This window comes from Olsenella profusa DSM 13989 (assembly GCF_030811115.1).
GTDB lineage: Bacteria > Actinomycetota > Coriobacteriia > Coriobacteriales > Atopobiaceae > Olsenella_F > Olsenella_F profusa.
On sequence record NZ_JAUSQK010000001.1, the window covers coordinates 2464070 to 2520989 of the forward strand.

The 56920-nt window shown below is 65.3% G+C and carries 53 protein-coding genes, 1 tRNA gene and 2 riboswitches (1 of these 56 only partly in view); of the genes, 12 read left to right on the top strand and 42 right to left on the bottom strand.

The features are described 5' to 3' along the window. The 6 genes from J2S71_RS11445 to rho all read right to left on the bottom strand — a co-directional run. A protein-coding gene (locus J2S71_RS11445; RefSeq protein WP_021726161.1) for a branched-chain amino acid ABC transporter permease crosses the window boundary here: on the bottom strand, nucleotides 1–195 show its beginning. It extends 681 nt beyond the left edge of the window; the window shows 195 of its 876 coding nt (coding positions 1–195); the start codon lies at nucleotides 193–195; its stop codon lies beyond the left edge, outside the window. Nucleotides 196–370: 175 nt separating this feature from the next. After that, the gene (locus tag J2S71_RS11450) at nucleotides 371–1555 is read right to left on the bottom strand and encodes an ABC transporter substrate-binding protein (protein ID WP_307392023.1); all 1185 of its coding nucleotides are present in this window, start codon (nucleotides 1553–1555) and stop codon (nucleotides 371–373) included. A gap of 166 nt (nucleotides 1556–1721) precedes the next feature. Further along, on the bottom strand, nucleotides 1722–2909 hold the full coding sequence (locus J2S71_RS11455; protein WP_156901018.1) for a hypothetical protein: 1188 nt from the start codon (nucleotides 2907–2909) through the stop codon (nucleotides 1722–1724). A 235-nt stretch (nucleotides 2910–3144) separates the two neighbouring features. Beyond that, nucleotides 3145–3804 (bottom strand): ABC transporter ATP-binding protein, encoded by a 660-nt coding sequence (locus J2S71_RS11460; protein ID WP_307392027.1) that lies wholly within the window; start codon nucleotides 3802–3804, stop codon nucleotides 3145–3147. After that, the gene (locus tag J2S71_RS11465) at nucleotides 3804–5975 is read right to left on the bottom strand and encodes a bacteriocin-associated integral membrane family protein (protein WP_307392029.1); all 2172 of its coding nucleotides are present in this window, start codon (nucleotides 5973–5975) and stop codon (nucleotides 3804–3806) included. Before J2S71_RS11465 ends, J2S71_RS11460 begins: the two co-directional genes overlap by 1 nt. 631 nt (nucleotides 5976–6606) lie before the next feature. Next, entirely contained in the window at nucleotides 6607–8493 is a 1887-nt protein-coding gene (rho, locus tag J2S71_RS11470) for a transcription termination factor Rho (protein ID WP_021726017.1), read from the bottom strand. A gap of 530 nt (nucleotides 8494–9023) precedes the next feature. Here rho and J2S71_RS11475 point away from each other — a divergent pair. After that, a complete protein-coding gene (locus J2S71_RS11475; protein ID WP_021726148.1) occupies nucleotides 9024–10211 on the top strand; it encodes an MraY family glycosyltransferase in 1188 nt (395 codons plus the stop codon). Between the two features lie 473 nt (nucleotides 10212–10684). Here the strand turns inward: J2S71_RS11475 and J2S71_RS11480 are convergent, their stop codons facing one another. The 12 genes from J2S71_RS11480 to J2S71_RS11535 all read right to left on the bottom strand — a co-directional run bounded on the left by J2S71_RS11480 (nucleotide 10685) and on the right by J2S71_RS11535 (nucleotide 23095). After that, nucleotides 10685–10819 (bottom strand): hypothetical protein, encoded by a 135-nt coding sequence (locus J2S71_RS11480; protein ID WP_307392034.1) that lies wholly within the window; start codon nucleotides 10817–10819, stop codon nucleotides 10685–10687. 151 nt (nucleotides 10820–10970) lie between these two features. Beyond that, the gene (gene rplT / locus J2S71_RS11485; RefSeq protein WP_307392035.1) at nucleotides 10971–11333 is read right to left on the bottom strand and encodes a 50S ribosomal protein L20; all 363 of its coding nucleotides are present in this window, start codon (nucleotides 11331–11333) and stop codon (nucleotides 10971–10973) included. A 45-nt stretch (nucleotides 11334–11378) separates the two neighbouring features. Beyond that, entirely contained in the window at nucleotides 11379–11579 is a 201-nt protein-coding gene (gene rpmI, locus J2S71_RS11490) for a 50S ribosomal protein L35 (protein ID WP_021726044.1), read from the bottom strand. Nucleotide 11580: 1 nt separating this feature from the next. Further along, complete coding sequence (infC, locus tag J2S71_RS11495) at nucleotides 11581–12150, bottom strand: translation initiation factor IF-3 (protein ID WP_084620874.1); 570 nt, start codon at nucleotides 12148–12150, stop codon at nucleotides 11581–11583. A 326-nt stretch (nucleotides 12151–12476) separates the two neighbouring features. Then, nucleotides 12477–12565, bottom strand: a tRNA-Leu gene (locus J2S71_RS11500). A gap of 30 nt (nucleotides 12566–12595) precedes the next feature. After that, nucleotides 12596–13324: an MBL fold metallo-hydrolase gene (locus tag J2S71_RS11505; RefSeq protein WP_307392037.1), complete on the bottom strand. Its 729-nt coding sequence runs from the start codon at nucleotides 13322–13324 to the stop codon at nucleotides 12596–12598. 1 nt (nucleotide 13325) lies between these two features. Continuing rightward, on the bottom strand, nucleotides 13326–15665 hold the full coding sequence (locus J2S71_RS11510; protein WP_307392039.1) for a RelA/SpoT family protein: 2340 nt from the start codon (nucleotides 15663–15665) through the stop codon (nucleotides 13326–13328). A gap of 67 nt (nucleotides 15666–15732) precedes the next feature. Then, nucleotides 15733–19008, bottom strand: a complete 3276-nt coding sequence (gene recJ / locus J2S71_RS11515; protein WP_307392040.1) for a single-stranded-DNA-specific exonuclease RecJ — start codon at nucleotides 19006–19008, stop codon at nucleotides 15733–15735. 1 nt (nucleotide 19009) lies between these two features. Then, nucleotides 19010–19972: a protein translocase subunit SecF gene (gene secF, locus J2S71_RS11520; protein WP_021726105.1), complete on the bottom strand. Its 963-nt coding sequence runs from the start codon at nucleotides 19970–19972 to the stop codon at nucleotides 19010–19012. Then, nucleotides 19965–21467, bottom strand: a complete 1503-nt coding sequence (gene secD / locus J2S71_RS11525) for a protein translocase subunit SecD (RefSeq protein WP_307392044.1) — start codon at nucleotides 21465–21467, stop codon at nucleotides 19965–19967. The genes secF and secD overlap by 8 nt, the downstream gene beginning before the upstream one ends. A gap of 126 nt (nucleotides 21468–21593) precedes the next feature. Next, nucleotides 21594–22736 (bottom strand): tRNA guanosine(34) transglycosylase Tgt, encoded by a 1143-nt coding sequence (gene tgt / locus J2S71_RS11530; protein WP_021726066.1) that lies wholly within the window; start codon nucleotides 22734–22736, stop codon nucleotides 21594–21596. Between the two features lie 77 nt (nucleotides 22737–22813). Next, nucleotides 22814–23095 (bottom strand): HPr family phosphocarrier protein, encoded by a 282-nt coding sequence (locus J2S71_RS11535; protein ID WP_021726094.1) that lies wholly within the window; start codon nucleotides 23093–23095, stop codon nucleotides 22814–22816. 280 nt (nucleotides 23096–23375) lie between these two features. Between J2S71_RS11535 and J2S71_RS11540 the strand changes: the two genes are divergently transcribed. After that, complete coding sequence (locus tag J2S71_RS11540) at nucleotides 23376–24572, top strand: coiled-coil domain-containing protein (RefSeq protein ID WP_307392051.1); 1197 nt, start codon at nucleotides 23376–23378, stop codon at nucleotides 24570–24572. Nucleotides 24573–24581: 9 nt separating this feature from the next. On the opposite strand, the gene queA is transcribed toward J2S71_RS11540, so the two are convergent. Both queA and J2S71_RS11550 read right to left on the bottom strand, forming a co-directional pair. After that, on the bottom strand, nucleotides 24582–25745 hold the full coding sequence (gene queA, locus J2S71_RS11545; protein ID WP_040651624.1) for a tRNA preQ1(34) S-adenosylmethionine ribosyltransferase-isomerase QueA: 1164 nt from the start codon (nucleotides 25743–25745) through the stop codon (nucleotides 24582–24584). A gap of 57 nt (nucleotides 25746–25802) precedes the next feature. Further along, nucleotides 25803–26429, bottom strand: coding sequence for an epoxyqueuosine reductase QueH (locus J2S71_RS11550; protein ID WP_307392056.1), 627 nt, complete (start codon nucleotides 26427–26429; stop codon nucleotides 25803–25805). A gap of 100 nt (nucleotides 26430–26529) precedes the next feature. On the opposite strand from J2S71_RS11550, the gene J2S71_RS11555 reads away from it, so the two are divergent. Then, on the top strand, nucleotides 26530–27054 hold the full coding sequence (locus J2S71_RS11555; protein ID WP_021726041.1) for a YbhB/YbcL family Raf kinase inhibitor-like protein: 525 nt from the start codon (nucleotides 26530–26532) through the stop codon (nucleotides 27052–27054). Nucleotides 27055–27349: 295 nt separating this feature from the next. Continuing rightward, on the top strand, nucleotides 27350–28171 hold the full coding sequence (locus tag J2S71_RS11560; RefSeq protein WP_021726104.1) for a Crp/Fnr family transcriptional regulator: 822 nt from the start codon (nucleotides 27350–27352) through the stop codon (nucleotides 28169–28171). 74 nt (nucleotides 28172–28245) lie between these two features. On the opposite strand, the gene fba is transcribed toward J2S71_RS11560, so the two are convergent. Further along, nucleotides 28246–29118, bottom strand: coding sequence for a class II fructose-1,6-bisphosphate aldolase (gene fba / locus J2S71_RS11565; protein WP_021726185.1), 873 nt, complete (start codon nucleotides 29116–29118; stop codon nucleotides 28246–28248). 160 nt (nucleotides 29119–29278) lie between these two features. On the opposite strand from fba, the gene J2S71_RS11570 reads away from it, so the two are divergent. Next, nucleotides 29279–30352, top strand: coding sequence for a hypothetical protein (locus J2S71_RS11570; RefSeq protein WP_021726202.1), 1074 nt, complete (start codon nucleotides 29279–29281; stop codon nucleotides 30350–30352). A 124-nt stretch (nucleotides 30353–30476) separates the two neighbouring features. Here the strand turns inward: J2S71_RS11570 and dapD are convergent, their stop codons facing one another. Genes dapD through J2S71_RS11590 form a run of 4 tightly spaced genes read right to left on the bottom strand, consistent with a single transcriptional unit; the run spans nucleotide 30477 to nucleotide 34211 of the window. Then, complete coding sequence (gene dapD / locus J2S71_RS11575; protein ID WP_021726033.1) at nucleotides 30477–31187, bottom strand: 2,3,4,5-tetrahydropyridine-2,6-dicarboxylate N-acetyltransferase; 711 nt, start codon at nucleotides 31185–31187, stop codon at nucleotides 30477–30479. An 18-nt stretch (nucleotides 31188–31205) separates the two neighbouring features. Continuing rightward, entirely contained in the window at nucleotides 31206–31937 is a 732-nt protein-coding gene (dapB, locus tag J2S71_RS11580) for a 4-hydroxy-tetrahydrodipicolinate reductase (RefSeq protein WP_021726160.1), read from the bottom strand. Nucleotides 31938–31949: 12 nt separating this feature from the next. After that, nucleotides 31950–32846, bottom strand: a complete 897-nt coding sequence (gene dapA, locus J2S71_RS11585) for a 4-hydroxy-tetrahydrodipicolinate synthase (protein ID WP_040651620.1) — start codon at nucleotides 32844–32846, stop codon at nucleotides 31950–31952. Between the two features lie 60 nt (nucleotides 32847–32906). Further along, on the bottom strand, nucleotides 32907–34211 hold the full coding sequence (locus tag J2S71_RS11590; protein ID WP_021726028.1) for a diaminopimelate decarboxylase family protein: 1305 nt from the start codon (nucleotides 34209–34211) through the stop codon (nucleotides 32907–32909). A gap of 43 nt (nucleotides 34212–34254) precedes the next feature. Beyond that, a riboswitch (Lysine riboswitch) is annotated at nucleotides 34255–34424 on the bottom strand. 115 nt (nucleotides 34425–34539) lie between these two features. On the opposite strand from J2S71_RS11590, the gene J2S71_RS11595 reads away from it, so the two are divergent. Next, complete coding sequence (locus J2S71_RS11595; RefSeq protein WP_307392068.1) at nucleotides 34540–35688, top strand: M20 metallopeptidase family protein; 1149 nt, start codon at nucleotides 34540–34542, stop codon at nucleotides 35686–35688. Between the two features lie 45 nt (nucleotides 35689–35733). On the opposite strand, the gene J2S71_RS11600 is transcribed toward J2S71_RS11595, so the two are convergent. Next, entirely contained in the window at nucleotides 35734–36153 is a 420-nt protein-coding gene (locus J2S71_RS11600; RefSeq protein ID WP_307392069.1) for a hypothetical protein, read from the bottom strand. A gap of 69 nt (nucleotides 36154–36222) precedes the next feature. Further along, nucleotides 36223–36477 carry a hypothetical protein gene (locus tag J2S71_RS11605; RefSeq protein WP_307392073.1) on the bottom strand — a complete coding sequence of 85 codons (255 nt, stop codon included), beginning with the start codon at nucleotides 36475–36477 and terminating at the stop codon, nucleotides 36223–36225. Between J2S71_RS11605 and J2S71_RS11610 the strand changes: the two genes are divergently transcribed. Next, on the top strand, nucleotides 36476–36631 hold the full coding sequence (locus tag J2S71_RS11610) for a hypothetical protein (RefSeq protein WP_307392076.1): 156 nt from the start codon (nucleotides 36476–36478) through the stop codon (nucleotides 36629–36631). The genes J2S71_RS11605 and J2S71_RS11610 overlap by 2 nt on opposite strands. A 93-nt stretch (nucleotides 36632–36724) precedes the next feature. On the opposite strand, the gene J2S71_RS11615 is transcribed toward J2S71_RS11610, so the two are convergent. Further along, nucleotides 36725–37012: an aminotransferase class I/II-fold pyridoxal phosphate-dependent enzyme gene (locus J2S71_RS11615; RefSeq protein WP_307392079.1), complete on the bottom strand. Its 288-nt coding sequence runs from the start codon at nucleotides 37010–37012 to the stop codon at nucleotides 36725–36727. A 159-nt stretch (nucleotides 37013–37171) separates the two neighbouring features. Between J2S71_RS11615 and J2S71_RS11620 the strand changes: the two genes are divergently transcribed. Then, nucleotides 37172–38905, top strand: coding sequence for an IS1634 family transposase (locus J2S71_RS11620; protein ID WP_307387966.1), 1734 nt, complete (start codon nucleotides 37172–37174; stop codon nucleotides 38903–38905). Nucleotides 38906–39058: 153 nt separating this feature from the next. Here the strand turns inward: J2S71_RS11620 and J2S71_RS11625 are convergent, their stop codons facing one another. The 5 genes from J2S71_RS11625 to J2S71_RS11645 all read right to left on the bottom strand — a co-directional run bounded on the left by J2S71_RS11625 (nucleotide 39059) and on the right by J2S71_RS11645 (nucleotide 43322). After that, complete coding sequence (locus J2S71_RS11625; protein ID WP_307392083.1) at nucleotides 39059–40198, bottom strand: pyridoxal phosphate-dependent aminotransferase; 1140 nt, start codon at nucleotides 40196–40198, stop codon at nucleotides 39059–39061. 162 nt (nucleotides 40199–40360) lie between these two features. Further along, nucleotides 40361–41164 (bottom strand): ABC transporter ATP-binding protein, encoded by an 804-nt coding sequence (locus tag J2S71_RS11630; protein ID WP_307392086.1) that lies wholly within the window; start codon nucleotides 41162–41164, stop codon nucleotides 40361–40363. 1 nt (nucleotide 41165) lies between these two features. Continuing rightward, on the bottom strand, nucleotides 41166–42191 hold the full coding sequence (locus J2S71_RS11635; RefSeq protein WP_307392089.1) for an ABC transporter substrate-binding protein: 1026 nt from the start codon (nucleotides 42189–42191) through the stop codon (nucleotides 41166–41168). After that, nucleotides 42188–42991: an ABC transporter permease gene (locus J2S71_RS11640; protein ID WP_307392092.1), complete on the bottom strand. Its 804-nt coding sequence runs from the start codon at nucleotides 42989–42991 to the stop codon at nucleotides 42188–42190. The genes J2S71_RS11635 and J2S71_RS11640 overlap by 4 nt, the downstream gene beginning before the upstream one ends. 1 nt (nucleotide 42992) lies before the next feature. Beyond that, nucleotides 42993–43322, bottom strand: a complete 330-nt coding sequence (locus J2S71_RS11645; RefSeq protein ID WP_021726154.1) for a thiamine-binding protein — start codon at nucleotides 43320–43322, stop codon at nucleotides 42993–42995. 257 nt (nucleotides 43323–43579) lie between these two features. On the opposite strand from J2S71_RS11645, the gene J2S71_RS11650 reads away from it, so the two are divergent. Continuing rightward, nucleotides 43580–44572 carry a YitT family protein gene (locus J2S71_RS11650; protein ID WP_021725539.1) on the top strand — a complete coding sequence of 331 codons (993 nt, stop codon included), beginning with the start codon at nucleotides 43580–43582 and terminating at the stop codon, nucleotides 44570–44572. A 64-nt stretch (nucleotides 44573–44636) separates the two neighbouring features. On the opposite strand, the gene thiC is transcribed toward J2S71_RS11650, so the two are convergent. Genes thiC through thiM form a run of 5 tightly spaced genes read right to left on the bottom strand, consistent with a single transcriptional unit; the run spans nucleotide 44637 to nucleotide 48920 of the window. After that, nucleotides 44637–45950, bottom strand: coding sequence for a phosphomethylpyrimidine synthase ThiC (gene thiC, locus J2S71_RS11655; RefSeq protein ID WP_307392097.1), 1314 nt, complete (start codon nucleotides 45948–45950; stop codon nucleotides 44637–44639). Between the two features lie 10 nt (nucleotides 45951–45960). After that, nucleotides 45961–46779: a bifunctional hydroxymethylpyrimidine kinase/phosphomethylpyrimidine kinase gene (gene thiD / locus J2S71_RS11660; RefSeq protein ID WP_307392100.1), complete on the bottom strand. Its 819-nt coding sequence runs from the start codon at nucleotides 46777–46779 to the stop codon at nucleotides 45961–45963. 8 nt (nucleotides 46780–46787) lie between these two features. After that, nucleotides 46788–47453, bottom strand: coding sequence for an HAD family hydrolase (locus tag J2S71_RS11665; protein ID WP_021725538.1), 666 nt, complete (start codon nucleotides 47451–47453; stop codon nucleotides 46788–46790). After that, nucleotides 47450–48112, bottom strand: a complete 663-nt coding sequence (gene thiE, locus J2S71_RS11670) for a thiamine phosphate synthase (RefSeq protein ID WP_307392105.1) — start codon at nucleotides 48110–48112, stop codon at nucleotides 47450–47452. The genes J2S71_RS11665 and thiE overlap by 4 nt, the downstream gene beginning before the upstream one ends. Continuing rightward, nucleotides 48099–48920 carry a hydroxyethylthiazole kinase gene (gene thiM / locus J2S71_RS11675; protein ID WP_021725542.1) on the bottom strand — a complete coding sequence of 274 codons (822 nt, stop codon included), beginning with the start codon at nucleotides 48918–48920 and terminating at the stop codon, nucleotides 48099–48101. The genes thiE and thiM overlap by 14 nt, the downstream gene beginning before the upstream one ends. Nucleotides 48921–48995: 75 nt before the next feature. Next, nucleotides 48996–49106: riboswitch (TPP riboswitch) on the bottom strand. A gap of 259 nt (nucleotides 49107–49365) precedes the next feature. On the opposite strand from thiM, the gene J2S71_RS11680 reads away from it, so the two are divergent. Both J2S71_RS11680 and J2S71_RS11685 read left to right on the top strand, forming a co-directional pair. Then, nucleotides 49366–49581, top strand: a complete 216-nt coding sequence (locus J2S71_RS11680) for a hypothetical protein (protein WP_307392108.1) — start codon at nucleotides 49366–49368, stop codon at nucleotides 49579–49581. A 50-nt stretch (nucleotides 49582–49631) separates the two neighbouring features. After that, nucleotides 49632–50561, top strand: coding sequence for an ATP-binding protein (locus J2S71_RS11685; protein ID WP_307392110.1), 930 nt, complete (start codon nucleotides 49632–49634; stop codon nucleotides 50559–50561). 93 nt (nucleotides 50562–50654) lie between these two features. Here J2S71_RS11685 and J2S71_RS11690 read toward each other — a convergent pair whose 3' ends face one another. Continuing rightward, nucleotides 50655–51449: a glycosyltransferase family A protein gene (locus J2S71_RS11690; protein WP_307392114.1), complete on the bottom strand. Its 795-nt coding sequence runs from the start codon at nucleotides 51447–51449 to the stop codon at nucleotides 50655–50657. 129 nt (nucleotides 51450–51578) lie between these two features. Between J2S71_RS11690 and J2S71_RS11695 the strand changes: the two genes are divergently transcribed. Then, nucleotides 51579–52571 carry a glycosyltransferase family 8 protein gene (locus tag J2S71_RS11695; protein WP_307392117.1) on the top strand — a complete coding sequence of 331 codons (993 nt, stop codon included), beginning with the start codon at nucleotides 51579–51581 and terminating at the stop codon, nucleotides 52569–52571. Here J2S71_RS11695 and J2S71_RS11700 read toward each other — a convergent pair. From J2S71_RS11700 to J2S71_RS11710, 3 genes are all read right to left on the bottom strand, one after another. After that, nucleotides 52568–53422, bottom strand: a complete 855-nt coding sequence (locus J2S71_RS11700; protein WP_021725452.1) for a LicD family protein — start codon at nucleotides 53420–53422, stop codon at nucleotides 52568–52570. The genes J2S71_RS11695 and J2S71_RS11700 overlap by 4 nt on opposite strands. Before the next feature lie 47 nt (nucleotides 53423–53469). Then, nucleotides 53470–54735, bottom strand: a complete 1266-nt coding sequence (locus J2S71_RS11705; RefSeq protein WP_307392120.1) for a lipopolysaccharide biosynthesis protein — start codon at nucleotides 54733–54735, stop codon at nucleotides 53470–53472. A gap of 132 nt (nucleotides 54736–54867) precedes the next feature. Next, nucleotides 54868–56595 (bottom strand): carboxylesterase family protein, encoded by a 1728-nt coding sequence (locus tag J2S71_RS11710; RefSeq protein WP_307392123.1) that lies wholly within the window; start codon nucleotides 56593–56595, stop codon nucleotides 54868–54870. Between the last annotated feature and the right edge of the window lie 325 nt (nucleotides 56596–56920).

Genomic DNA, 56920 nt, shown 5'->3' on the forward strand with positions numbered 1-56920 from the left:
CACCGCGGCGAGGACGGGGTGAAGACCCAGCTGCGCGAGCGCGATCCACGAGATGTACGCACCAACCATGATGATGTCGCCATGGGCGAAGTTGAGCAGCAGGATGATGCCATACACCATCGTGTAGCCCAAGGCGACGAGAGCATAGACGCTACCCAGCTGCAGCCCATTGAGCAGCTGCGTCAGAACCGTCATGGCAAACGCTCCTCTCTAGAGAGCCAATCGAACAAGGCAGCGGCACCAGGGGCCGCATGCGTCGGCCTGCGCGCGCCTGCCGGCATGACGCACCCAAAAGGTGCCTGGACGTACCCGGGCACCTCGCGACGGCCAGTTACCGCGATGCGGGCCCACCGGCCTCGGGATGCGTTGGCTAGTCGGCCGAAATCGTGGAGTACACGTTCGTGGAGCCGTCGGTGGCGAACGAGACGATCAGCGTGGACTTGTCTGGATCGCCCGTGCCCTTGTAGGAGATCGTGCCCGTCACACCCTCGACCTCGTTCGAGGCGATGGCGCTCACGACCTTGTCGGGGAAGTCCTTGTCGGAGGGCTTGGCCCCCGCATCGAGCGCGGACGCGATGCCACAGGCGAGCACCATGGCGGCGTCGTACCCCAAGGCACAGAAGTTGGTGGGCCCGTCGCCGAACTTTGCCTTGTAGTCCGAGACGAACTGCTGGACCTTGGCATCGCTGTTGGTGGCGACGAAGGAGCAGCAGTAGTAGCAGCCCTGCAGGTCATCTGCGGAGGCGTAGTTGCCGGACGCGATGCCGTCCCAGCCGTCCACGCCAAAGATGGGGCCGGCGTAGCCCTGCTGACGGGCCTGGGTGATGATCTTGCCATCGTCACTGTAGTAGTTAGGGCAGAAGATGGCATCCACCTTGGCCGAGATGATGGTCGTGAGCTGGCCGTTGAAGTCGACGTCACCCGCAGAATAGCCCTGCTGGGTGGCGACGGTGATGCCCCGGGCGGAGGCCTCGTCACAGAACGCCTGGTTGACACCCGTGGAGTAATCGTCACCCGAGTTGAAGATGGTGCCCACCGTCCCCCATCCCTGCTGGGAGGCGAAGTCCGCCATGACCTTGCCCTGGAACGGATCGGTGACGCAGGCGCGGAACGTGTTGCTGCCGTACGCGATGACGTCCGCCGCGGTCGCGGAGGGCGTTACGCAGGGCAGGTTGTCATTCGCGGAGGCCTGGGCGACGGCGATGGTGGGCGTGGACGTAACGTCGCCGATGATGCCCGCAACGCCGTCCTCGGTCATCTTGTTGTAGACGTTGACCGCCTCGGTGGCGTCGCCCTTCTCGTCCTGCTCGTCGAGATCGACGGTGTAGTCACCAATCTTGGGGTTCTGCTCGAAGTAGAGCTCGACGCCGTTGCGGCACGCCGTGCCATACTGGGCGACATCGCCCGTGAACGGACCGAGCATGCCCAGCTTGATGGTGGTGGACCCTGCGTTAGGGGAGTTGCCGCATCCAGCGAGGAGCGACACCGCGCCCATGCCAGCCGCAGCCACACCACCGAGCCTCACGAAGTTGCGTCTGCTCATTGCGTCAGCCATTTCACCCTCCCTGGGTACGCGCGTGGGTACATGGTGCCAGCCCATCCAGAGGACCAGCGGATACCTCGCTACCTTATGCATGGGTGGCCCCCATCGCATCGACGGCGATGATACTTATTCCTTTCGTAACACTGAAGATGCCACCGACAACATGTCAGGGGGGACGCTACGCCATGCGCGCATCATTCAGCGGGGCGAGGTGCCTGGGACGATACTCCACCCTGCGCATACGTTGACGACGGGGGAGCGCGTCCGTGGACCTGAGCGCCTGTGAGCCACCCTCGATCAGGCGGAGGTAGTTGCGCGAGCTCGCGCGCGCGGCATCCGACTGGTTGCGCGAGAACTCGTCACTGATGAGGTAGTCGATATACGTCTCGGTGTCCACGACCTCAGGATGCCCCGCCGGCGCCTTGAAGGGCAGCGGCTCGGTGGCCTCCTCCTCGAACTCGTCGATGGCGGCGGACGTGGATCTCGGGGGTGCGACGGGCACGACGTAGCTGCCGATGCTCTCGTCCATGCCGGCAAGCGCCATGTCCCAGACGTCATCGTGGTCAAGCTCGGCGACGTTGCGCTTGACGGGGAACACCCCCTCGTCCACCTCGGCGATGCGGCGGGCGACGAGCGCCGCACGGGCGCGGGCGCGACCGGTGGCACCGGATGCCGACGTACCCCGCACATCCCGTGCGCCACTGCCGGCGCCATTCACCCACGAGGGAACGGAGAGCTCGTCGCTCGGCGGGACGGCCTCGGCGTCCACGGACGGGACGCTCGCGCTCGACGTGGGGCCCACGGACACGACGGAGTCGCCCAGCCTTGCGTTCCACCAGGCGGTGCCCACGTCGCCCACCGTGCCATCCGCGCGCTCGATGATCGGCAGCCCCTCGAACTCGTCCGTGCCCAGGCGCTCTGTGAGCACGTCGCGCACGCCGCGCGCACGTGACCTCATGCGCTCGGAGATGGACTGGCCGCGCACGTAGCTCGCGGCGACGTCCTCGAGCTGGGTGGCCATGTGCCGTGGCACATAGGTCTCAAGCCCCGTTGGCTCCTCGTCGCCCTCCTTCGCCAGCCCCCCCACGCGATGGCGGATGTGCAGGGACCGGCGGGCAGAGGCGCTCAGCGTCGAGGTGCTGCCAAGCTCACGCTCCCTGCGCGCCCGCGCATGGCGCATCATGAGCGCCACGATGAGGGATGCCGTCGCCCCAATGAGGACACCGAGGGCAAAGGTCTCGGCAAGATTGGGCGAGGGCGGGCCTGCGATGACGTCCGTGGCACCAGAGGCACCGGTTATTGAGAACGCACATGGAGTCACCACGAGACCCGCTCGTATTGCAGCTGTGCCGTTTGCCCCAATCATGACCACACTCCCCGCTCGCCTTGGCCCATGCAGGGAATCGATGTGCCGCAGATGGCAAGGACCCTTGGGTCCTCGCAGCATGAAGCACGGCTGGGTTCGATGTAGCTGCGTGTGCCGTTTGCCTTCCTTGCTGCATCATACGGCATGTCACGCCTGAAGCGAAGCGGAAAACGGGGATTTTCCGAACCAGTGGCAGTTTCTTGGCGCAGGCACCGGCCGCCAGGCCCACGACCGCCTATGCGAGCGTCCCTCCCGACATGCGCAGGATGCGGGCGCACTTCGCCGCCATGCCCATGTCATGGGTCACCACCACGAGCGTCTTGCCCGTGTCGCGGGTGGCCGAGACGAGCGCCTCCATGACGGTGGTTGCCATCCGCGCGTCCAGGGAGCCCGTCGGCTCGTCGGCCAGGATGAGGCCTCCCGGCTTCAGCATGGCCCGGGCGATCGCCACACGCTGCTTCTCCCCGCCAGAGAGCTCGCTCACCATGGAGTCCAGCTTGTCGCCGACGGAGAACCTCTCCAACATCTGCTGGATGAGGGACAGCTTCCTGCCCTTGTCCAGCTTGGTGTAGTACAGGGAGAGCATGAGGTTGTCGCGCACCGCCCTCGAGTCGATGAGCGCGAAGGACTGAAAGAGGTAGTTGATCTCGTTGCGACGCAGGAGCATCGCCTGCCTGGTGTTGATTCCAGGATACCTCGTGCCCGCGAGGCGGATCTCGCCCGAGTCGGGGGTGTCGAGCAGCCCCAGCATGTTGAGCAGGGTGGTCTTGCCGCAGCCCGAGGGCCCGGTGATGGCGACCGTGTCCCCCTTTTGTACGGCCAGGTCGAGGCCCGAGAGGATCCTGTGCTGGCCGAAGGACTTGGAGAGGGACTCTACCTGGATGTACGGATGCATCACTGCTCCTTTGAGACGGTTTCCAGCACGACGGCCGTGGTCCTCTGGCGTGACGTGAGGACGATGACGAGGTTCGAGACGAGCAGCAGGGCGCCACCCACGAGCAGGCCTGCCTTGCACCGGAGTAGCGCGCAGATGGTAACACCCACCATAGTCGATATGGTCACGAACAGGATCTCCCGGCGGTACAGCTCCCAGGTGCCAAACCCCAGGACGTACTTCACGGAGATCTCCCGGGCGCTCACCCGGTTGACGACGTCGATGATGCACGCGACCATGACGGCGACGGTGGCAACCAGAAGGACAAGGACGATGGAGAAGAGGGCGAAGAGGTCCCTGAGGCTCTTCTGTATGCCGTCGATGTAGTTCTCCACGGTGACAAAGCGGGCGTTGAGGGACCCTTCGAGGGACGCCTCGCCGTCATCGCCAAGCAGCGTGGATGCAGCCTGCTCGTCCAGCTTCACGTACCCGTTCTCCAGGCCCGAGGCAACGAGGCTCTCCGACTCGAAGGGCACCATGTTCTCCGCCGTCACGACCGCTATGACAAAGTTTCCTGCCGTGACCGGCCGTCCCGAGTCCGTGCTCCACGTGAAGAGCTCCTTGCTTCCGTCATAGGGGACAAACTCGTACGTGGGGCTCTTCATGAAGGTCGTGACGATGTTGGAGTCGACCGACCCTCTGGAGGCAACGAGGAGCCTCTGCATTGCCTCGGCCTCGGAGGCGTCCAGGGACTCTGGCAGAAGGTAGACGCGCACGCCCTGCTCGGCCCTCTCGATGACGTCGCCCGGGAGGCCTATGCCGACCTTCCTCAGGTAGGAGGGGGATGCCGCAAGGTACCAGAACGGCTCTGGCTTGGAGTCGGAGCTCCCCTCCGTGTATGCGTCGATGGTCGCCTCCTCATAGCGGCTGACGTTCGCCAGATAGACGCCCTCGTCATGCTCGTGCTTGGCGTACCATGCATACAGGTCCTCGGAGTAGTCCATCGGGTTGCCCGTTAAGGGGGACCCGTTCAGCTCGAAGTCCCTCACCACGTACCAGTCCTCGTATTCGCTCCATGTGGTGCGCGTGCGCGCCAGGTTGGCGTACATGGCGAGGGGCTGGTCGATGTACAGGCAACCCCCAAAGATCGCGACCATGCACAGAAGGTAGACCGCCATGGCCAGCGCGTAGAACCCACGGCGCGAGTAGCGACCGCAGATGGCCTCGACCGGACGTGCGGTAAAGAGGGGGACGATGGAGATGACGGCGGCGACAAGCACCGCGACCACCGCCGGCAGCACGGATGCGAGGGCAAACCCCACAACGGCGGGGCGCAGGGCAAAGCCCTCGAGGATGGCGAGCGTCCCCAGCGCCCCTATGGGTAAGACGACGGGGAGCTGCCGTGCCTGGGCACCGAGCAGCTCACAGGCGAAGTCCCCCCTGCTCCAGCCCAGCATGAGGTGTACCCCCAGCGTCTTGAGCTCCAGCAGCGAGTGGGTCACCATGAGCAGGCAGAGCACGATGGCAAGCAGGATGAAGGCCCCAGCGCAGAACCAGTAGAGGAGTCCTAGCTCCGTGGTCGAACCCGACATCCTCGTGGTGAGGGTCTCCGCACTCACCCCTATGGTCGACGACAGGTCGTCAACCAACGTCTGGGACTCGCTGTCGCTCAGGCCGACAAACGTGCAGGTGCTCCCGAGGTTTGCCCCCGAGTCCAGCCTGTCTATGCGAAAGTACAGCCCGGATCTGATGCTGGGAAGGCTCGCCACCCGCGAGAGGGCATCGTTCCCATAGCCCGCATAGCCATCAGGCCCTGCGTCGATCACGGCTCTCAACAGGGAATCGTCTATCACCGTGGTGTCGAGGAGGGTCAGGGGGTCGAGGGAGGCGTTGCCTGTGCCCGGCGTGGCCAGCACGCTGAAGGTGTAGAGGGTGGCACCCGATTGCAGGGACTCCTTGTCCCGGCTCACTGCGATGAAGCCCCTCTCGCCGGAGAGCTCTTGGAGCGTTGAGACGAGCGCATCCTTCTGGTCGTCGGTCAGCTGTGTAGTGTATATGCTTGGTTGGTCTGACAGCCACGACTCGGCCGATCGTGCGGCCAAACCCTCCAGGATGCCCTTTGCGCAGATGAGGGATGTGATGCCAAGGAAGGCTATGACGACGAGGCTGATCGCAGAACGGATCTTCTTCATGGGGCACCGCCATTGAGAAGTTGCCTTACGTGACATGAGGGAGTGTTGCCTGGTACTTCGCGAGGTTCCTATCCCCTGCAGTCCCAGTATGGTTGGAGGGTACTCGCACCTATAAAGCCCCACGCCTGCGACAGGACTCCCGGGTCCTTCCAACCGGACACATGCCCGTTGCAGGAGGAGCAGTGCTCGTAGGTCTGGGAGTTGCAGTCAGAGAATCCATACACTCCCGCGTTGCGCCCATAGTTCCAAAACACTGCACTACCCTTGTAGTACACGGTCCTCGCTAGGGCAGCGGTCGGTCCGCCGAAACACAGGGCGCAGCAGAGCAGAGCTCATATGACAGACTTCTTGCCTTTCATGGCTGTCTCCGTTCTCGAGCAATGGCGGTGCCTGGGAAAAAGGTATGCATTTGAGAAGGCCAGCAGAGACCTTATCAGAGGATAGTAGATAAATGGAACTTAATTATCCGTAAGCGGTACCTTATCTGTAAGCGATAGAACATATAAATAACCATAATGAAAAGTAATAACTGAACATCCCCCAGTCAGTTGCCAGGTAGCACCCACAGCATCACAGGTGGCCCCCGCCCAAGGGCGGAGGCCACGAGAGGTGCACGTCTGCCGGGATGCCCCTAGGCCAAATACTCCGACTGCTGGGCCTTCTTGGCCGAACGGATGAGGAACTCCTGGTTGTCGTTGGTCTTCTTGAGGCCGCTGATCAGGGCCGTCGCCGCACGCTCGGTGTTGCTCATGTTGGCCAGGATGCGGCGGATGCCCCAGACGAACGGCTGCAGCTCGGGATCGATGAGCAGCTCCTCGTTGCGCGTGCCCGAGGCGACCGGGTCTATGGCCGGGAAGATGCGACGGTCGGCGAGGTCGCGGTCAAGCTTGAGCTCCATGTTGCCGGTGCCCTTGAACTCCTCGAAGATGACCTCGTCCATCTTGGAGCCCGTGTCCACGAGGGCGGAGGCAAGGATGGTGAGCGAGCCGCCGCCCTCGATGTTGCGTGCGGCACCCAGGAACTTCTTGGGCGGGTAGAGTGCCGCGGAGTCAACGCCACCCGACAGGATGCGGCCCGAGGGAGGCTGGGCCAGGTTGTAGGCACGAGCGAGCCGCGTGATGGAGTCCAGCACCACCACGACGTCCTCCCCCATCTCCACCAGGCGCTTGGCGTGCTCGATGACGAGCTCCGAGACGGCCGTGTGGTTGGACGCCGGCATGTCGAACGTGGATGCGACGACCTCGCCCTTGATGGAGCGCTCCATGTCGGTGACCTCCTCGGGGCGCTCGTCCACGAGCAGGCAGAAGAGGTGCACCTCGGGGTTGTTCACGGCAATGGACTGGCAGATGTGCTTGAGCACCGTGGTCTTGCCCGCCTTGGGCGGCGAGACGATGAGGCCGCGCTGGCCCTTGCCGATGGGGGCCACCAGGTCGATGGCACGACCGGTGATGGAGTCCCTGCCATGCTCCATGACGAGACGCTCGTTGGGGAAGATCGGCGTGAGGTCGCGGAAGCGGGGACGGCCCTTGCCCTCCTCGGGATCACGGCCGTTGACGGCCCCCACCTTGTGCAGAGGAGGGTACTTGCTGTTGTTGCGCGCGGGCGCGATGCTGCCCGAGACGCAGTCCCCCGCACGCAGCCCATACTGGCGGATGAGCTGCTGGTGCACGAAGGCGTCGCTCTCGCCCTTCATGTAGTTGCCCGTGCGGAGGAAGCCGTACCCCTCGCTCTGGAGCTCCAGGACGCCCTCCACCCGGCGGAAGCCCTCCGCACGCGCGGCGGCCACATAGATGGCCTCCACGAGGGCGGCCTTCTTGAGGCCGAGGTACTCGACCTCAAGCTCCGCCGCCTTGGAGCGCAGCTCAGCCACCCTCATGGCCTGCAGCTCCTCGCGCGAGAGGCTGGGCTCCACATTCTGCGCCGGGCCACCTCGACGGTTTCGCCGGTTGCGGCCACGCTGGCCGGGGCGGTCATCCCGGCGGAAGCCCTCATGATCGCGCCGGCTGCGCCGACCACGCGGCTGCGGCTCGGCGTGCTGCTCCTGGACGGGGGCGTTCCCCTCCCCCTCCTGTTGGGAGGACGCGTCCGCTGCGACATCCTGCGAGCCCTCCGTGTCCTCGGGGGCAGCCACGAGCTCGGGGAGGGGGTGTTTGCGTGGGCGACCCCGCCGCCTGGGAACGGGTGCCGCTGTGGCGTCGGAACCATCCAAGGTCATCGTCGGGGGCTCGCCGGGAACCGAGGAGGCCTGAGTGGACTCCTGTGTCGTCTTGGTCATGGCCTCGATGTCAGGCGTTGCCTGCTGCGATTGCTCCTCGCCAGGCCGCTTCTTGCGGGGCCTGCCCCGACGCCGCTTGACGGGCGCCTCCTCGCCTGCCGCAGGCGCCTGATCGCCCTCCGTCACCTCGGGTGTGGGGGTCTCCTCCACCGGCTTCTTGCGCGGGCGGCCGCGCCGACGCTTGACGGGCGCCTCCTCTGTGGCGACTGCTTCCTGCGGTTGGGTCTCTGTCTCTTCTGCCATGTACTTCTTCCCTACGTTGTGTTGGACGTGGGCATGCGCTCAAGGGGACATGCATGCCTGCCTGCACCGTCTGCGCGCACGGGGCCCTTGTGCGGCAGTATGACGCCAAGCCCGCCTATCTGCTTAGACCTGAGTTTGGAAGTGAAGCTGCAACGGACGAATCGCCGTTCATACGTTCATATGCAGTATAGCAAGCCTTGCCGCAAGCGCAAGCATCGTTGAGAAGTCGCCCCCTGCAAGCCGCGAAATGAACCCACCTTCCACAGGTGGGTGCCCTTGTCGCCGGTTCCAGCTTCCTCAACATCGGAGGATGCCTGTACTAGAGAACGACATGCGGGCTCCCTCAAAACGCTTGTCGGTTCACCCAGTTGTAGCCGCAGGGGGACGACACCTTCACTATATGAGCTTACCGTTGGCTATACCAGTCTTGACCTCGAAAGAGATTTGGAAAAGAATTGAAGGGATAGCTGCATGCGCATGGTTTTCCGCGCTGGGCGACAATAACGCGAAGGCAGGGTGTAATTCATCGAATGAGCAGCGCATGGGCCATTCATCTCTACCTGTTCCTCGCCGCACTTCTCACCGCCGTTGCCACCACGCCCCTCGCACGGCGCATCGCCTGGCATATGGGGGCCGTCGATCGACCCAGCGCCCGACGCATCAACAAGACGACCGTCCCGCGCATGGGCGGCATCGCGGTCTTCCTGGGGCTGCTCGTCGCACTCATCGTCCAGTACCTGGGGACGGTCTACCTGGAGTGGCCCACGGTGTTCACGCCGGCACCCCACTTCAACGGCATGAACTACATGGCCATCGCGCTGAGCTTCCTCGTGATCTTCCTCACCGGTGCCATCGATGACGTGCTGACCCTCAGACCCTGGCAGAAGCTCCTGGGGCAGGTGGCGGCGGCGGCCGTGGCCGTGGCTGGGGGACTCGTCATCGGCGTGGTCATCAACCCGCTCACCGGAGGGGATATCGTGCTCGGGTGGCTCGCCTACCCCATCACCATCGTCTACCTGGTTGCCTACACCAACATCATCAACCTCATCGACGGCCTGGACGGCCTGGCCTCAGGCATATCCGCCATCGCCGCCCTCACGATGTTCCTGCTGTCCGTGATGGGGGGGCACCTGGACGCCGCCGCGCTCTCCATCGCCCTCGCTGGTGCCACGTTGGGCTTCCTCTTCTACAACTTCAACCCGGCGTCCATCTTCCTGGGGGATTCGGGGTCGCTGCTCCTGGGCTTTGCCTTGGCCACGGTCTCCCTGCTCTCCGTGACGCGCGTGGCAGGCCTCACCACCATCATCGTGCCGCTCGTGATAGCCGCCGTCCCCATCCTCGACACGTTCTCCGCCATCGTGCGCCGCAGCCGTGCCCATGTGAGCATCGGCCAGGCGGATCGCGGCCACATCCATCACCGCCTCATAGACGAGGGCTTCAACCAGCGGGAGGCCGTGCTCATGGTCTATGCCTGGACGGGCCTGCTCTGCCTGGGCACCTTTGTGATGACCCAGGTGACAGTCAAGCCCCGCATCGCCATCTTCGTCGCCCTGTTCGTCATCTCCGCCATCGTCGCCATGAAGCTCCACCTCTTCAGCCCCGTGCTGCTGCACCATCGCGACCCCAAGACCGGGGACGACGAGCTCATAGGCCCCGGAGATCCCGCGTTCAGGGAGCAGAAGGAGAGGTTTGACGAGGGGCATCACCTTGGGGAGTGACGCAGGCGACGTGCCGCGCACCCATCCCCCTCGCCCGCAGCCTCGACAGAGGCGTCTCACGACCCCTTGGAAGCGATTCGGCCCCAAGTGCGTGCTGGTTCCTGCCAATCCGCGGGGAATTGGGGGCGCAATCGGCCCGCCACGCGCCGTGCGCCCGTCCTTGAGCGCGTCGAGTGAGGAAGCCGGCGGCGAATAGGCCCCCCGCGGCCACGGAGACGAGAGGGGCAGCGCGCACTTGGGGCCGAATCGCTCCCGTGACCGCGGAATGGGTGCATCAGCCCCGCCGCGGGCGCCCATCGTCGCGTCAGCGCCAACGACACCGCCAGTCATGACCACCCGCGCAGCGGGTCGTCTGCCCTTCGGATATAACCCTAAGGCCCACGATCCAGGGCCTCAAGTCCCTCGCCCTCGCTGTCGTCCGGACACGATGGCCCCTCGGCTCGTGGCGAGCCGGCTAAACGGGCCGCGCCGGACTACCTCTTGAACGGCTTCTCGCACTTCCTGGCGCCCAGCCTGTCCCGCGCGATGTCAATGCGCTCCTGCCCCCGGATGTACCTCCTGATGGCGGCCGCCTTCCCCTCGGGGCCCAAGACCCAGGCGATCGCCATGTTAGGGGGGTCTTCTGTCGCAGGGCGAAAGGGGGACCCGCCCGCTGAGCAGGTGGATTTCCCCGCCGTGCAGGAGCGCGACACAGGGCTGAGGACCCCGAAAAAGCACCGCCCCACGGGGCGGTGCAGACGGGGTACGCTGTGCGTGAGCCTACTCGGCGTCGAGGGCCTTCCTGGCAATCTCGGCGAGATCGGCAAACGCGGGGTCGCCCTCGAAGGCGAGCTGGGCAAGCACCTTGCGATCGAGTTCGACGCCGGCAAGCCTCAGACCGTGCATGAACGTGCTATAGGACAGGCCGTTGATGCGGGCGGCGGCGTTGATGCGCTGAATCCACAGGCCGCGGATGTCGCGCTTCTTGTTGCGACGGTCGCGGTAGGCATACTGACCGGAGTGCTGGGACTGCTCCTTCATGCCCCGGAAGGTGCGGGAGGAGGTGCCGTAGTATCCCTTGATGCGCTGGACCAGGGTCTGACGCTTCTTACGACCGGCAACTGCGCGCTTGACACGTGCCATAGCTAATCAACTCCTTGATACTCAGGTGGAATGACGCGTGAGCGCCTAGTTCTTGCTGCCCATGCGCTGGGAGACCACGGCGGCGTCACCAGGGGTGAGCTCGGTCTCCTTGCGGAAGCCGCGGATGCGCTTCTGGGACTTCTTGGTGAGGATGTGGCTCTTGAACGCCTTGGCACGCAAGATCTTGCCAGTGCCGGTACGGCGGAAGCGCTTTGCCGAACCCTTGTGCGTCTTCATCTTAGGCATGCTAGTTCTCCTTCTCGTTCTCTGCGTCGTCCTCGGTGGCCTTCTGGTCGAAGGCACCCTTGATGGGGGCGACGAGCATGTGCATGTTGCGGCCTTCCATCTTGGGCTGCGACTCGACGGTGGCATAGGGTGCCAGGTCGTCCGCCAGCCTGTCGAGCACCATCCTGCCCTGCTCGGGATGGACCATCTCGCGGCCACGGAACATGATGGTGATCTTGACACGTGCACCCCTTTTGAGGAAGCGCATGACATGGTTCCTCTTGGTGGTGTAGTCGCCCACATCGATCTTGGGACGAAACTTCATCTCCTTGACCTCGACGCGCACCTGCCTCTTGCGCGCGGCCTTGGCCTTGCGATCCTGCTCGTACTTGTACTTGCGGTAGTCCATGACCTTGCACACGGGTGGATCTGCGTTAGGGGCAATCTCGACGAGGTCGAGGTTCTGGTCGTCCGCCACGCGCTGGGCGTCATTGATGCCAAAGAGCCCCAGCTGGGAGCCATCGACACCGATGAGACGGCAGGTCCTGGCGGTGATCTCGCCATTGATGCGAGGTCCATCGTTCTTGGCTATCGTCTACACCTTCCCTTCCATATGTGGCCGCAGACGACTGCCCTTGGCCATAGAAAACTCCTGGTGCACCAGCAGGCATCCAGGAGACGGCATCCGCATGGAGCGGAGAGCACACGTTGTCTGACCAGACAGCTGCCGAGGCGCCGTATAGGTGGGGACATACGCTCTGCCCCGCTTTGTGGAACAGGGCGTATGGTACGCTTTTGCGCTCGGGGGTGCAACCGGAGTCGGACATACCCCACGACGCCGTTGCCATGCCGGCAAAAGCCCCACAACTCACGAGCGAGAAAGACGGCCGGGGGATGCCCGGCCGCCATCGCCTTCCCTGGTGCCCGGAGTGGGGGTCGAACCCACACGCTGGTTTTCCAACTGCGGATTTTGAGTCCGCCGCGTCTGCCAATTCCGCCATCCGGGCGCGGAACGTATGCACTATAGCAAAAGTCACCTACTGGAAGTAGGGGTTATGTTCCAGCTCGTCCCCCATGGTCGTCATCTCACCATGACCACAGAAGAGGCTGGTGCGCGGGTCGATCTCACGCTTGATGCGCGCAAGCGACGCGCGCAGGGCCGCTGGGTCTCCCCCGGTCAGGTCCGTGCGCCCACAGGAACCACGGAAGACCGTGTCGCCCATAAAGGCGATGCCCGCGGCCGTGCCCTGACCGATCAGGCACACGCAGCCCGGCGTGTGGCCCGGTGTCTCCATCACGCGAAAGGACGCCGTCCCCACCGTGATGACGTCACCCTCGGCATAGGTCTGGTCGGGACTGGGTGCGTTGTCGTCGTAGGCGCGACCCGTCTCACCCGGCTCGCCCGCATGGCGGGCGCGTTCGGCATCGGCAGGATGGATCACGTAGGTGCCGCCGACCGCCTCCCTGAGCTTCCTGACCCCACCCACATGGTCGCCATGACCATGGGTGGCCGCGATGTACCTGACCCTCACGCCCTCAGGCAGGTGCTCCGCGATGGAGACGCCTGAGTTGCCGGGATCCACCACCAGGCACTCGCCCTGGGAGGTGTAGGCGTAGCAGTTGGTCTCGAGCGGCCCCACGACGTACAGCGCGATCTGGTCCCGGTCGTCATCCGTGTCGTGGTCGCGGCGCCCCCCGTCGTGGGAGTCCGCAGGGGTCATGCCCCTTGAGGTGGTGGTTTGGCGCTTGATCGTATCGTCGGCCATGTTAGCCCCTCCTTCTCTTCATCTGGTTGGCACCCTCCCCTGGCATGATGCGGCGGGCATCGAATACGGAGGGCACGCGGCTCACGACCGTAAGCAGGCCATTGAGCAGCGACGCGTCCGAGATGGCCACGAGAAAGCGCAGGCGTGCGACCCCCTGCGAGGTGGTCTGGGTCGCCGCGGAGAGGATGTTGCCGCCCGCATCGCCCACGGCGATGATGACATCCTTGAGCAGCCCCATCCTGTCCGTGGCCTCGACGACGATCTCCACCTGGAACTCCGTGGCACCCGACGCGTCCCACTCCACGTCCACCATGCGCTCGGGATGCGTCCGCCTGAGCCCGATGGCATTGGGACAGCTCGCACGATGCACCGAGACGCCGCGGCCGCGCGTGATGAACCCAACGATATCATCACCTGCGACGGGATTGCAGCAGTGAGCCAGATGCACCAACACATCGGGATCGCCCATGGCGACGACGCCACAGCTGCTGCGACGGCGTCGGTCGGACGCACGGCGCGCCTGGACGTGCGCGAGCGGCATGTCCTCGCTGATGGCACGCTCCTTGGCCTGTGCCTCGGCCACCTGGCGCTCGCGCTGTGCCTGCTGCTCGGGAGAACCCTCCTCGAGCACGGCGACCACCTTGTTGCAGGCCGACCTGACGGACGTCTTGCCCGAGCCGATGCTGGCAAGCAGACCATCCACTTGACGGAAGTCCATCTCGCCCGCCACGCGCGCGAGCGCCTTGGTCGTGCGCACGGTGGAGATGCCATAGCCATGCTTGCGCAGCTCGTGCGCCAGGTCGCTGCGGCCCTGCTCGGCGTCGTCGGTCTTGGAGAGCGTGGCGAAGTACTTGCGTATCTTGGCCTTGGCCGAGGGGGTGGCCACCAGGCTGAGCCAGTCATGGCTGGGCTTTGAGTTCTTGTTGGTGAGGATCTCCACGCGATCGCCACTCTCGAGATGATACGAGAGCGGCACCACCGACCCGTTGACCTTGGCGCCCACACAGTGGTTGCCCACCTCGGTGTGCACGGCATAGGCAAAGTCGAGCGGCGTGGAGTCGCGACGCAGGCTCATGACCTCGCCCTTGGGGGTGAACACGAAGATCTCGCCCTCGAAGAGGTCCACGCGCAGGTTGTGGAGGAACTCATGGGCGTCCTCCATGCTGTCGTCGTCCACGGTCCAGTCGAGGCTGCGACGAATCCAGTTGATCTGGGAGTCCACGCTCCTGTCGTCCGCGCTCATGCGGCCCTCGGAGTTACCCGAGCGCTTGTAGAGCCAGTGGGCGGCAATGCCGTACTCCGCCTGGCCGTGCATCTCATAGGTGCGAATCTGTATCTCGATGGGACGTGTGTCGAGCCCAATGACCGTGGTGTGCAACGACTGGTAGCCATTAGGCTTGGGCATGGCGATGTAGTCCTTGAAGCGCCCGGGCAAGGGGTGCCAGAGCGTGTGGACGGCCCCAAGGGCGGAGTAGCAGTCACCCACGGTACGGGTGATCACGCGCAGGGCAATGAGGTCGTGGATGTCCGAGAACTCCTTGCCCTTGCGGTGCATCTTCTGATGGATGGACCACAGGTGCTTGGGGCGGCCCGTGATCTGATAGCTCGAAAGCCCCACGGAGCGCAGCTCGCCATCGAGCGTCTTGATGGCGAGCGCGGTGGCCTCCTCGCGCTGAGCGCGAGAGTCCTGTACCATGCGGGCGACGCGCTCGTACTCGTCCGGCTCGAGGTAGAAGAAGGCCAGGTCCTCAAGCTCCCACTTGATGGAGCTGATGCCCAGACGGTCAGCGAGCGGGGCATAGACGTCCATGGTCTCGCGTGCCTTGAACGTGCGCCGGTCGGCGGGAAGCGCCGCGAGCGTGCGCATGTTGTGCAGGCGGTCGGCCAGCTTGATGATGACCACACGGATGTCCTTGGACATGGCCAGAAACATCTTGCGCAGGTTGAGGGCCTGCTTCTCGTCCATGGAGGAGACCTGGATGGACGTGAGCTTTGTCACGCCGTCCACAAGCTCCATGACGGTGGGACCAAAGAGTCCCTCGAGGTCTCCCAAGGTGGCCGGGGTGTCCTCGACGGTATCGTGAAGCAGCGCCGCACAGATGGGCTCCTCATCCATGTGCAGATCCTGTGCGAGAATGAGCGCCACCTCGACGGGATGGTTTATGTAGGGCTCACCCGAACGCCTGCGTTGGGTGGCATGAAAGCGCACGGCGAAGTCATAGGCAAGGCACACCTGCCTCAGGGCATCGTCATCAAGGTAGGAGCGACACGTCTCCTTGAGGACGCGCCAGTTGTCCGCCTGGGGTGGCGCAAGGCGGGCGCTGTCCGTCCCCCCTGTCATCGTAGTGCCCATCGTGTCATCTACCTCGCACATTTCACTGCGCCCGGGGCCCACCGTGGCCCGCGGGCTAGAGCCGCTGCCCAAAGCTCGGCATGATCGGGCGTGTGATGCGGCGCTCAAGTTCCTCCTGATTACAGGAGAGTACCCAATTTTTGAATGACTCGAACTCGTCATAGGCGGCAAGCCCCGAGAGATAGCGGCTCGAATGCTCCAGGCAGGAGCGCCTGGGATGGGGCTCGAGCGTCACCAGGCGACCGTCACCCTCGGGCCGCATCCTCACAAAGCCCAGCTCCTCGAAGATGGCAAGCGCAGATGCGGCCTCGTCAGCCTGCACCCGTAGGCCGGGACGCACCCGCGCCGCGGCCTCTCCCACCTGCTCGGGCGTCAGCACGGCGCCATCTCCCGCGCACAGCCCACGCAGCGCCACGAAGATGTCGCGCAGCAGGTCACGCTGGGGTGCCGCGGCCATGAGGATGGACTCATTGAGGGTCACGTCACGCTGGCAGAAGCACAGGTGGACGAGGGCATCCTCGCCATCCCTGCCGGCGCGGCCGCTCATCTGGTTGAACTCGACCGCCCCAAAGGGCAGGTGATAGAGGACCACGTCGCGCACGTCGGGAAGGTTGACGCCTTCGCCAAACGCGCTTGTGGAGACGATGCAGGAGATCTCGCCCGAGCGGAAGGCGCGCTCGATGCGCCCACGCTGAGCCCGTTGCATGCCCGCATGGTAGAAGGCGATGTGGGGGGCAAGGTCGGGCACGCTCTTCCTGAGCGTGCGGGCGAGCGTCGAGGCACCAGAGCGACTGTTGACGTAGACGATGGTCTTGTCCCCCGCGGCAACGACGCTGGCAACGGCGAGGTCGCGGTCGCGCACGTGACGCATGTCCCGCACGTGCAGGTTCTCGCGACTCGTGGCATCCACGATGACGCCATCCTCGGGAATGGAGAGGAGGCCCATGAGCTCACGGGCTGCCTCGTCATCCGCCGTGGCGCTGACGGCGAGCACGGTGGGGTCACCCAGCTGCGCAAGCACGGGCGAGAGCTGGGCGTAGGCATCGCGACCGTGCCGCTGTGCCGTGCCCCCGTGGTGCGCCTCGTCCACCACCACAAAGCCAACGCGGCCCGTACGGGCAAAGCGCCCGGCATGGATGGCCAGGAACTCGGGCGTCGTGAGCACGATGGAGCAGGTGCCACAGGACAGTTCGGCAAAGGCCCGGGAGCGCTCGCCGCCGGGCGTCTCGCCCGTGAGCACCCGTACGCCCACGCCAAACGGCGCGAGGCGACCCGCGAGGTGGAAGATCTGATCGGCCACGAGGGCGCGCAGGGGATAGACGAAGATGCTCGCGCGGCCATGGGCAAGCGCCTCGCGCGCGGCATGCAGCTGGAAGATGAGCGACTTGCCGCGCCCGGTCGCCATGACGCATAGGGTGTTCCCTCCCCGCTCGAGACGATCGAGGGCGGCGCGCTGCGCGGGCAGGAGCGGATGCCCGCCGATGAGGGCATGGCGCAGGCAATCCGTGAGCTCGCCTGTGCCCATGGAGGAAAGGCCCTCGGGAACGGCGAGGCGTGACGGCTCGGTCGCGGCGGGCTCGGCCGACGGCGCATCAACCGTCGAGACGCCCTGCGGCACCGCACCGTCACGATAGAGGATGTCGTGCACCATGAGCTTGGGCTTGGTGTGGCCCTGCCAGGTCTCGCTGACCGGCTCGAACACGAGGTCGACCACCTCGTCGCATGCGACCGCACGGTTGATGTCGGGCGTGCGGAACATGATGCCCGGTACGCTCGACATGCCATCCGAGGCCAAAAAGCGCAGGTGATTGCCATTGGCACCCACCTTGGAGCGGTTGCGCATGAACACGCTGGGAACACAGAAGAGCGGCTTCTTGTTGCCCTGGCCAAAGGGCTGCAGGACCTCCAGGGAGTCGATTCCCTCCACCGTCATCTCGTCCAGCGAGACGAGGCCGCACACCTCTCCCCGATCCTCGAAGTCCTCTGCGGGAACCTGGGCAAGCACTTGCCGAAGACGCTCGCGAAACGCATCGAGCCGGGTCACCTCACAGGTGACGCCCACGGCACCGGCGTGGCCGCCAAAGCGCACGAGCACGTCCGAGCACAGGTCAACGGCCTTGAAGAGGTCGACGGAGCCCACCGAGCGCCCCGATCCGCGCGCCACGCCACCCGTGACGGAGAAGACCAGCGACGGCACGTGGTAGCGACTGGCGAGCCTGCTGGCCACGATGCCCTTGACACCCTCGTGCCACCCCTCGCCGGCGACGACGATGGCGCGTTCTCCCTGGTAGAAGGTGTCAACCTTCCTGAAGGCCTCCTCTGCGAGGGACGCCTCGATGGCGCGGCGCTCGGTGTTGATGGCCTCGAGCCGACCCGCGAGCGTGGTGGCCTCGGCGGGATCGTTGGTGTAGAGCAGCTCGAAGGCCACGTTGGTCTCGCCCATGCGCCCCGCGGCATTGAGGCGCGGGATGAGCGAGAAGGGCAGGCTGTCAGCCGTGACCTGCGAGAGGTCGACACGCGCCGTGGCACAGAGCGCCATGATGCCCGGCCTGCCCGTGTTGCGGAGACGTTCGACGCCATCCATGACGAGGGCGCGATTCTCGCCCGTGAGCGACATCATGTCGGATATGGTCCCCAGGCAGGCGAGCTCGGTATAGGGGCGCCACACGGCGGGCCGTCCCCTCCTGCGCCCCAGCTCCTGGAGCAGCTTGAGCGCAACGCCGGCGCCGGCCAGCTCTCGCGAGGGACAGTCCCGCTCGATCTTGGGATCGGCCACGGGCACGCCCTCGGGCACGAGGTCCGCCGGCTCATGGTGGTCGGTGATGACGACATCGATGCCCTGGTCGCGCAGCCAGGCAACCTCCACCTTGGCGGCGATGCCATTGTCCACCGTGATGATGAGCTGGGGGGAGCAGTCACCAATCATGCGCGCGAGGGCAGGGCGCGAGAGCCCGTAGCCCTCGGTGAAGCGATCGGGAATGTAGGGATGCACGTCGGCCCCAAGCTCGGTGAGTCCCAGCGTGAGCAGGCTCGTGGCGCTCATGCCATCCACGTCGAAGTCGCCAAAGACCGCGATGGTCTCACCCGCGTCCACGGCCGCGTCCACGCGATCGGCCGCGGCGGACATCCCCGGGATGACGAGCGGGTCGAGCCAATCGCGCTCGAGGGAGGCGGAGAGGAACGCCGTCACCTCGGCCGGATCGCCCATGCCACGCGCGACGAGGGTGCGCGCCACGATGGGCGAAACGCCGCACGCGGACACGATGCGGCGCTCCGCCTCGGCGTCTGCGGAGAGGATCTCCCAACGCACGCTGTCCCTGATGCCAGGCACGCTAGACGCGCCCCTCGTCGCCGGCGGCGGGGGCGACCGCCGCCCGACCGTACTTGGCCTCGCGCTTGGCCCACTTGGGCTCATGCGTCTTCCAGATGGCAAGCAGGGGACTTGCGACGGCAAAGCTGGAGTACGTGCCCAGAAGCTCGCCCACGAGCATGGCGAAGGCGAAGTCCTTGAGCGTGGCCCCGCCCAGGGCCAGCATGGCAACGACCGGCACGATGGAGGTGAGCGTGGTGTTGATGGTACGGATGAACACCTCGTTGATGGAGTAGTTGGCGATCTGGTAGTACGTGCGGTGCGCGCCGTCATGCAGCTGCTTGGCGTTCTCGTTCATGCGATTGAACTCCACGACCGTGTCATAGAGCGAGTAGCCCATGATCGTGAGCAGCGCCGCCACCACGTTGGGCGTGATGGCAGTCTGCGTCCATGCGTACACCCCGAGGGTGATCAGCAGGTCGTGCAGGAGGGCGACGATGGCCGTCAGCGACATCTTCCACTCGTAGCGCAGCGAGACGTACGCGATGATGAGCACGATGGCCACACCAAACGCCATGGCCGAGGAGCGTGTGACGTCGCTGCCCCAGTCGGGGCCGATGGTGGTCACGGTGTAGCTCTCGTTGGCGAGACCAAGGGCGGACGCGGCGGCGGAGGCATGGGCGTTGGCCGTGGCGGGATCCGTCACGTCGGAACGGACCAGGAAGCCGGCGGCAGCATCCGTGACGGTCGTCTGCACGGAGGGGTCGACCTCACCGGCGGCGAGGAGCGCATCCCTCATCTGGGAGATGGTGACGTCGCCAGTGTCATGGAAGTCTATCTCGGAGCCGCCCTTGAACTCGATGCCAAACACGAGACCCCGAAACGCAAGGCCGACGATGGCGAGAACGACGAGCACGGCGGAGAGGCACAGGAAGGTCCTGCGATGGGGCATGAAGCCAAGCTCCTTGGAAAAGTGGCTACGCATGGGCCACGCCCCCCTTCCGAGCCGCGCCCATGCGGGTGCGCTCAGCCTCCTGTAGATCCTGCGCGACGCCCCAGAAGCGAGGGTGGTGCTCGATCTGGCGACGGGCGAGCAGGCGCAGCACCGGCGCCTTGAAGCAGAACATGGTGATGACGTCGCACACGATGCCCAGGGCGAGCGTGAGGCCAAAGCCCTTGACGGAGCCAACGGCCACGAAGAAGAGGGCCAGGGCGGTGACCATGGTGACGGCATCGGCATCAAGCGAGGTCTGGATGCCATGCCTGGCACCCGAGACGGACGCCTGCCGCACCGAGCGGCCCATGCGGATCTCCTCGCGGAAGCGCTCGAGCACCAGGATCGAGGAGTCTGCCGCGGAGCCTGTGGTGAGCACGACGCCAGCCAGGCCCGGCAGGGTGAGCGCAAAGGCCCCAAAGTGCGAGAGCAGGGCCAGCAGACCCAGATAGAGCACGGCGAACACGCCAAGCGAGCCCATGGTGAGCAGGCCCAGGCCATGATAGAAGAGGAACAGGTACACGATGACGATCGCCACGCCGACGGCGATGGCAAAGATGCCCTGATGCAGGGAGTCCTGGCCGAGCGTGGGCCCCACGACACGACTCTCGGAGTAGGTGAGCGTGACGGGCAGCGACCCCGAGTCAAGCACCGTCTTGAGCTGCTGGGCGTCATCGAGCGAGAAGTGGCCCGTAATGGACACCTGTCCATTGGTGATGGCCGACTGCACCACCGGCGCAGAGTCGATCACGCCATCGAGCACGATGGCGATGCGACCCCTTGTCGCCGCAAGCTCACTCGTGACGTCGGAGAACCTCTTGGTGCCCTCGTCATTCAGCGTGAGGTTGACGGAGTAGCCGCCGCCAGCCTTGGTGTTGTCCTGTGAGATGGTGACGTGCGATATGCATGACCCGTCCATGAAGGGGGTGTAGGTCCCCTCCTTGAGCTCGATGTCCTTCGAGTTGGGGCTGTCGAGGCGCGCAAGGGCGTCGGCATCGCCGATCTGATCCACGCGTACGAACTCGAGGTGACCGGTCTGGCCAAGGGTGTCGATGACCTCGTCGGCATTGGTCGCACCGGGAATCTGGATGAGGATGGAACTCGAGCCCTGCTGCTGCACCGAGGTCTCCGCCGCGCCCAGCGCGTTCACGCGGTTCTGGACGATGGAGGTGGCGGTGACCATGTCGCCCGACGAGGGCGTGCTGCCATCCGCGTTCTGCGCGCGCATGATGACGGACACGCCGCCCTGGATGTCGAGGCCCGTGGTGATGCGCTCGCCCAGGGGCGTGAAGCCAAGGACGCATACGCCCAGCACCACGACGAGCACGACGAGCGTGGAGACGTACCTGCGGACCTGTGGGCTCATGCGCCTTGGACCCGAGCCATGATGGGCACCTCTGCCTGCGGCCTTGGCGCCGTCGTCCCCCATCTCCTTCCAGCGGTCGACACCGCTCTTGGCCTTCCTGCGACCCGATTCCCCTGCCATTGGACTCTCCCCGTAGGGGGCTTGCGCCCCACGTCATATGAACCTCGCTATGATACCTCAGTGGAACTTCAGGAGGCCATCAGACAACGGGTCACCACGCTGCGTGCACCAAGGGCCACGCGGCCCCTACCAGTCCTGCGCCGCAGGAAGGCCCTCCCATGTGCTCACGAATGCACCGTAGCGGCCCGAGATGATGGCCTCGCGGGCGCGGCGCATGAGGTCGAGCAGGTAGTACAGGTTGTGCAGCGAGAGCAGGATGGGGCCGAGCATCTCCCTCTGCCTCACGAGGTGGTGCAGGTAGGCCCTTGTGTAGCCGCCCATGCACACCGGGCAGGTGCAGGCGTCGTCAAGCGGGCCACGGTCGTGCGCGAAGCGCGCGTTCTTGAGGTTGAGCCTTCCCTCGCTCGAGAACGCCGTGCCCATGCGTGCCGTGCGCGTGGGCAGCACGCAGTCGAACATGTCGACGCCACACGCCACGCCATGGACGAGCGTCGTGGGGTTGCCCACACCCATGAGATAGCGTGGCTTGCCTTGGGGCATATGCTCGCTGACGAGCGGGGCGAGCGTCTCGAACATGGTCTGGTGGTCCTCCCCCACCGAGTAGCCACCGATGCCATAGCCCGGAAAGTTCCCGCACTCCTCGAGGTGCCTGAGCGAGCGCAGGCGCAGGTCCAGATGCATGCCGCCCTGCACGATGCCAAAGAGTGCCTGGTCGGTGCGGTCGTGCGATCTAAAGCAGCGCTCGGCCCACATGCCGGAGAGCTCCACGGCACGCTCCACAAGGGGACGCGGCGCAGGATAGCCAGGGCACTGGTCAAGCTGCATCACGATGTCCGCACCAAGCCTCTGGGCGATCTCCATGTTGTCCTCGGGAGTCCAGTGCACGTAGGAGCCATCATAGTCCACGGTGCGAAACGTGACGCCGTCATCGGTGAGCTTGGTGAAGTCGCCGTGGCTGAACACCTGGAAGCCCCCGGAGTCCGTGAGGATGGGTCCATGCCACCGCATGAAGTCGTGCAGGCCGCCCATCTCGGCCACGAGGTCCGCGCCGGGACGCTGCGAGAGGTGATAGGCGTTGGCCAGGATGATCTTGGCACCAAGCTCGCCGAGCTGGCCGGGCAGGATGCCCTTGACCGTCGCCTTCGTGCCCACAGGCATGAAGATGGGCGTGGGAATATCACCGTGCGGAGTGTGCAGCACCCCTGCACGCGCATGGGTGGCGGAATCCGTTGCCACCACGTCGAAGGTAAACCATCTATGCTCGCCCACGGCGCACCCCCTCAGCCACATAAGAGAAGCCCGGCACCACGAGGGTGCCGGGCTCAGATGGTACTACCACGCGAGAGCTACTCGGAGAACAGCGCCTCGTCATTGTCCTTGAGGGCAAGGATCGCGTTGAGGGCATCCTGCTCGTCGGGGCCGTCGCACGCAATCTCGACCTTGGAGCCCGTGCCCAGACCGGCAGCCAGAATCATCATGATGGACTTGGCATTGACGGGAGCGGTGCCCTTGTTGAGGTCCTTGATGGTGATGGCGCTCTTGTGCTCCTTGGCAACCTGCACGAACTGGGATGCGGGACGAGCGTGAAGACCAGTGGCGCTCACGATAGTGACCTGCTTGGAAACCATAGGAATCTCCTTCTTGTTGGGGGGACGCCACCGAATGTGGGCCCGTGCCGTTTGCCGTTGGATAAAGGGTACATCAAATGCCAATCGAATTCATGCATAAGAGACAGACAATCGAACAATGATTGCACAAGCAACGTTTTTTGGATGGTGAGAAGGTGCCATGCCTGGATTATCCGGGGGCGCACGCCCCGTCAGGTGGCACGTGCGGTAGACTCTTGCGTGCGGGCGTACGATGCCTTTGGTATGACGACACAGGGAGCACTGGGTACGAGGGGAACGCATGGCTGAGGAGCCCAATCGCATGGATGGCATCACCGACGAGCCCGGTGGGGACGCAGACCCCCAGGGTGGCGCACTCGAGTCGCTCCGAAGGGGCATCTCGGCCATCCAGAGCGTGCACGAGGCCACTCGTCAGCACGCGGATGCCCGCAATGCCTCCAAGCAGCTGAGCGACCAGATCGCCGCCGACACCAAGACGCTCGAGCATCGTGAGCAGATCGATCGCGACTTTGCATCCATCGTGAGCGAGCAGGAGGCAGAGCGCGCCAAGGCATCTGCCGCACTGGCAGGCGCCCGGAGCACCGCACAGCAGCTCGAGGAGACCATCGCCTCCCTCAACGACCAGCTCGCGAGGATGAAGCAGGACCATGAGGAGTCGCTGCGCCCCTACCGCGAGCTCATGGAGTCCGCGAAGGGGCGCTCCGATGACGCCGCGCGCTCCCTCTCCGAGGCACGCCGTGCGGTCAAGGCCGCCGAGTCCCAGGTGGCCGACAGCGCCAAGCATCGGGAGCAGCGCATCGCCACGGCCAACCGCGCGGCGGACAACGCCCAGGATCGCCTACGCCGCGTCGAGGCGGAACTCACCAGCCTGCAACGCGATCCCTCCTCCTCCCCGTCCGCCGTCTCCAAGATGCAGAGCGAGCTGGTAAGCGAGCAGGCGCACCTTGGTTCCGCGCGTGACGAGGTCGCCCGCGTGACCGAGGAGTGCCGGCGCCTCGTGGATAACGCCCAGACGCACCTGTGGACGCAGCGCCAGTCTCTCGAGACCATCGAGAACAAGGCCAACCAGGCCAAGGAGGAGGCGACGGCGCATCGGGAGGAATACGAGCGACTCTACAACGCCGCCATGGACGAGGAGAAGGCCCTCTCCGACCGCATTGCGCAGGAGCGCGCCAATCAGGCGGGTGCCCAGCGTGATGCCGACGATGCCCAGCGGCGTGTCGATGCCGCAGACGAACGGCTCTCCGAGGCACGCGAGATTCACACCACGCCCCAGGTGACGGCGGCGCTCCGCGACGCCATCGCGGCCAACAGGCGACAGCTTGACGTGCTTGCAGCCGAGATCGATCGGTTGGCCGAGAGGGAGCAGGCGCTGCGGGACCAGACGCGCCGCCAGCGCTACGTGGTGTTTGGCATCGCCGCTGCCGCCATCATCCTCATCCTGCTGGTGGTCTGGCTCCTCACCCTCATCCTCTAGCGCCGCACGCTAGAGGATGAGCATGGCATCGCCAAAGCTCAGGAACCTATAGCGCTCGTCCATGGCCGCCTGATAGGCACCCATGATCTGCTCGCGCGTGGCAAAGGCCGAGACCAGCATCATGAGCGTGGAGCGTGGGGCGTGGAAGTTGGTGATCATGGCATCCACCACGTGGAACGTGGAGCCCGGCATGAGATAGAGGTTGGTGGTGGCGTCCCTGCGCTCCACGATGTCGCCCCGCCCCCGCATGCGCGCGGAGTCCGCCGCATCCTCAAAGCGCTGCGCGACGCAGGCGGGCTCAGAGGTGGTGACGTCTGCGGCGAAGGCGCTTTCCAACGAGCGCACCGAGGTGGTTCCCACGGCAATCACGCGATGGCCCGCCGCCTTGGTGGCATGCGCGGCATCCACGACCTCCTGTGAGACGTGATAGCGCTCGGTGTGCATCACGTGCTGGGTGGGGTCGTCCTCATCGACGAGACGGAAGGTGTCGATGCCCACCTCCAGCTCGACGGTCGTCCAGTCGACACCCCTGTCCCCGATGCGCTCGATGAGCTCGGGCGTGAAGTGCAGCCCCGCCGTCGGTGCCGCCGCGGAATGCTCCTCGTGCATGGCGTAGACGGTCTGATACCTCTCGGGGTCCCCCTCGTACTCGGTGATGTAGGGCGGCAGAGGCACATGCCCGGCCTTGTGGATGGCCGCATCGAGCGTGAGGCCACCCGCTGGCTCGAAGCGCACGAGGCGCCCGCCCCGGTTGTCGTCCAGATAGTCGATGACCTCGCCGATGAGCACAACGGGCCGGCTCAGCGGAGCGTGAACGCCCCCCTCGTGGTACTCGATGCGCGCGTTCCGCTTGAGGCGCTTGCCCGGCTTCACGAGACACTCCCACACATGGCCGAGGGCATCCAGGTCCTCGCGCCGCTTGAGCAGGAGCGTCTCGGCGACGCCGCCCGTACCCTGCTTGTGGCCCATGAGACGGGCCGGCAGCACGCGGGTCCTGTTGGCCACCAGCAGGTCGCCGGGGTCAAGATAGTCGATGACGTCCCTGAAGCGCCCATGCTTGATGGAACCGTCCTTTCGATCGAGCACGAGCAGGCGGCAGGAGTCACGCGGCTCCACCGGCTCCTGGGCAATGAGCTCATCGGGCAGTGGATAGTCAAAGTCATCGGTACGCACGGGTTCCTCCATGGTTGTCGATCGTTGGCGCACCAGGGACGTACGTCGGCATGAGCCTCACGAGGCGAAGGCCGGGCCGACAGAGCGGCGCGTAGCCTTCTGGGCCTTGCGCGCGTCGCGCGCCACGTGCCGCTCGAGGGCCGCCTCGGCAGCCGAGAAGCGACAGCCGCAATAGCTCTGGCGATACATCCCCAGCACCCGGGACTCGCGCGTCGCCTCGGGGTAGTACGGACGGAAGTCGCGCCACACGGCCGTGAGGCCATATGCGGAAGCCAGCGACCGCAGCACGTCCCCACAGACGTCGAAGAGCTGATAGGGCGAGACGACCAGCGTCGTGGAGATGTGTGTGAGCCCCCGGTTCTGGGCCACGCGACAGCTCTCGGCCAAGCGCAGCGCATAGCACGTCCGACAGCGACGGGCGCGGTCGAAGCCGGCGGGTGCCACGACACGCTCCCAGGCACCGCGGTCATCCCCCGCCACGATCACCTCCACCCGCGCCACATCGTGCGCCCAGCTCCTGAGCGTCTTCAGGCGGCGGTCGTGCTCGGCCAGGGGCTGGATGTTGGGGTTCGTCCAACAGATGGTGGGCTCGAACCCCTCCGCCCGCAGGAGCCGTATGGGCTCCAGGGAGCACGGGCCGCAGCAGGCGTGCAGCAACAGTGGGATGCGTTCGCTCTGTGTCATGGTACCTCACCCCCCGTGTCATCCGTCCGTTCAACGGATTGTAGGCCATACGCGTCCGCGGTGTCGCGCTACCATGGGGTCATCGTGGAAAGGGGTCATCATGCAACTTGAGGTCAGGTTGGACGAGCAAGGCTTTCTGCCGGATGCCTTTGCGAAGCACGCTCCCTCTTCCAACAGGGTGGATGGTACGCCCACGCGTTCGTTTCCCTTTGACGTAACCGACATCCCTACGGCTGCGAGGGCTCTGGCGATCGCGTTCATCGACTACGATTCCATCCCGGTCTGCGGCTTTGCCTGGATTCACTGGACCGCCGCGCTCAGGCTGCCCCCGGAGGGGGGTGGGCGACTTCTCGTGCCCGAGAACGCCTCCAACCTCCAGGCCTTTGGCATGGTGCAGGGGCGCAACTCGTCTGCCGCGGCGCGGGGCGAGGCGGGCAACCCACAGGTGGCCCATCGCTACAACGGTCCCCAACCTCCGGACGGGGCACATGTCTACACGCTCTATGTCCACGCCCTGGACGACATGCCCACCCTTAGGGAGGGATTCTGGGCAAACAAGCTGGTCTGGGCCATCAAGGGACATGTGCTCGCCACGGCGCGGGCAGACCTGCCGGCACGCGCATAGGGACACAGGGGGCAACATCCCCACCACCGGACCTAGCCCGTGCATCCTGTGCGCATCGCTCCGCGCGTGTCTCCCTGGAGGCGCCCTTCTCCATCCGTGTGGGTGCCGATCGATTCGTGTGGGTGCCTTTCTCCCGAGGGGAGCCGACGCATCCGCAGGTCGCAAAACCTGCCTTGGGAGAAGGGCACCCACACGAGGCACATGCGACCGGCCGCCGCACACCGTGCTACGATGTCGTTGGAAAAGCGACGCACACGGCTCACATGCGCACCCCCCGCACCCCTAAGGAGTGGACATGGCACCACAGAGCACCCCTCCCAGCGACAGGGGACTCTCCCCCCAGACGGCAGCGGCACGCCACAGGCGTCGCCAGCTGCTCGCACGTACATCCGGCTACGAAGAGGCCGCCGAGCATGCCGTTGCCCACATGCCCGCCTGGGCACGCGAGCACCTCCCGGCACTGCGCACCTCAAGGCTTCTCTCCGGTCTCACCGATGCCCAGATCGCCACCGCCCTCCCCTGTCTGGGCGCACAGCCACGTCACGTGACGCAGGGCGAATACCTGCTGATTGCCGGAGACGTCGTCACCCGCATCTATGTGATCCTGGAGGGTGGCGTCAACATCGTGCAGGAGGATTGGTGGGGCAATCGCAACATCATCGCCGACGAGGGCCCGGGCGATTCGTTTGCCGAGGCCTATGCCTTCACGCCCCAGCAAGTGGGCATTTCGGTCATCGCCACGCAGCCCACGCTCATCGTCTCGCTTGAGGCCAACGCCGTCATCTCGACCTGCAGGGCCACCTGCCCCTTCCATGCGCACCTTATGGAGAACCTCGTGCGAGCCCTGTGCGAGCGCAACCTTCGCCTCAATGACAAGCTCTCATATCTCTCCCAGCGCACGACGCGCGAGAAGCTCCTCACCTACCTGGTCGCCCAGTCACGTCGTGCCGGCAGCACGAGCTTCAGCATTCCCTTCGACCGCCAGCAGCTTGCGGACTTCCTCTCCGTCAACCGCAGCGCCCTCTCCACCGAGCTGGGAAAGATGCGCGACGAGGGCCTCCTGGAGTTCAGGCGCAACACGTTCACGTTGCATCTCCCCACATCGGGCGCGCACTAGCAGGAGTGCCAACAAAAGCGGGGAGCAGCCCGAGGGCCGCTCCCCACCCATGACCCTGACAAGGGCGAACGAGGCTAGCTCCAACCCTTGCCCTCGGAGCCAAACTCACGGATGAGTTCCTTGGTGCGCTCGACGATGGCAGTGCGGCCAGGCTTGAGGAGTTTGCGGGGATCGTAGCCCTTGCCCTCCTTGTCCGCGCCACTCTCGATGTACGTGCGGGTGGCCGCGGCGAAGACCAGCTGGAGGTCGGTGTTGACATTGACCTTGGAGACGCCCTCGGAGATGGCCCTCTGGACCTGGTCCACGGGGATTCCGCTTCCCCCATGAAGGACGAGCGGCAGGTCGCCCGTGAGGGCCTTGATCTCGGCGAGGCGCTCGAAGGAGAGGCCGGCCCAGTTGGCGGGATAGATGCCATGGATGTTGCCGATGCCGCAGGCAAGGAAGTCGACGCCCACATCCGCGATCTGCCTGCACTGCTCGGGGTCGGCGAGCTCGCCCTGCGAGGTCACGCCATCCTCGGTGCCACCGATGCCGCCGACCTCGGCCTCGACGGAGAGGCCCTTGTTGTGGGCCGCCTTGACGACCTCAGTGGTGCGCTGGAGGTTGGTCTGGAAGTCGGGCTCGTGCGAGCCATCGTACATGACGGAGGTGAAGCCCGCGTCGATGCACTTGAAGACATCCTCGTAGGTACCGTGGTCGAGGTGCAACGCCACAGGCACCGTGATGTCCTTGGCCTCGACGAGGTCCCTCACGATATCGGCGACGATCTTGAAGCTGGTCTGCCACTTGGCGGCGCCGCTCGTGCACTGGATGATGACGGGAGACTGGAGCTCCTCGGCAGCATCGAGGATCGACGTCGCCCACTCGAGGTTGTTGGTGTTGAACGCGCCCAGGCCATAGTGGCCCCTCTCCGCGCTCTGGAGCATAGCGGTAGCGTTGACAAGCATATGTACCTCCATCTATTGGGATGATACGGCCAGCCACATCATACCTCAGCTCATTTGGGCCGAGTCGCTGATATCGTGAAATTATGGGGCGTCTGGCCCCGAACCGCATGCGAGGGGTAAAGATATCAGCCAGAGCGGTGATTGGAAAGGGTGACACGTCTTGACAAGCCTCAGGTCAGACAGTGATACGCAGGATGATGGACGGGAGGAGGAGAAGCAGACGGTTCTCAGCGAGGTCTCCTTCTCCGCGATTGCGGCAAGTGGACTCGCAGCCATCGTATCGTTTCTCCTCTCGTCCCAGATAGGTCTCACGGGATCGCTCATTGGCGTGGGCGTTGCCGCTGCGGCATCCGCCCTCGCATCCCAGGTGTTCAAGTCGGTCTTTTCCAAGTCGGCAGAGAGGATACGTGGTAACCTCGCCAGCGACGGTGGCCCAGCAGGCAATGGGGACTCCTCATCTCCCGGCGGCCGCACCCGACACACCGACGCGGCGGCGGACGTCACCACCGTACGCACCGCCCCCCTCGCGGGCACATCCACGCAGGGCGCCTCGGCCAATGCCCCGCAGGCACAGAAGGCAGGGATGGGCACGACCCCCGTTGCGCCCCAGCGCCTGCGTGTCGCCTCCGAGAAGCGCCGGCAGCTGCTGCTGCGCCGTCGCATAGCCATCGCCACGGCCATCGTGGCGGTCGTGGCCGTGGCGATCTACGCCATCCTCGTCAACGCGGCGACGGCCGGCAGGGGCATCGGCACCACCCCCGGTCGCACCACCGTGGAGGAGCAGCAGAAGAGCACGCCATCCACTTCCTCCCAGACGGAGGAGAAGATGGCTCCCAACAGGCAGGAGGCCCCCACGGGAGACGGCTCGACCACGGAGGGCACTGGTTCCTCCACCGAGGGCGACTCCTCCTCGACGGGTGGCACGACCGGCGGCTCCTCTACGGACGCGAACGGCTCCAATGGCAACTCCACCGGTTCTGGCGACTCCACCGGTGGTTCTGGTGGATCCGGCACTACGACGGGCGACAAGGGAGGGAGTGGCAGCTCCAACGGATCTGGTGGCTCGAGCGGCGATACCACGAAGAAGCAGGACGGCGGCTCCAATACGGGTGGCTCGGGTAGCGGGGGATCCACGGGAACCACCAGTGGCCAACAGACGAGCACGAACGGCCAAGGCGGCACCAGCAGCGGTTCCCCGAGCTCCTTCAGCAGCAGTGCGAACAGCTCGCACTAGCCTTCGTCCCAGGACGCGTCCATAACGCCTGTCCCGTGGGTGCCGCACAGTCGCCGCACCCACGGGACATGATCCGCCACCAGTGCTCACAAGGAGGGAGGATGGCATGGGAGCGCCGGACGCCCTACAGCTGACGCAGGGCGTCCACGAGGGCGACCTTGCCCTCGGTCCTCTCGTCCTTCATCTTGATGACGCGAGCCGGACAGCCAGCAACCACGGCAGCTGCGGGGACGTTCTCCACGACGACGGCACCAGCCGCCACGACGGCGCCCTCGCCCACATGGACGCCTTCGATGACAACGGCGTTGGCCCCCATCATGACGTTGTCCTCCACGATGACGGGCGTGGCGCTCGCCGGCTCCACGACGCCGGCGAGCACGGTACCCGCGCCGATGTGACAGTGGTCCCCCACTATGGCGCGGCCGCCCAGGACGGCACCCATGTCGATCATGGTGCCGGCACCGATGTGCGCACCGATGTTGATGACGGCCCCCATCATGATGACCGCGCCATCGCCGATCTCCACCTTCTCGCGAATGAGCGCGCCCGGCTCGATGCGGGCGTTGATGCCCTTGAGATCGAGCAGGGGCACGCCGGAGTTGCGCCGGTCGTTCTCGAGCATCACGTCCACGATGCGACCGTCCGCCCGGGCCTCCTCGAGCACCGGGCCAAGCTCCCCCCAGTCGCCAAAGACGACCTTGCTCGTATTGTCACCAAAGACGTGCGAGCCCTGCGGGTAGTTGACCAGCGCGCCGGGCGTCTCCCTCACATAGGCCTTGACCGGCGTCTTCTTGGGTGCTGTGGCAATGTAGGCGATAATCTCCCGTGCGTCCATGGGCACATGTCCTTTCCGTCAGCCAAACATGAGGTCATCGAAGGTGTAGGAGCCCGCGGGGCGGCTCACCAGGCGCTTGGCCGCCGCGAGGGCACCCATGACGAAGATCTGGCGGCTCGTGGCACGATGCGTGAGCACGACCTCCTCGTCCGGGCCAAAGAAGTGGACCTCATGGGTCCCAGCAACCGTACCGCCGCGCAGGCTGTGCACGCCGATCTCACGCGGGGGACGAGCGCCCACGAGGCCCTCCCGGCCGTGCGTCACCGTGCAGGCACCCTCGGGATCGACGGCCGCAAGCAGCAGATTGGCGGTGCCTGAGGGGGCATCCACCTTCTGGTTGTGGTGAGTCTCCACTATCTCGATGTCAAAGTCCCCGAGCGCACGGGCCGCCTCCGCGGCGAGGCGCCGCACGACGGCGACGCCAAGCGAGTAGTTGGCCGACCAGATGACGGGAGCCACCTCGCCCAGGCTGCGGATGGAGGCAAGCTCGCCCTCGTCAAAGCCCGTGGTGCCGCTTACGAGGGCGGCATGCGTGCGCCTCACGTAGGCCAGCGTGTGGGACAGCGATGCCCTGTTGGAGAAGTCGATGGCCACGTCCGCGGCGGGTGCGGCCTCGTCCAGCTCGGCACAGTTGTCCACGTCGTAGGTGCCCAGCAGCTCGAACGTGCCGTCAGCCGCCAGCGCGTCCGCCATCAGCCGGCCCATGCGACCACCGCCGATGAGCACCGCCGTCCTCGTGTCGTCTGCCATGAGATGCCCTCCCTATTCCGCCGCAATGAGGCCACGGTCGGCGAGCGCAGCGTAGAGACGCTCGCGGCTCGCGTCGGCCAGGGGCCACAGCGGCTGTCGATAGCTTTCCGTGATGAGGCCCATCCTGGCCAGTGCGGCCTTCGCGGGGATGGGGTTGACCTCGCAGAAGAGCGCATGGATGAGCTCCAAGTTGTCCAGCTGGATCCTGAGCGCACCTGCGGCATCGCCCGCCTGCCACCGTGCGACCAGCTCATGCACCGTGGCAGGGGCAACGTCGGCCCACACGGAGATGACGCCCGAGCCGCCCAGGGACAGGATGGGCACGACCATGTCATCGTTGCCGCTGAACATGCGGAAGTCGTCGCTCACGTACCGCGCCGCCATCGTGGCATAGGCGATGCTGCCCGACGCCTCCTTGAGACCCCAGGCGTTGGGGTGCGCGGACAGGCGCGCCAAGTTGCGCTCGCTGATGGAGCAGCCCGTGCGCCCAGGGATGTTGTACAGGATGCAAGGCACGTTGACGGCATCGAGCACGGTCTTGAAGTGGTGATAGATGCCGTCCTCGTTGCTCTTGTTGTAGTACGGCGTGATGAGCAGCAGGCCGTCCACACCCAGCTTCTGCAGGCCCAGGCTCTTGCGCAGCGACTCGTCGGTGGAATTGGAGCCCGAGCCACCGATCACGGGGATGCGTCCCGCCACGCGCTCGACCACGAGGCGAGCGACGTCGAGGTCCTCCCTGTCGGTCATGGTGCTGGACTCGCCCGTGGTGCCCAGCACGAGGATGCCATCCGTGCCGTTCTCCAGGTGGAAGTCCACCAGACGCCCCAGGGCATCGAAGTCGACGGAGCGATCCTCCTTGAAGGGCGTGACGAGGGCCACGATCGATCCCGTGAGCTTGGTCATTTCCATGTGAGCCTCCTTCGAGAGGGTTCCTGCGAATGCGCGTGCGTACCGCACGGGAAGGCGCCCCTAGGGGCGCATGGGTGTTCGCGTGGGCAGACGCTCGTATACGGGCAGCACGTCAAGCGTGGAGAAATAGTCCGCAGGCGTCTCGGCACGGCGGATGAGCTCCACCCTGTCATCCTCCTTGAGCAGGAGCTCCGCCGAGCGCAGGCGGCCATTGTAGTTGTAGCCCATGGAGTGGCCATGGGCGCCCACGTCGTGGATGTAGAGGAGGTCGCCCACCTCGACCTCGGGAAGCGGCCGGTCGTTGGCGAGGCGGTCCGCGTTCTCGCACAGCATGCCCACCACGTCGTAGCGGCGGCACGCGGGCTCGTCCTCCTTGCCCATCACGGTGATGTGGTGGTAGGCATCGTAGAGCATGGGACGCATGAGGTTGGCCGCACAGGCATCGACGCCCAGGTAGTGGTGGTAGGTGTCCTTCGTGTGAATCACCCGTGTGACGAGGGCGCCATAGGGGCCGGTCATGAAGCGCCCAAGCTCGCAGGCCAGGCGCACATCGCCCATGCCCGCCGGCACGAGCAGCTCATCGAATGCCTGGTGCACGGCCGCGCCGATGGCCAGGATGTCGTTGTCCTCGTCCTGTGGCCTGTAGGAGATGCCCACACCGCCCGAGAGGTTGACGAACCCCACCGTGATGCCGCACTCACGCCGCACGCGCACGGCCAACCCAAAGAGGGTGCGCGCAAGCGCCGGATAGTAGCCCATCCCCAGGGTGTTGGACGCGAGCAGCGCATGGATGCCCAGCTCCGTGACGCCGCGCTCGGCGAGCATGCGGGCCGCGGCGAGCAGCTGCACCTCGGTGAGGCCAAACTTGGCGTCCTCGGGCGCGCCGAAGATGCCGTTGGCGAAGGCGAAGCTGCCACCCGGGTTCACCCGCAGGCTCACCGTGGCGGGGTACGCGCAGCCCACCGCCTCCACGGCGGCGTCGAGGGCCTCGACATGCGTGATGTCATCGAGGTTGATGGTGGCCCCCAGGCGCAGGGCATGCTCGAACTCGCCGGTCGGTGTGTCATTCGACGAGAACATGATGTGACCGCCGGTGATGCCCATGGCCTCCACCAGCAGCAGCTCCGTCTCGCTGGAGACGTCCACACCCCAGCCATCCGCGGTGACGAGGTCGATGATGGCGGGATTGGGGGTGGCCTTGACGGCAAAGTACTCGCAAAAGCCGGGGCTCCAGGAGAAGGCCTCCCGCACGCGCGCTGCGTTGGCGCGTATGCCCGCCTCGTCGTACAGGTAGAACGGCGTGGGATAGCGCGCAGCGATGGCCTCGAGCTGCCCGACCGATGCGAATGGGACCTTGTGTGACACGCTTGCTCCCCATCGTCCTCGCTGCGCTCAAGCACCCGCCGGACGCGGGGATAGCTCAACCGCAGAGTTCCCTGCAGACAGTCCCGTGGGTGTTCCCCGCGGACCCACCGCCCCACCGTACCCGGCAGGGCGATTCGGCGGCTTGGCCTTTGCGTGGGGTCCCTGCCCGCCGGCTCGCCCATGCGTCATCCGTTCCGCACCTCTATCGCTTGAGCTGATTGTACGGCGCACGGCCGCGCGCCGCCACCCCGTAACCAGATGGAATTGTGGGCGCATGCCAAGCGCGCACCCGTTCTCGCTAGAATGGCACAAGAGACGGAGGCGCCCCATGACCATCCACGAGCCCACGATCGAGCTGCTCACTCGCTACCGGCGTGACCTGCATCAGATTCCCGAGGTCGACTTCGACCTGCCCGAGACCCTCACCTACGTGCGTGACGTGCTCGAAGGCATCGCACGCGAGACGAACGGACACCTGGGACGCGAGGTCGTGCGCCTCGTCGAGCCATGCCGCTCGACCATCTGCTGCATCTTCGACCGCGAAAGCGAGCATGCGACGGCCATCCGCTCCGACATGGATGCCCTGCCCGTGACGGAGCGCACGGACAGCCCCTTCGCCTCGCGCCATGCGGGCAGGATGCACGCCTGCGGCCACGATGGCCACATGTCCATGGTGCTAGGCCTGGCGGGATGGCTGGCCCTTCACCTTGGGGAGCTGCCGCACACCGTGGTGCTCGTGTTCCAACCTGCCGAGGAGACCACCGGCGGGGCCAAGGTGGTCTGCGAGTCCGGCATCCTCGACGAGCTGTGCGCCGATCGCATCTTTGGCTTCCACCTGTGGCCCGACCTGCCCCACGGCCAGGTGGCCAGCCGCCCCGGGCCACTGCTTGCCGCCGCCAACGAGACCACCGTCACCGTGAGGGGCCGCGCCTCCCACATCGCCAGGGCCGAGCAGGGAGCAGACGCCCTGCTCGCCGCCTGCCATGTCGTGGATGCCTGCTACGGCTACATGGACGAACGCCAGGCCGAAGAGCCCTGCCTCCTCAGATTCGGGCACATGACGTCGGGATCCGTACGCAACCAGATCAGTGACGCAAGCCGCATCGAGGGGAGCCTGCGCACATTCTCGATTGCCATGGGCGAACGCTGCCGCCGCGAGCTGCCCGAGTGCGCCGAGCGCGCGGCGGAGCTCCTGGGCTGCACGGCTGAGGTCGGCTTCTCCGAGGGCTACCCACCCGTCGTGAACGACGAGGGACTGTTCGGGAAGGCTGCCGTCGTGCTCCCCGACCTCGGGGACGTCCCCGAGCCGTTGCTCATCGCCGAGGACTTCGCCTGGTACCAGCGGTGCTTGCCCGGTGTGTTCCTGCTGCTTGGCACGGGAACGGGCATACCGCTGCACTCCGACACCTTCGCCTTTGACGAGGCCGTCCTCATGCGCGGCGTAGAGGCATACGAGCGGCTCGTCATGCTGGCGTAGCCGTGGATGGCCTCGCAGCGCGCCTGCGGGTGAGAGGGGCGACCATCAGCGCCCCGCCGCCAGGGACGAGCTGGGGACATGGTCCGGGAATGCGTCGGGCTTGCTGAAGTACTGGAACCAGGTGATGTTGGTGTCCCAGCCCTCCCCCGTCTCCCGGTCCACCAGGCCGAAGCCGTTGTTGGCCTCATCATCGGGATCAGTGGGCTTATTGGTCCACTTAAAGAACTGGGAATAGGTATCCAGCTCCTCCTCGGTGGCATCGGTGGGATAGTCCTTCGTCGGCGGCTTGGGGGTTATGTCCTCGTTGGTCGTACAGCGCCTCCGAGATGCGCTGGAAGCTGGCGCCCTCCCGCGCGCCGGCCTGCAGGGCGACGTCCTGCATGCGGCCGAAGCCCCATCGCTCTTCCTCGAGCGCACCTTCCAGCGCGCGCTCCCGCGCCGCCAGCTCGTCGATCTCGGCGTCATGGCGCGCATCAAGGCGCCTGTGCCTCATGGCGTGCGAGCGCTCGAAGGCCCCGTCCACTGCCATCGCCATCACATCACCTGGGGCTTGCCAGGCACGCCACGATCATGTCGCTCTTCCAACGCAGCCGAAAGGCTGCCTCCCAGGATCGAGTCCGCAAGCGCCCTGTCCGCGTCGCCCAGGGTGCTGCCAATCTGCAGCAATGCCTGTGCGTCCCTCGAGAGGACGTCATCCCAGGCTCCCAGGGCAGAGGTGATGCCGTCTGCCACCCCATCATGGGCGGCGCCCGAGCCAGGGGCGTCCTCGGTGATGGCTTGCAGGGTCATGCTGGAATACTCGGACTCGCCCTACGAAAGCGCGTTCCGTGCGGACTCGCTCACCGTGGGACTCGATGAGATCTCTTCCGCCATCTCCACCATCCACCCTACACATCACATGGACAGTCTGCATGACGTAAAGGCATATGCCAACTTCTGCTGAGTTGATCATACCCTATACGTGCGATACCCTGTCAACGTCAAAATCGGTGCAGTGCAGGCAAGGCTCCCCCGAAGGGTGCCGTCTCGGAAAGTCCTACGGCAGTTCTGCCACAAACCTGCCCAGCCGCCCCAGCCCCTCCACCAGGGTCTGCTCGTCACAGGCATAGCTGATGCGCACATGGCCCTCGCCACCAAAGAAGGCGCCCGGCACGAGCGCCACGCCCGCCTCGCGGATGGCGCGCTCGCAGAACTCCTCGCTCGAGAGGCCTGACCCGCTCACGTCCGGGAAGGCATAGAACGCCCCCTCCGGCCGCACGACGGGAAGGCCCATCCGCCCAAGGTGAACCAGCGTCAGCTCGCGCCGATGCTCGTAGCTCTCCACTCTTCCGCAGCAACAAATCCTGAATAGAGCGCAGGACACCTACTCCAAGCAGCCCGGATGGGCTTTACTTTTTTGTCAAGTTTATAGAATGTTATGCGCGTTGTATTGTGTTGTATGTGCTAATATATGGGGTGGCCTTCGAGAGCGGAGGGGCGGAAGATGTTTCTGAAGAGGACCCCACAGAGGAACGGACGGGTGAAGCTCTCTGTATGTGAGAGCTACCGGGTCGGCAAGAAGACCAAGCAGCGCCAAGTGAGGTCTTTGGGCTATATCGACGAGCTCGAGGAGGAGCATCAAGACCCCATCGAGTGGGGACGGGCCCAGGCCCTTGAGATGACTCGCGAGAAGAAAGAGGGCGAGCAGGCTCTTCCCCTCGAGATCCACCCCCTGGAGAAGATCGACAGGAGGGGGACCAACAGGAAGAACCTGGGGTGCGCGATCGCGCTTGCCGTCTACAGCGCCCTGGGGATCGAGCAAGTGCTGCGCAACTACCTGCGCGGCAGGAGCGTGGCATACGACCTCAACAGCGTAACGAGGCTGCTCGTGACAGAGCGGATCCTAGGGCCAGGGTCCAAGCGCGCAGCCTGGCAGAACAGGGAGAGGTACTTCTTCAAGAGCGACTTCACGGACGATGATCTCTACAGGGCCTTAGACGAGCTCGCGAGGGCCAAGGACAAGGTCGTCTCCTCCATGAACAGGCGGATAGCGGCCGCGGGCATGAGGGACATGTCCTGCGTCTACTACGACGTCACCAACTACTACTTCGAAAGCGACGCCCAGGACGAGCTGAGGAAGCGCGGGGTCTCCAAGGAGAACAGGAGGAGCCCGATCGTGCAGATGGGGCTCCTGCAGGACGAGAGGGGCATCCCCATCTGCTACAGGAAGTTTTCGGGCAACACCCCAGACGCCCAGACCATGATCCCCGTGCTCTCCGACCTCAAGCGCGACTACGGGATGGACAGGCTCATAGCCGTCGCCGACAAGGGCCTCAACTCGTCGGACAACATAGCGGCGGCCGTGGCCAGGGGGGACGGCTTCGTCTTCTCCCAGTCGGCACGCGGCACCAAGTCGGACGCCGCCCTGAAGAGGTGGCTCACGGACGACCAGGGCTACCGCCACATGGGAGACGACTTCAAGATCAAGAGCAAGCAGGGCTTCAAGGCCTGCCACATCAAGGCAGGGGATACGAAGGGCGGAAAGCCCAAGGACATAAGGATTCCCGTGAAGTACGTCGGCTTCTGGTCAAGGAAGTACCAGGAGCGTGCCCGCCACGACAGGGCCAAGGTGATCGAGAGGGCACGCACGCTCATTAAAAGCCCCGCCGCCTTCAGCGCCCATGAGGCCCATGGGGCGGCAAAGTACGTGAGGGGCCTCACCTTCGACAGGGACACGGGCACTATTGCCGATGCCCGCAAGCTCTCCCTGGATGAGGATGCCATCAGGGAGGCAGAGGACTTGGACGGCTACTACCTCGTCGTCACAAGCGAGACAGACTGGCAGGACGAGAAGATACTCGATGCCTACCGGGAGCTCTGGCGGATAGAGGAGTCCTTCAAACTCACCAAGTCAGAGCTCAGGACCAGGCCCGTCTACGTCTGGACGGACGCCCATATAGAGGCCCACTTCCTCACGTGCTTCGTGGCCCTCACGATCCTTCGGATCCTGCAGTGCCAGACGGGTGTCCCCGCGGCCCACATAAGACGTGAGATCAAGGCCATGTCAGCCACGAACTTCGATTCCAACTGGTGGGTGTTCGACCACAGGACGGACGAGTCTGACGCCCTGGCCGCCTCCTGTGGCCTCGAGGAGCTCAAGCTCAAGTTCCTCACAACCAAGCAGGCCAAACAGGTCTTAGCTAAGGCAAATAGGCTAACGCTCCAACACAGAGGATAGTCAGCCACCCATCAACAGAACCGCAGCTAACCAGTACTGTCTTTGCTATCTAGCTGCGGAAAATGGGATACCCTATACGTGCGATACCCTGTCAACGTCAAAATCGGTGCAGTGCAGGCAAGGCTCCCCCGAAGGGTGCCGTCTCGGAAAGTCCTACGGCAGTTCTGCCACAAACCTGCCCAGCCGCCCCAGCCCCTCCACCAGGGTCTGCTCGTCACAGGCATAGCTGATGCGCACATGGCCCTCGCCACCAAAGAAGGCGCCCGGCACGAGCGCCACGCCCGCCTCGCGGATGGCGCGCTCGCAGAACTCCTCGCTCGAGAGGCCTGACCCGCTCACGTCCGGGAAGGCATAGAACGCCCCCTCCGGCCGCACGACGGGAAGGCCCATCCGCCCAAGGTGAACCAGCGTCAGCTCGCGCCGATGCTCGTAGCTCTCGCGCAGTGCCGTCACGTCCGTTGCGAGCGCGTGCACGGCCGCGTCCTGCGTGAACGCCACCACACTCGAGACGGCGTACTGATGCACCGTGGCGATGTGCCGTACCAGCTCCTTCGACGCACACAGCCACCCCAGGCGCCAGCCCGTCATGGCGTAGGGCTTCGAGAAGCTGTTGACCACCACGGTGCGGTCGGCCAGCTCGGGATGGCGTTGGGCAAAGCCCTGGTAGGCATCGGTATAGACCAGCCGGTCGTACACGTCGTCGCAGATCACGTAGACGTCCCGCCACGCCGCGACGGCGGCCACCGCATCGAGGCTCTCGGCCGAGAGCACACACCCGGTGGGGTTGTTGGGCGAGGTGAGCACGATGGCCTTCGTGCGCTCGCTCACGCAGGCGGCCAGGGCCCCGCCATCGATCTGGTACCCGCATGCCGTGGTGTCCAGCGGGCGCGGCGTGGCGCGGCACAGCGCCACGATGGACTCGTACAGCACGAAGGCCGGCGTGGGGATGACGACCTCGTCGCCGGGGTTGAGCATCGTCACCAGCGTGGCGAAGAGGGCCTCGGTGGCGCCGCTCGTGACGACGACCTGGTCGGGGGCATACACGAGCCCCCGCTCCCCCATGGCATGCGCGATGGCCTCGCGCAGCTCGGGGTAGCCATTGTTGGGTGGGTAGTGGGTCTTGCCCGCCGCGAGGCTCTCGCCCACCCGCGCACGGATGGGGACGGGCGTGTCCTCCCCCGGCTCGCCCAGCGCGAGGGAGATGCACCCCGGCGTGGCGGCGGCAAGCGACGAGAAGCGGCGGATGCCCGAGGGCTGGAGCGCGAGGGCGGCGGTGTTGAGCGTGAGGGACATGGTGCCTCCAAGACGGGCAGGTGGGAACCGAGGATACGTTGACGACATCTTTAAACTGTACGTTTCCGTCACGGTACTCATGTGCCAACTGGGCTTTTCCAAAGAACATCAACGAAAACGTATACTTTAAGCGACATCCCCATGTAGGGGCCTGGCAAATGCTCACCCGAGCAACTCCAGCACCGCCCGCTTGGCGGCGAGGAAGTCCCCCGTGAGGGCAAACTCCGCCGCGCTCATGCCCGCGGCCGGCCGCGGCACCACGACCTCGCCAGCCATCTGCGAGGGGATGCCCTCCGTGGGAGAGCCCGCCAGCACGTAGACCCTGCTCGCCATCGTGACGGCCTCATCCACGTCGTGCGTGATCGCCAGTGTGGCAAGGCCCAGCTCATGGGCCATGTCACCGTACCAGCTCCGCATGTCCGCACGCGTGAGGGCATCCAGCGCCGAGAACGGCTCGTCCAGCAGCAGGACGGAGTTGCCCATGAGGTACGTGCGCAGGAAGGCCGCGCGCTGGCGCATGCCGCCCGAAAGCTCGCTTGGCCAGCAGCGCTCCGCCCCCGCCAGGCCGAAGCGCGCGAAGAGCGGCTCGGTCCTCCTGTGGGCCTCGTCACGCGGCATACCTGCCAGCACGAGCGGCAGGCACACGTTGTCGATGATGCGCTTGCTGGGCAGCAGCAAGTCCTTCTGCAACATGTAGCTCACACGACCGGGAATGCCCGTGACATCCTCGCCCGCGAGCAGCACGCATCCCTCCACCGGCCGCGAGAGCCCCGAGAGCGCATGCATGATGGTGGTCTTCCCACAGCCGGAGCGCCCCACGAGGCACACGACCTCGCCAGCTCCCACACGCAACGAGATGTCCCGCACCACCACATGGGCGCCCCCGTCCCACGAGAGCGTGAGATGCTCGGCCGCAAGGGCGGGGGCGACCACCTGTGACGCAGCCGTATCGTGGGCTCCGTCCACCCTAGTCGCCCAGGTAGTCGTTGGTCCAGCCGGCATTCACGTCCAGTTGGTTCTCGACCAGGTCGTTGTCATTGAGCCACTGGAAGTAGCGGGCCCAGCGATCCCTGTCGAAGACGCCCCAGCTGGGCGCATCGTCAACGTATCTGCCCGCCAGGTACGTGGCGCTCGCATGCGTCAGGTCGCTGTCCAGCTCGGGCACCTCGGCACACAGGATGTCCGCCGCGCCGCTCGGATCATCGACGGCCATCTGGTAGCCCCTCGTGGTGGCGCGCATGAAGGCCCTCACCACGTCGGCGTTGCCGTGCGCAAAGTCGGGGTTGACCACGATGACGGGCGTGTAGAAGTCGAAGATGTCATCCACGGAGATGTACGAGAAGTAGTTGACGTCGTACCCCTGCATCTGCGCCTGCTGCAGCTCCCAGCCCTCATAGACCGAGACGCTGTCGTACATGCCCGCCTTGAGTGCGCTCGTGGGGTCCTCGTCGGAGACGGGCACCATCTGCACGAGCGAGTAGTCGCCGCCATCGTCCTCCACGAGGGTCCTGATGGTCGCCTGCTCGACGGGCATCTGTGACGTGCCGAAGCTGTGGTGCTCCATGCCCTTGGGGCTCGTGATGCCCAGCTCCTTGGGGCTCATGATGCCCGCCGTGTCGTGCTGCAGGATGGCCGCAACGGCCAGAAGCGGCGTGTCGGGCGAGTTGGAGAGCACGTTGGCGATGTAGTCCTGGAAGCTTACGCCCAGCTGCGCCTGGCCGGAGCCCACGACCGTCTCGGCGGTGTCCTCGGAGGGCTGGACGATCTCGAGCTCGATGCCCTCGCTGGCGTAGTAGCCCTCGTGCTGTGCCACGTAGATGCCCGTATGATTGGTGTTGGGCGTCCAGTCCAGGCAGAACGTGAGCTTGGTGGTGCCGCCAGGCGAGGTGGCCGGCTGCGCGGGACCCTGTGCGGCGCAGCCCGCAAGGGCGGCGGCCGCGGCCGATAGGCCCGCACCCACAAAGGCGCGGCGGGACATGGCACGTGAGGTCATGGTTGATCGTTCCTCTCTGCCCTCTTCCAGGGCATGCACAGGCGCTGGAGCGCATTCACGAGGCCCATGAGGGCCAGCGACAGCGCGGAGATGATAATGATGACGGCAAACATCCGGTCGTACGAGAACGACTTGCGCACGCGCGTCATGTAGACGCCCAGGCCCGAGAAGCCTCCCAGCCACTCGGCGATGACGGCGCCCACGATGGCGTAGGTGGCGCTGATGCGCAGGCCGCCGAAGAACTGCTCGGCCGCGCAGGGTATCTTGACCTGCCAGAAGATCTGCGCGGGAGAGGCGTTCATGGTGCGCATGAGGTCCACCATGTCAGGATCCACCGACCGGAACCCCGCCACGAGCGACACGGTGATGGGAAAGAACGTGGAGATGACGACGAGCACCACCTTGGGTGCCAGCCCGTAGCCGAACCACAGCACCAGAAGCGGGGCGACGGCCACGGTGGGAATGGTCTGCGAGATGGTCATGAGCGGCTCGAAGGCCAGGTAGAACCCCTCGAAGCGATCCATGAGCACCGCGATGGCAAACCCCAGGCCGACCCCGATGGCAAGGCCGAGCGCCGCCTCGACGAGCGTGGTCGCCACATGGCTGGCCAGCAGCGACACGTCACCCACGAGCGCCAGCACCACCTGCACGGGACTCGGCAGCATGAAGTTGGGCACCAGCCCCGTGTCCACGACGGCCTCCCACACCGCCAGAAGCGCCACGAGCGTGGCCAGCGGTATGCCCACACGCCGCGCGCGGCTGACGCCCGTGCGGCCGACCCCTGTGCGTGTCCTAGGCAAGCTACGCCTCATGGCCGGCAAACTCGCTGTCGGTCCGGTGGTACTTGCCGATCTTGTGCTCGGTGGTCATGACGTCGCCCTCGGGACGGTAGGACACCTTGATGTAGCTGGCGCTCTCGGCGCACCCCGCCCGGGCACCGCGCTCGATGCAGCGCTTGACGAGCGCCATGCAGGCATCGAAGTCGCCCTCGACCGTGGTCTCGAAGGGGCCGACGTAGTGGTCGAGTCCGCTCGCGTCGATCTCGGCGATGACCTCGTCCACGATGCGACAGAGCTCATCGTCCGAGCCCGCATTCATGGGCAGGTACTGGATGGCAACGGAACAGTTCATGGGCGCTCCCCTCTCGGGGCGGCCGGCCCCGTAAGCGGGACCAGCGCGGCGCGCGTGCCAAGGTCCCTACGCTGGCATTACCCAGATCAGGTTGTGGGTGGCCACGCCACCCACGGGTCATGGCCGCGCTGGGCCATATCTCAGCCGGCGTGCGCCAGCCCCCCGTTTGCAGGCAGCAGTATACCATGTGAGGTGCAGGGCACGGTCTTATGTCTCCCCTACGGCGGCGCCTCGGGCGCATGGTATGATGGAGGCGTATGGGCACGGGCAGGGAGGCGCAGTTCCGCATGGAAGGCGAGCTCATCGATAAGGCGCTGGGGCTTGGTCGCTATGCCTGGGCGCGCCGCATCGTCACGGGTTGCGCCGTGACCGTCTCCGCCTTCCTGCAGGCCTTCACGCTGATCGTCTTTGTCCAACCCGCCGGCCTGCTCTCCAGCGGATTCACCGGTCTTGCCATCCTGGTAGACCGGGTCGCCTCGCTCTGTGGCCTCTCCTTCCCCACCTTCGTCGGCATGGTCGTGTTCAATCTCCCCGTTGCGGCACTGTGCTGGAGGCACATCTCGAGACGCTTCGTGCTCTTCTCGATGGCGCAGGTCTTCCTCGCAGCCTTCTTCCTGCGCGTGCTTCCTGCCGCCACCCTGACGGGGCTCATCTCCTTCGACTCCAGGTTTCTCGACGTGGTGTTCGGCGGCTTCCTCTACGGACTCGCGATCGCACTCGCACTCAAGGGCGGTGCCTCGACGGCGGGCACCGACTTCATATCGCTGATGGTGTCCAATCGCACAGGCAAGACGATCTGGACCCAGATATTCGCCGGCAACTGTGTGATGCTGACCATCTTCGGGGCGCTGTTCGGTTGGGAGAGTGCGGCGTGGTCGATCATCTTCCAGTTTGTCTCCACCTCAACGATCGATACGCTCTACCGCCGCTACAAGAGGGTGACGCTGCAGGTGACGACGAGGCGTCCCATGGAGGTCATGGCTGCCTACCAGGCACGCTATCATCACGGCGTGTCGTGCGTCGAGGCCTTTGGCGGATACCATCACCAGCGGATGTGGCTGCTCAACACCGTGGTCTCGGCCTACGAGCAGGATGACATCGTCCGCCTGATGCGCGCCGTCGATCCCCATGCCGTCATCAACGTGCTGCGTACCGAGAGCTTCCACGGTGGGTTCTACCGTGCCCGCGTCGACGAGCCCCTGCCCCAGGAGCTGCCGCATGACGAGGGCGTCGTGTGCAGGGGGAAGTGAGCTCCGCACAGGAGGGCCCATGGCAGTGGACAGGCAGCTTATCCGCTAGACTGCACAAGAGCGCCTACAGGAGGTCGACGCGCTCGCCGGCAAGCGCCTTGTTCATGCTTCGCACGGCGCAGAATTTGCCGCACATCGAGCAGGTGTCGCCATGGTCGTCCTCGGGCGCGCGGCTGTCGCGTATCGCCCATGCGATCGCGGGGTCGAGCGCCTGTGCGAACTGCGCGTCCCAGTCCAGGGCGCGGCGGGCGTCCGCCATGCGATCGTCCCGCTCCCGCGCCCCCGGGATGCCCTTGGCGATGTCGGCCGCATGGGCCGCTATCCTGCTGGCGATGATGCCCTGGCGCACGTCATCCATGTTGGGGAGCGCCAGGTGCTCGGCAGGCGTCACATAGCACAGGAATGCCGCGCCCGACGCGGCGGCGAGAGCACCACCGATGGCGGCCGTGATGTGGTCGTAGCCGGGCGCGACATCCGTCACGAGGGGCCCAAGCACGTAGAACGGCGCACCCTTGCAGACGCTCTGCTGCACCTTCATGTTGGCGGCGATCTGATCCATCGGCATGTGGCCGGGACCCTCCACCATCACCTGGACATCCCTGTCCCAGGCGCGCTGCGTCAGCTCTCCGAGTCGCAGGAGCTCAGCCATCTGGCAGCCGTCCGTGGCATCCGCCAGGCAGCCCGGGCGGCAGGCATCTCCCAGGCTGATGGTCACGTCGTGCTCGCGACAGATCTCGACTATCTCATCGTAGCGCTCGAGGAAGGGGTTCTCGTTGCCGGTCATGGACATCCAGGCAAACACGAGGCTGCCACCTCGACTCACGATGTTCATCCTGCGGGTGCCCCTGCGTATCTCGTCGACGGTCTCGCGCGCGATGCCGCAGTGCAGCGTGACGAAGTCGACGCCATCCTCCGCATGCAGACGCACCACGTCAACGAAGTCGTCGGCGGAGAGGGTGGCAAGGTCGCGCTGGTAGTGGATGACCGCATCGTAGACGGGGACGGTGCCCACCATGGCGGGGCACTCCCGGCAGAGCCTCTGCCTGAACGGTTGGGTGTCGCCATGGCTCGAGAGATCCATGATGGCCTCGGCACCCAGGTCCACGGCACTCCTGACCTTCTGCATCTCGACGTCATAGTCCCTGACGTCGCGGCTGACCCCCAGGTTGACGTTTACCTTGGTGCGCAGCATGCTCCCGATGCCGTTGGGCTCCAGGCTCGCGTGGGCATGATTGGCCGGGATGATCACCCTGCCCTCGGCGACCCACCCGCGAATCTCCTCGGGCGTCCTGCGCTCCTTCTGCGCCACCAACGCCATCTGGGACGTGACGATTCCCCTTCGGGCGGCGTCCATCTGCGTCGCAGGGGTCCTTGTCATGGCTGTCTCCCTAGTCGATCATGTCATTGGCAGTCTTCTGATACTTACCACCAAGTGCAAACGCATGGTCCATGGGGCCACTCCCGTGACCCAGGTCGAGCATGGCCGCAAGCGCATCGGAGACGTAGGCCTTGGCACGGCGCACCGCCTCCTCGAGTCCGAACCCCTTGGCAAGGTTCGCCGCGATGGCGCTCGAGAGTGTGCAGCCCGTGCCGTGCGTGTTGGGGTTGTCGATGCGCCTGCCTTTGAGCCAGCGTGCGGTGCCATCGTGCCAGAGCAGGTCGTTGGCGTCGTTCAGGCTGTGGCCGCCCTTGCAGAGCACGGCGCAGCCACAGCGCTCGCAGATGCTCGCCGCCGCGGCGAGCATGTCGTCGGGCGTCTCGATGCCGCGGCCGCTCAGAACCTCGGCCTCGGGGATGTTGGGCGTGATGACCTCCGCAAGCGGAAAGAGCAGCTCCTCGAGGGCATCGATGGCGTCGTCATCGATGAGCCGGGCACCGCTCGTCGCCACCATCACGGGGTCGAGAACCACGTTTCTGGCGCCATGGCGGCGCAGGCGGTCGGCGACGGCCTCGACGAGCGCGGACGAGCCAACCATGCCGATCTTCACCGCATCGGGCCTGATGTCCTCGAACACCGCATCGATCTGCGCCGCCAGGAACTCGGGCGACACCTCCATGACGCCGCGCACGCCCATCGTGTTCTGGGCGGTCAGCACCGTGACGGCGCTCATGGCAAAGACCCCGTTCGTGGTCATCGTCTTGATGTCCGCCTGGATGCCGGCACCGCCGCTCGAGTCGCTCCCCGCTATGGTCAGGGCCGCCCTCATGGACCTCCTCATCGGTTCTCACCCAACCCCTCCATGACCTTGTCGGCACCGGTGAAGTCGCGCAGGTACGCATCGGCCAGACCCCTGATGGCCGGGCGGTCCGCCACGCTTGCCTCGTCCTCCACGGCACAGGTGGGAAAGCCCGCCTCGTGGGCGCAGCGCAGCGCCTGGAGGGTGTCCTCCACGACGAGGACCTCCCGTGGTGCGAGTCCCAGGGCATCGGCGGCCATCCGGTAGATCGTGGGCTCCGCCTTGGTGGTCGCGAGGGCGTCGCAGGAGAGCAGGCGCTCGAAGCAGTCCCAGATGCCCAGGCGCGCGAGGGCGGCACGACCCAGCACCGGGTCGCCCGCGGTCGTCAGCACCATGCGCACCCCGGCATCACGGAGGGCGCGGACAAGGCTCCCCGCCCCAGGCTTGAGACGTACCTCCTTACGGTAGAACCCCTCCAGGACGGCAGAGATCCCCCGGCGGACCTGCCCCGCCGACTGGGCAAGGCCGTAGTGCTCCCGCAGGTAGGCGACACCCTCGTCGAGGGTCAGCGCGAAGAGCCGCTCCTCGAGGCCCGGCTCCGCCTGCACGCCTCGGGAGGCGAGGTAGCGTACGCCCAAACCGTCCCAGACGCCTGTCGAATCGAGCAGGGTTCCATCGATATCGAAGGCAGCACCGCGAATCATATGCCCAACGCCTTCCGTACCTGCATCCTGAGGTCACACGTCGCTGCCTCGACGTCCGACTGGGCAAAGATGGCCGAGATGACGGCCACGCCGCGGATGCCCGTACCCGCAAGCTTGATGACGTTGTCGCGCGTGATGCCACCGATGGCGACGACGGGGATGTCCACGGCCCCACAGATGGCTGCGAGCTCCCCGAGGCTCACGCTGGTGGCATCCGCCTTGGAACCGGTGGGAAAGACCGCGCCCACGCCCAGATAGTCCGCCCCGGCCCGCTCGGCGGCGAGCGCCTCTGCCATTGTGCTGGCGGAGACGCCCAGAATCCCGTCCGCACCGATGCGTCGGCGGGCCTCCCCAGCCGACAGGTCATCCTGCCCCACGTGCACGCCGTCCGCTCCGCATTCCAGGGCGAGGCCCACGTCGTCGTCCACCACGAACGGCACGCCATGGGCATGGCAGAGCACTCGCAGCTCGCAGGCCTCGGCGAGGTAGGCGTCATGAGGGAGGGCCCCATCATCCTTCTCGCGCACCTGGACGAAGGTGGCGCCACCCCGCAGGGCCTCCTCCACGCACCCTGCGAGCGTGCGTCCGGCCAGCCAGTGGCGGTCCGTCACCGCGTAGAGCGCGAGCGAGCCGGCGAGCGCCTCCCTACCTGAGCTCATGGCGAGCCCCCTCGTCCAGCTGGGTGCCATCGATGGTGTAGAGGGCGTCGATGATGCGGTTGCGGTAGGTGGCGTTGCCGTCGCCCTCCTGCATGCGCGACCAGCCCACCTCGCCGGCAAGGCCCATCAGGCAGACGGCCGCGGCCGCGGCCTCCAGCCTGTCCGTGGGGTTGGCGATGAGGTAGGCGCACAGGACGCCCGAGAGCATGCAGCCCGTGCCCGTGACCCTGCCCATCTCGGCGCGGCCGTTGCGGATGACGTAGCAGGCGTCAGCAGCGGCCACGAGGTCGATGGCCCCCGTGATGGCGACGATGCTGCCCACCTCGCGAGCATAGCCCTTGGCGAAGGCCACCATCTCGTCGAGGTTGGCGTCCGTCACGGCGTCCGCCGCGCTGGCGTCCACGCCCCTCGTCGTGGAGCTACCCAGGGCAAGGGCCTTGAGCTCCGAGACGTTGCCGCGGATGGCGTCGAAGCCGACGAGCCCCTGGAGCTCCCTGCAGACCCTCGTGCGCAGGGCACTCGCGCCGGCTGCCACGGGGTCGAGCACCCGGACGTGGCCCAGCTCGCGCGAGCGCCTGCCCGCGATGCGCATGGCCTCCGTCGTCTGCCTGTTGAGATTGCCGATGTTGATGTTGAGGCCGCCGCAGATGGCGGTGACCTCCTCCGCATCGTCGGGCTCGTCGGCCATGATAGGGCTCCCGCCGCAGGCGAGCACCGCATTGGCGACGTCGTTGATGGTGACGTAGTTGGTGATGCTGTGCACCAGCGGCATCACCGTGCGCACGTTGCGCAGGCACTCGGAAAGCATGACTCAGGCTCCTCTCGACACAATGGCGGGCGCACCCGCTCTGGATGTGCCCGCCTGGACGAGAGCTTGCCTGGCCGCCGTTGTGGCCATAGTCCCTACGCTGGCATTACCCAGATCAGGTATAAGGGTCGGGGCCGCGTGGGACCCCCTCTCAGCCGGCGTGCGCCAGCTCCCCTGTTCGAGGGCAATTGTAGCGCAAGGGGCGCGTGCCGCAACCGGTACACATGTCATCGTGTTGGGGGGAGACGCGGACACCTTGGCGAAGGCCAGCTTTTGCAGCCGCTGGTGCAGAAGCATTCGGTTTCGCTTATCAATCCGATGAAAGTGTGTCCTGGTCTTGTCGGAAGCACACCTATCCCGTTCCCACGCCAGGGGCGCGGCAGTGGAGTTACATATTTCTCAAATCCGAATTATTCTTATTTTCGCGAAATAGAGGGGAGCCCACATGAAGCTCGTCGAGAGACCCAGGTACCTGGAGAGACTGAAGAGGCTCATCGGCACGCCCGACATCAAGGTGATCACCGGTGTGCGGCGCGCGGGGAAGTCCAAGCTCCTCGAAGCGTTCAGGGACTACCTCATACGCGAGGTCGACGGCGCCAATGTCATCCACGTGGACCTCAGCCTGCTCGAGTTCGAAGAGCTCACGAGTACCATGCCCTGAACGCCTATGTCACCTCCCATCGCATCGAGGGCGGGCGTAACTTCGTCCTCGTGGACGAGGTGCAGATGTGTTCAGGATTCGAGAGGACCGTCAACAGCCTTCACGCCTCGGGTGGCTACGACATCTACATCACGGGCTCGAACGCCTTCCTGCCCTCGAGCGACCGCGCCACCCTCTTCACGGGCCGCACCGTGAACGTGAACGTGTTCCCCTTTTCGTTCGAGGAGTACCGCTCCTACTTCGAAGGGGAGCAGGTGGATGATGCGCTCGGGCGGTACCTGCGCATGGGGGGCATGTCGGGAAGCTACGTCTACGAGGACGAACGAGACCGATACGGCTACCTCTCCGACGTGTGCGACACCCTCATCCTGCGCGACATACGGCAGAAGCACGGCGTCAGGAACGCACGGCTGCTCGAGAGGCTCTCCGACTACCTGATGGACAACGTGTCCAACATCACCTCGGCGCGCAGCGTAGCAGATGCCCTCACGTCGGCGGGGACCAAGACGAACGACCGGACGATCTCGTCGTACATGTCCCACCTCGAGGAGGCATTCGCCTTCTACCGGGTCAGGCGCTATGACATCCGGGGGAAGCGCTACCTCTCGTCCGGAGACAAGTACTACCTGGCGGATCACGCCTTCCGTTACGCCAAGCTCGGGACCCGCAACATGGACTTCGGCCGCATGCTGGAGAACGTGGTGGCCATCGAGCTCCTGAGGCGGGGATACGAGACCTACGCGGGCGTTCTCTACAAGCAGGAGGTCGACTTCGTGGCCATACGGGGCAGCGAGAAGCTGTACATACAAGTGAGCGACGACATCAGCTCGCAGCCGACCTTCGAGCGGGAGTACACGCCCCTCCTCTCCATCCGCGACGCCTACCCGAAGATAATCCTCGCCCGCACGAGGCACGAGACCTACACCTACGAGGGCATCGAGGTCCACGACCTCGCAAGGTGGCTTGCGAGGGAGGGCTGAAGAAGCCGGTCTGGCAAGCCCCAGGAGGGGAGACGCTGCCCACGAATGCCGAGATCCGCTTGGTGGACAGGTGACTGAGCGGGCGAGGATAGCCTACCCGCCGACGTTGCTGTCCATCCCATGCGAGTAGACCACGTAGATGAGGCGCGCCACCGGCTTGGGCCAGAACCTCTCCAGCATCTCCAGATCCTCGGCACCGCGGGTCCTGTCCGCGATGAGCTTGGAGGTGGTCGAGCCACCGTGGATGCGATGACGCATGAGGATCTGGGGCGCATAGATGAACTCGCCCGGCAGCCTAGAGAGCCGCTCCCAGGTGGCCCAGTCCAGATTGCTTCGCATGCCCGTCACGAAGGGTGGGTTGGGGACGTTGCGCCTGCAGAGCGTGACCGAGGGGCAGCAGATGGCCGAGCCCATGCGCAGCATGCGACGGCGCGCCTTCACGCTTCCAAAGGCACGCGGATCGAGGAAGGGCTTGAGCAGACGGCGCTTGATGCGCAGCAGTCGGTTGTCATCGACGGGAACGCCATCGCGTAGCTCGCCGTAGTTGGTGAAGAAGATGAGGGGGAGCCGTGACGCCTCCAGCATGCGAACGGCTGTGGCGGCGTACTCCGCCTCGTAGACGTCATCCTGATGGGCGATGGTCACGAAGGCGCCTGTCGCCTTGGAGTAGGCAAAGTTCCAGTCCTCACCGATGCCATGGGCGCCCTCGTTCACATAGATGGGAAGGTCGTACTCCTCTGCCAGATGGGACAGCCAGGAGGAGGGCGTGGCCGTGGAAAGGTAGACTTCGCTCTCCCGGTAGGTCTGCGCCTTGATGGACTCGATGCAATCCCTCAGGTACGGGCTCTTCCCATAGGCGCAGATGGCAAAGGTATGGGTTGGTGTCACGTCGGTGGCCTTCCGCCTCGCTCCGGCAGGGTCTAGGCATAGACTATAGTACGCGGCGCTTGGGCCCGCCAGAGTTCCGGCAGCACCCCAAGAGCGGAAGACGTAGGCTCCCGTACCCCGAGGAAGAACATGAACATCCTGTACACGGTCGATGACGCATTCGTTCCCCAGCTTGCGGCTGGCATGTGCTCCATCTTCGAGAATGACGGGGATGCCCGGGACATCGACGTCTACGTCTTCGGACAGGGCATCTCCGACGGGCACGCCCGCATGCTCGACGAGTTCGCCCACGGCTATGGTCGGCGCATGCACCTCATTGACATCTCGAACCTCATGGACCTCATCGGCGTCGACTTTGACACCAAGGGGTGGAAGAGCATCGTCCTTGCCCGCCTCGTGATGGCACGGCTGTTGCCGGCGGACGTCCATCGCATCCTCTACCTCGATGGCGACACGATCGTGCGTCGCTCGCTCCAGCCCCTCTGGGACACGGACTTCGAGGGGAACACCCTCTGCATGGTGGCGGAACCCACAGTTGATCGGCGCCGTCTCGGTGAGATCGGCCTCGCGGGGAGACCCTACTACAACGCCGGCGTGCTCTTTGTGGATCTGGACGCGTGGCGGACGACGGATGCGGAGCACAGGCTGCTCGACTGCATCGAGCGTGAGGGGACACATCTGTTTGCCAACGATCAGGATGCCATCAACATCGCGCTGGCCGCTGAGATCAAGCAGATCTCCCCTGCCTACAACTACGCAAACACCTTTGACCTCTACCCCTATCGCTTCCTGGCGAAGCTCGTTCCCGCATGGGTCGACCGCGAGACCTTCGACGCGGCACGCAGGGATCCCGCCATCATCCACTACCTGGGCGAGGAGCGGCCCTGGAGGCGCGGCAACACCCATCGCTTCAGGGATGACTACCTGCACTACCTCGCACTCACGCCCTTCTCGGACACACCGCTCGAGGAGGGCTGGACGTCGTACTTCAGGCTGTGGAACGCCTTCAACGTGCTCACCCACCCGTTCCCCGCGCTCAGGCTGCGCATCATCACGACGCTCATCCCCGTGTTCATACGCCATCGGCAGCGCCAGCGACAGAGGAATGAGCAGGGCACCTAACGCTCCATCACGTTGACGCCGTCGCCAAAGTCGAGCATCACGGGAAGGTGCGTGTAACGCTCCGACATCGGCGGGAACTGCCGGTAGTCGCCATAGAGCGTCGTGAGGTAGGAATCCGTGTCGTGCGGCCCCATGAGCCTGAGCCCACAGAACGCGATCTCCCGCGTGGGAAGGAGCACGTCAGTGGCAAAGGCGCCAAACTGCGGATAGGCCGTGTCGACCCATCGGTCGCCCGCATCATTGACCGCCAACAGGGACTCAAAGGAGTCCATAAGCTTCTGGGGAGTGTAGAGCCGCCCGATGGTGTAGTGTCCGATGGCAAAGCCCGCACGGAAGAGTCCCGGCGTCCTCATGGAGGCGGGAACGCGCGGCGTGTGTACGCTGTGGAGCCAGGCCTTCTGTTGGAGCCTCACGGCCGCCTTGCCCCGTTCGTCCGCACGAACGGGATCCCGGTCAAGGGCAACGTAGGGAAACACGTCAACGAAGATGGACTGTCGACATCCAGCCTGTTCGTAGAGGTCGTCATAGAACAGCGTGCCATCCAGGAACACCTTGGCCCACAGGACGGGAAGGCCCTTGGTGTCACGCATCGTATGAAGCGAGAATCCCTGGGGCAATGCCTTGGGTGCCAGTTCCAGGAAGCGTCGGTAGTCCTCGATGGGCATGCCCACGTCGGCATCGTCGTCCCAGGGGATGAAGCCACCATGGCGCACGGCCCCCAGGCAGGTGCCCGAGTCGATGAAGTACGTGATGCCGTTCTCGCGGCATGTGGCATCTATGGCAGCCAGGATGCTGCGCTCGGCATCCTGCAACCGCTCGAGAACCCCATCCGGGTATGACGCCTTGTCCATGTCTTCAGCCTGCTCTCAATCGATGTGTCGGTACAACGTGAACGGCTTCACGGCCGGACGGCCTCCCGCCTCCTGAAGAGTCGCAGGAGCCTGATGGCGCAGACGGCAAGCCCCACGAGCATCGATACGATGATGACCATGTTGAGGCCGTTCATGTAGAATGCATCGATGAGAGGCACCATCAGCACCATGCTCACGGCAAACGTCGCGGCGTTGGCGATGAGCTCGCCACTCATGTCGCGCATGATGACCAGCACGTCGGAGAAGAACCAGATGAGTGCGATGAGCGTGGCGCAGACCAGCGTGGGTGGGAAGAGGTAGGTGTAGGCATCGATCGAGGGACCGTAGACCAGCCGAAGCAGGGGGGCGCCCGTCACCGAGAGGATGACCACGATGACCAGGATGGCTCCGAGCATGCGGACAAGGATGCCCCAGAACCAGCGCCTGAACTCCGCCACGGACGACGCGTTCCAACGGTCGGCCAAGGGGACCAGCAGGGGGCTGTAGAGGTAGCGCGCGGCCGCCTGGATGAGCACCGTGGGCGTGGCGACGGCGGCGTAGTACCCCAGCTGCTCCGTGCCAAAGACGGAGCTGAAGTACTGCCTGCTCACGGACACGACCATGCTCACGAGGAGCGAGGACAGCACAGCCGGCAGGCACGTCACGAAGAGCGACCGCACCTGCCCGCCCGTGATCCCCAGGCCATGCAGGCCCAGGAGCCGCGCATGCGGCAGGTCGTAGAGCAGGGTGGTGGCAAGACCGGCAGCCATCATGCCGGCTATGGCCACCCAGAGGCTGTCGAACACCTTGAGCCCCGCCCCAAAGAGCACGATCACGAGCACGCCACGAACGAACTGCGAGATGCCGATGAAGTCCATGCGACCACGGCTCTGGTCGATGCCATAGAGCACGTCGCAGAAGCTCTCGTCCATCTTGAAGAGCAGGTAGAGCAGGATGGCCACGATCACCTCTGCCGAGGCGCCAATGAAGAGCGTGTAGGGCACCAAAAGCGCAAGCCCCACCAGGATGGTGATGAGACGGAACGTGACGTAGTTGGCCTTTGAGTACGTTCCCCCCACGTCCGAGACCTGATAGGTGCGAATCGTGTACGTGGCGATGGGAACCAGCATGTTGCCCACGGTCATCGCAAGGGCGAGGATGCCCGAGTTGTTGTAGTCGCTGCTCAGCGTGACCACGATGACCGTGGTGAGCCATAGGCAGCCCTGGTACATGAGGCTCCCTATGGTGTTGAACAGCATGTTCCTCTTGATGCTGAGGGCCTTGGGCCCCTCGGCCTTCTCTTCGCCGGACATGTGGCCCTCTCTGTGCCTCGGTCTGCGGCGCCCCCAAGGCACCACCCACGACGGTCCATCATCCTACGCTCGACCAGTGCGGTCAACCACATTCCCCGGCAGGGGTGCGGGAGGCGCTGGGGCGCCCATGCCTCACTCCTCGTAGGGCACCTGCCAGAGGTCCTGTGCGCCCGTGTGCTCGTCCAGCGCGGACGAGAACCAGCGGCCCGCCATGTCGTTCTGCTCCACCAGCAGCTTGGTGTCCGCGTCAATGGTCTCGTCCGCATCCATGGCGGCGATGATCTGGTCATAGGAGCTGCGCACGTCCCTCAGCCCCACCACGGCATCGGTCTCGGTGGCGTCAAGGACCATGCTCTTGCCCTCGTCGTTGCTCCAGGCGTCCCAGGTGGCAAGGCTGCCATCATTGGGGTTGCCTGCCATGAGGAAGTTCTTGAGGTAGTCGTTGAACGCCTTGGCCATGGCCTGGTAGCCGTCCTGGTCAAAGGTGTCGGGCACCATGGAGGTGTAGTTGTTGGTGCTCGAGAGCATGGGCACGAAGATGCCATGGAAGGCACCGTAGGGGTCGATGTGGACGGCCGAGCCCGCACTGCCAAAGTCAACCTGGCACACGTAGATGTCGCTACCATAGGTGTCCGCCATCTGCTCGGCGCTGCACTCGGCGTTGAAGATGCGGTACATGTCCGAGCCATACCTCACGGCAAAGTCCTGCGCCGCGGCAAGCACGTCTCCAGGGGCATCGCTCATCAGGTCGCCCGTCCAGAAGGGGTCGCCAAGGCTGAACAGGCTGAACTCGGTGGCGCCTGTGAGCATCATGAGGGGCACGGCGTGGTACGAGGCATTCTCGAAGCCGCCCTTGGGGATCACGACGCCATCCTCGAACAGGTGCGGGAACACGCTCATGCGGATGGAGGCATCGCCCATGAGCGGGGCGAGCCGATCGCCCCAGAGATTGTAGAGCCAGTCCCGCACGTCGGAGCCATCTGAGAGAAGCCAGGCGTAGGCCTCCCGGTCGCTTGTCGCCTTGCCGTCCTCCAGGGCCAGCGGCACCAGCGCCGCGGCGATCTTCTTCTGCGCGGGCTCCACCTCGGCCGTGGTCATACCGCCCGAGAAGGCGATGGCCTTGTCGAACCTCCCCTGGAACGTGGGGCTCATGAGCATGCACATGACGTCGCGCCCGCCCGCGGAGAAGCCCGTGACGGTGACGTTGTTGGGATCGCCACCAAAGGCGTAGACGTTGGAGCGAATCCAGTCGAGCGCACGGGCGATATCGAGCAGGGCGAAGTTGCCCGTCTCCACCCCCAGCGCGGGCAGGCAGTTGAAGCCGAGGAGCCCCAGACGGTAGCTCAGCGACACATACACGATGCCGTCGTTGATGGCCAGATCCTTGCCGGGAATCTCCTGCGCAGTGCCCGTCTGGTTGTTGCCGCCGTGGATGTAGACCATCACGGGCAGGCCGCTCGCGTCCTGTGGGGCGTAGACATCCAGGTTGAGACAGTCCTCCACACCCGTGACCTGGTTGTTCGCAAACTGCAGGGCCGCCGCGGCGGGCTGGGTGCAGGCGCGCGCATCGCTCCAGGAGTCGGGCGCTTCGGGTGGCTGCCAGCGCAGCTCGCCCTCCGGGGACTTGCCGTAGGGCACGCCGTACCAGATGTTGACGCCGCCATCCGTGATGCCGGTCACGGTACCATACGTCGTCTGCGCCGTCGGCGCATCGGGCGTGCCCTTCGTGCTGGTGTCCGTCCCCGTCCCATCCGATGGCCCCGAGCTGCCGGAGCAGCCGGCAAGCAGCAGGCTCGCCAGTGCAGAGGCACCCACGAGCCCCCGGCGGGTCACGTTCGTATGAAACGACAGGTTGCTCATCACGGTCCCCTTCCCCACCACGTATGCGTGGCACACACTGATTGTTGAGCAGAGGGGGTGGGAAACGTGCCCCCCTGGCGTAAGTGGTATCGTACCCGCCACTAACGGGATGTGCCACGAGCCATCCGCTCACGATCTGCAGGATGGCCTTGCCCATGTAGGTGCATGAGGCATCGAAGATCCGAGACGCCACGCCCTTGAGATGGGAGCCACCCTCAAGGTCAAGCTGAATCCAATGATTGAGTTCCCTGCTTGCGTTCGTATAGAACTCTGCCAAGGGAACTTCTGCCTGAGCAGCGCGGGACACCAAGCCCAACGTCAGCGC

Coding starts and splice junctions, on each gene's coding strand:
- secF (WP_021726105.1), bottom strand. CDS start 19,972: ATGCGTAGCCACTTTTCCAAGGAGCTTGGCTTCATGCCCCATCGCAGG.
- rho (WP_021726017.1), bottom strand. CDS start 8,493: ATGGCAGAAGAGACAGAGACCCAACCGCAGGAAGCAGTCGCCACAGAG.
- thiE (WP_307392105.1), bottom strand. CDS start 48,112: ATGAGCTCAGGTAGGGAGGCGCTCGCCGGCTCGCTCGCGCTCTACGCG.
- J2S71_RS11635 (WP_307392089.1), bottom strand. CDS start 42,191: ATGACCTCACGTGCCATGTCCCGCCGCGCCTTTGTGGGTGCGGGCCTA.
- dapD (WP_021726033.1), bottom strand. CDS start 31,187: ATGGACGCACGGGAGATTATCGCCTACATTGCCACAGCACCCAAGAAG.
- J2S71_RS11620 (WP_307387966.1), top strand. CDS start 37,172: ATGTTTCTGAAGAGGACCCCACAGAGGAACGGACGGGTGAAGCTCTCT.
- thiM (WP_021725542.1), bottom strand. CDS start 48,920: ATGCTTTCCGAGTGCCTGCGCAACGTGCGCACGGTGATGCCGCTGGTG.
- J2S71_RS11680 (WP_307392108.1), top strand. CDS start 49,366: ATGAAGCTCGTCGAGAGACCCAGGTACCTGGAGAGACTGAAGAGGCTC.
- J2S71_RS11665 (WP_021725538.1), bottom strand. CDS start 47,453: ATGATTCGCGGTGCTGCCTTCGATATCGATGGAACCCTGCTCGATTCG.
- J2S71_RS11535 (WP_021726094.1), bottom strand. CDS start 23,095: ATGGTTTCCAAGCAGGTCACTATCGTGAGCGCCACTGGTCTTCACGCT.
- J2S71_RS11610 (WP_307392076.1), top strand. CDS start 36,476: ATGCTGGAATACTCGGACTCGCCCTACGAAAGCGCGTTCCGTGCGGAC.
- J2S71_RS11650 (WP_021725539.1), top strand. CDS start 43,580: ATGGGCACGGGCAGGGAGGCGCAGTTCCGCATGGAAGGCGAGCTCATC.
- J2S71_RS11480 (WP_307392034.1), bottom strand. CDS start 10,819: ATGGCGATCGCCTGGGTCTTGGGCCCCGAGGGGAAGGCGGCCGCCATC.
- fba (WP_021726185.1), bottom strand. CDS start 29,118: ATGCTTGTCAACGCTACCGCTATGCTCCAGAGCGCGGAGAGGGGCCAC.
- J2S71_RS11460 (WP_307392027.1), bottom strand. CDS start 3,804: ATGCATCCGTACATCCAGGTAGAGTCCCTCTCCAAGTCCTTCGGCCAG.
- J2S71_RS11645 (WP_021726154.1), bottom strand. CDS start 43,322: ATGAACTGTTCCGTTGCCATCCAGTACCTGCCCATGAATGCGGGCTCG.
- J2S71_RS11560 (WP_021726104.1), top strand. CDS start 27,350: ATGGCACCACAGAGCACCCCTCCCAGCGACAGGGGACTCTCCCCCCAG.
- J2S71_RS11550 (WP_307392056.1), bottom strand. CDS start 26,429: ATGACACAGAGCGAACGCATCCCACTGTTGCTGCACGCCTGCTGCGGC.
- J2S71_RS11555 (WP_021726041.1), top strand. CDS start 26,530: ATGCAACTTGAGGTCAGGTTGGACGAGCAAGGCTTTCTGCCGGATGCC.
- secD (WP_307392044.1), bottom strand. CDS start 21,467: ATGGCAGGGGAATCGGGTCGCAGGAAGGCCAAGAGCGGTGTCGACCGC.
- J2S71_RS11450 (WP_307392023.1), bottom strand. CDS start 1,555: ATGGCTGACGCAATGAGCAGACGCAACTTCGTGAGGCTCGGTGGTGTG.
- dapA (WP_040651620.1), bottom strand. CDS start 32,846: ATGGAAATGACCAAGCTCACGGGATCGATCGTGGCCCTCGTCACGCCC.
- J2S71_RS11505 (WP_307392037.1), bottom strand. CDS start 13,324: ATGGCCGACGATACGATCAAGCGCCAAACCACCACCTCAAGGGGCATG.
- rplT (WP_307392035.1), bottom strand. CDS start 11,333: ATGGCACGTGTCAAGCGCGCAGTTGCCGGTCGTAAGAAGCGTCAGACC.
- J2S71_RS11540 (WP_307392051.1), top strand. CDS start 23,376: ATGGCTGAGGAGCCCAATCGCATGGATGGCATCACCGACGAGCCCGGT.
- J2S71_RS11695 (WP_307392117.1), top strand. CDS start 51,579: ATGAACATCCTGTACACGGTCGATGACGCATTCGTTCCCCAGCTTGCG.
- J2S71_RS11600 (WP_307392069.1), bottom strand. CDS start 36,153: ATGACGCCGAGATCGACGAGCTGGCGGCGCGGGAGCGCGCGCTGGAAG.
- thiD (WP_307392100.1), bottom strand. CDS start 46,779: ATGAGGGCGGCCCTGACCATAGCGGGGAGCGACTCGAGCGGCGGTGCC.
- J2S71_RS11605 (WP_307392073.1), bottom strand. CDS start 36,477: ATGACCCTGCAAGCCATCACCGAGGACGCCCCTGGCTCGGGCGCCGCC.
- J2S71_RS11625 (WP_307392083.1), bottom strand. CDS start 40,198: ATGTCCCTCACGCTCAACACCGCCGCCCTCGCGCTCCAGCCCTCGGGC.
- rpmI (WP_021726044.1), bottom strand. CDS start 11,579: ATGCCTAAGATGAAGACGCACAAGGGTTCGGCAAAGCGCTTCCGCCGT.
- J2S71_RS11510 (WP_307392039.1), bottom strand. CDS start 15,665: ATGACAGGGGGGACGGACAGCGCCCGCCTTGCGCCACCCCAGGCGGAC.
- J2S71_RS11465 (WP_307392029.1), bottom strand. CDS start 5,975: ATGAAGAAGATCCGTTCTGCGATCAGCCTCGTCGTCATAGCCTTCCTT.
- J2S71_RS11710 (WP_307392123.1), bottom strand. CDS start 56,595: ATGAGCAACCTGTCGTTTCATACGAACGTGACCCGCCGGGGGCTCGTG.
- thiC (WP_307392097.1), bottom strand. CDS start 45,950: ATGACAAGGACCCCTGCGACGCAGATGGACGCCGCCCGAAGGGGAATC.
- J2S71_RS11455 (WP_156901018.1), bottom strand. CDS start 2,909: ATGATTGGGGCAAACGGCACAGCTGCAATACGAGCGGGTCTCGTGGTG.
- J2S71_RS11700 (WP_021725452.1), bottom strand. CDS start 53,422: ATGGACAAGGCGTCATACCCGGATGGGGTTCTCGAGCGGTTGCAGGAT.
- J2S71_RS11475 (WP_021726148.1), top strand. CDS start 9,024: ATGAGCAGCGCATGGGCCATTCATCTCTACCTGTTCCTCGCCGCACTT.
- dapB (WP_021726160.1), bottom strand. CDS start 31,937: ATGGCAGACGACACGAGGACGGCGGTGCTCATCGGCGGTGGTCGCATG.
- J2S71_RS11595 (WP_307392068.1), top strand. CDS start 34,540: ATGACCATCCACGAGCCCACGATCGAGCTGCTCACTCGCTACCGGCGT.
- J2S71_RS11705 (WP_307392120.1), bottom strand. CDS start 54,735: ATGTCCGGCGAAGAGAAGGCCGAGGGGCCCAAGGCCCTCAGCATCAAG.